Genomic DNA, 52,755 nt, shown 5'->3' on the forward strand with positions numbered 1-52,755 from the left:
GTTCAGCTCCTTTTGGGTGTGATCTTCAAGTTGTTTGTCGAACTGATTGCGTTCATTTTGAATGCGTTCTTCCAGTTCTGATTTCTCCAGTTCCGCGTGTTCCACAACAGCTTCGGCTGCGTGTTCGATTTCGGAGAGCTTTTTAACAATATGATCCATTGTCCGACTCCTTTCTTAAAAATTATTTATACATTTTTAATAATGCATACATATTCTACTACTTTAAATTATAAAATTCTACTAAAAAATAAGAGAATATCATAAGAATATTCTGTACAAAACTTATAAAATGTATTTTTGGGTTTTCAAATATTTCAGAATAGTATAAAATAAATAAGGTTATACATATTTTCACTAAAGGAAGAGAAAGATATATGAGGTTAAGAAATGTACCAGGAGCAGATGCTTATCTGACAGCTCATCCCCTTGTAATTAAAAATGAGACCAGATATCGCGGCACCTGGAAAGAGACTTTTCAGAATCCGGAGAATCCGATCCATATTGAGATCGGGATGGGAAAAGGACAGTTTCTTCTGACGCTTGCAAAGGAGAATCCATCCATCAACTATATCGGTATCGAACGTTATTCAAGCGTACTGCTTCGGGCGCTGGAACGCTTTGACAATGACGAGGAATACAAGGATGTCAACAATATTCGTTTTATCTGTATGGATGCGACAAATCTGCCGGAGGTTTTTGCTGTCGGAGAAATTGACAAGATTTATCTGAATTTTTCAGATCCGTGGCCGAAAGCACGTCATGCAAAGCGCAGACTTACTTCCAAGCAGTTTTTTGAGCGGTATGACAAGATCCTTGCCTTTGACGGAGTCGTTGAATTTAAGACAGACAACAGAGAGCTGTTTGACTTTTCACTGGAGCAGGTGGAGTTGGCAGGCTGGGTACTTCTGGCGAAGACCTATGATCTTCACAATGATCCGACACTCAGCAGAGGGAATGTTATGACTGAGTACGAGGAGAAATTTTCCGGGCAGGGACATCCGATCCATAAACTGATCGCAATGCGCCAGTAAGACAATTGAATAAAATGCAACAGGCAGATCATAAAGGCGCTGAGTGCGTAAGATGATTCCTGGCAATATAAGAGACAGCAGATACGGAGCAATCCGCACATCGGCTGTCTTTTTGCATATATTGTAGAAAGAGGAAATCAGGAAGGAACCGATATGCGGAAAAAGCATCATTTTCAGAATTGTATGCGGGGGTTTTGCTATAAGAATCCAAGATTTAATAAAAAGCTGATCTGTTTCAGAAATTCTTTTCAGGAAGTCTATAAAATCTTAAACCCGAAATGTGGATGCCACTAAATCCAGTCCTTTTTACATAGCCTGAGATGGCAGAAATGAGGAAAGTGTATGGGTATCGCATTGATCACGAAGGATTATGAAAATACAGTCGGAAAGCAGAGGATGCCGGTAATTGTGGAGTTTTACGCATCATGGTGTCCAAAGTGCGGAATGATGTATCCTGTTGTGGAAAGGATTGCCAGCCGGTATCAGGGAAAATGGATTTTTTATAAGATTGATATTGATATATCGAAAGAGATTGCAGAGTATATAGGCATTGAGATCGTACCGACGTTTGTGGTGTACAGAGATGGAAAAATCTGTGGATATACAACCGGAGTTCTTCCAGAAGAAACTCTGGAAGAACGAATCCGGGAAATGTTAAGAAAATAATTGGTGGAATCAATTATTCGTATGATGAATATTTTGCGCAGATTGCATTGACTTGCTATGTTAAAATTCGAATACAGCAACACCGTATGGCGGAAGATCGTAACCAAATGAATATGGTCTTCCATCACATTCCTGTTTCTTTGCTTTATATACTGCCGGGCGGGCTTTTCCGCTTCCGCCATACTGCAATTCATCACTGTTCAGTACCAGGCGGTACTGTTTGCCGCGTGGTACGCCGACACGGTACTCCGGTCGTTCGATCGGTGTGAAGTTACATACGAATAAAAGGTTCTTTTTTGCGCCCTTTGAATGACGGATGAAGCTGTAAATACTTCGTGAGCTGTCATCTGCATTGACCCACTCAAAGCCTTCCATGCAGGTATCCTGTTCATACATGGCTTTGTTGTGTGTGTAAAGATGCAGCAGGTCACGGTAGAAATTCTGGAGTGCCTGATGCTCCGGCTCTGCCAGGAGATACCAGTCAAGTTCTCTGGCCTCGCTCCATTCACGGAGCTGTCCGAAATCCTGTCCCATGAAAAGAAGCTTCTTGCCAGGATGTCCCATCATGAAAGCATATCCGACTTTCAGGTTGGCGAATTTCTCAAATCCAAGACCAGGCATCTTATTGAGCATAGAACATTTTAGATGTACCACTTCATCATGTGATAATACAAGAATATAATTCTCGCTGTATGCATAGGTTAAGGCAAATGTCATACCGTAGTGGTCGCCTTTGCGGAAATATGGATCCAGCTTCATGTATTCGGTAAAGTCATGCATCCATCCCATGTTCCACTTCAGGCTGAATCCAAGACCATCATCTTCCGGTTTGCCCGTTACTTTTGACCATGCAGTGGATTCTTCTGCGATCATCAGTGCGCCAGGGTTACGTCCGGTAGTAACGGAATTCAGATGCTTGAAAAATTCGATTGCTTCCAGATTCTCATTGCTGCCGTATTTGTTGGCAGTCCACTGACCGTCTTCTTTACCGTAATCAAGATACAGCATGGAAGCAACAGCATCTACGCGGAGACCATCGATGTGATAATGTTCGATCCAGAACAGTGCGTTGGCGATCAGGAAGTTCTTAACTTCTGCTTTACCATAATCGAAGATCTTGGTTCCCCAGTCCGGATGTTCCCCTTTCTTAGGATCTGCATATTCAAAGGTAGCTGTGCCGTCAAAATCAGAGAGTCCGTGTGCATCGCGTGGAAAATGTGCCGGTACCCAGTCAAGGATTACGCCAATCTTATTCTTATGGAAATAATTGATCATATATGCGAAATCTTCCGGCGTACCATAACGGGAGGTCGGAGCATAATATCCGGTCACCTGATATCCCCAGGAGCCGTCAAATGGGTATTCTGAAATTCCCATCAGTTCGATATGAGTATACCCCATCTTTTTTATGTAGTCTGTAGCTGCATGCGCAAATTCACGGTAGCTATAGAACCCCTCATCTTCACGTCCCGGATGGCGCATCCAGGAACCGATATGTGCTTCATAAATGGAAATCGGTGAGGAATGGAAATCCCATTCTGCCCGGTGCTTCATCCAGACACTGTCACTCCATTTTAAATGGGAGATATCAGCAATCCTTGAGGCAGTTCCCGGTCTCAACTCTGCACTGTTCGCAAATGGATCAGCTTTGTAAAGCTTATCTCCGGTCTGTGTCTCGATACAGTACTTGTAAAGCTGTCCGAGCTGTGCTTCCGGAACAAATGCGGTATAGATTCCAAGTGGTTCCTGACGCTTCATAACGTTTGCATCTTCACTCCAGCCGTTAAATTCACCGATTACGGAAACTGATTTGGCATGTGGAGCCCATACTGCGAAATATACGCCGGATTTTTTGCCATCTTTTACAAAATGTGCACCCATTTTTTTATAGATTTCATAATGGGTTCCCTGTCCGAATAAATATTGATCTAATTCGCCGATTCTATAATCAGCGGGTTTATCTGTTGTTACAGTTTTCACAGACTTTTTAGCTGTAGATTTTTTAGCAGCAGTTTTAGCAGCTGCCGGTTTTTTTACAGCAGATTTTTTTACGGCCGTCTTGCGGGTCGTGTTGGTCTGTTGTGCTGTTGTTTTTTTTACTGCCATCCCATTCACCTTCTATCAAAGATATTTAGGAATATTATACTAGAAATAGCGATAAAAAGAAAGAGTTTTGGACAACTTATACACTTCTTATGTAAGATGTCTAAAACTCTTTGTTTATAGTTATCGGTTTGGTCTGCATATACAAAAGAACGCGCCGGAAGCGCGTTCTTTGTAGAAATCTTATGATTTAAAATCATCTTCTTTCAGGATGATGTGGTCTGAATTATCAGTGCTTCTTCCAAATACCCGTTTCACAAGATGTTTTACATTTGCTTTCTGAGAATGTGAAATTGCTTCATCCATGATCTCTTTTACTTCTGCAACAGTAACCGCATGATCTTCTCTCTGCATCATATCGATCCGGCTGTATAATGCAAGGATTCCCATTTCATCGATACGGTATCCGTTTTCCTTAGCATAGGTCTGACCGAATGTAACCAGTTCATCATTGATGAATACCGGAAGCTCCAGTCTGGAAGTAAATTTACGTTTGAATTCGCGATGGGATGCAAACATTCTTTCCAGCGGTTTCTTCTGGTCTTCCAGAAGGAAGAGAAGTTCGCCGGTCTGTTCATCCATCATGTCATTCAGTTCGCGGATGGTTCTGTCATTCAGCTTGGAAGCTTTTTCGATGATCAGTGCGCCACCGTTCAGCTTATCGATGATACTTCCGATGTCCTTTTTGTTCAGAGAATCACCGGTTACGATTGCAACTTTACCCTGTTTGAGTCTGCGCTGTTTCTGGATTGCTTTTACAATATCAACTGCGAGGACTGTTTTTCCGCTTCCCTTGCGGCCAAGGATCAGGATGTTGCCTGTGCGGGAAGTTCCATAACGGTTACGGCAACGTTTGTCGTTATCAAGGATTTCAACAAGCTGTTCGCTGACACCACGGATCGGTACAAAGTAAGAGAACAGCTGCTTCTGCTCTTCAGTAAGTCCAAGCTTCAGTCCAATTTCACTTGTTGCACTCAGATCGTAACGACCTTGTACAACGAATCCGGTATCGAATTTACCCATGCGTTCGGTGATTTCATCTTCTGATGGTTCTTCGATTTCAAGAACTTCGTCAATATCAGGAGTTGGCGCTGATTTTGAAGTTTCTTTCTTTGGCTCAGGAGCCGGTTTCTCGTCAAATTCAAGATCAAGATAATCATCACTGCTATCTAATTCTTCTTCATCTTCAAAGGAATCAAGGTCTGCAAAATCACCATCATCTTCGTCAGAATCATGATCATCGATATCGAGAGCAGATTCTTTTTCAAAATCAAAATCCTCTTTATGATCTTCATCTAATTCATCATCGATCTGGTAGTCATCTTCGTCTTCATCCTCGTATTCTTCGTCATCGTCATACTCGGAATCATCTTCATCCTCGTATTCCTCTTCGTCGTCATACTCGGAATCGTCTTCATCCTCGTATTCCTCGTCATCGTCATACTCGGAATCATCTTCATCCTCGTATTCCTCGTCGTCGTCATACTCGGAATCATCTTCATCCTCGTATTCCTCTTCGTCGTCATACTCGGAATCATCTTCATCTTCGTATTCCTCGTCGTCATCATACTCGGAATCATCTTCATCTTCGTATTCTTCGTCGTCGTCATACTCGGAATCGTCTTCATCTTCGTATTCCTCGTCGTCGTCATACTCGGAATCGTCTTCATCTTCGTATTCTTCCTCGTCATCATACTCGGAATTATCCTCATCTTCGTATTCCTCGTCGTCGTCATACTCGGAATCATCTTCATCCTCGTATTCCTCGTCGTCGTCATACTCGGAATCGTCTTCATCCTCGTATTCCTCGTCGTCATCATACTCGGAATCATCCTCATCCTCGTATTCAGCTTCTTCATCGTAAACCGCATCCGATTCATCATCTTCTTCGGAGTCAACGATTTCTTCAAAATCATTTTCTTCCGGCTCTTCCTCGTCAGTGTCTGAAGCTTCTTTGGATGAATCTTCCGGGCTTTCAGTCGCTTCATCCTCTTCATCATCAACGAAATCTTCAGCATCTTCATCGGTGATTTCAGGCTCTTCACCATTTTCAAGCTGTTCCATCAGTTTGCGGATATCATCAGAAAGGATTGGTTTTGTAGCTCCAAGAACTTCCTCTTCTTCTTCTTTCTTCTTCTCGCGCAGGGCTTTTTCTTTCTCAGCTTCCTCCTGGCTCTTTTCAAGAATCTTTGCATTTTCACGCTGGGTTGCTTCCCAGTTGGCAAGAATTTCTTCAATCTTCATCTTACCGGTCATCTGTGAATCGTCTGAAGCAGATTCAGGAGCAACTGCACCACTTGCAACGGCAACACCGGCTTTCAGGGCATCTGAAAGGGAAGCACCGGAAATGGTTGTGGAAATATCGGAAGTGCTTCGAATCCGGGTTTTTGGCTGTGACTCAGCTTCTGGTTCGGAAGCATGTGTCCGGGCCATTGGCTCTGGAAGATCCGGAAGATCAATACTGTCTGTGACATGTACATCTTTGCGGACCTTGTCTGCAATTCGTGGATTCGGTGCCGGACGTTCTTTGGATTTTCGGAAGGAAGGTTTTCTCTTGGAAGAATCCTTACGGCCGATACCATCATTTCGATGATCGTATTTTTCCTGCTGAAGTGGAGTCAGCGGTTTGTATTTCATTTTAAGTTCCATTGCCTGGTATACATAAGTACCTTCGCTGAACCAGAGAATCAGATCATCACATTCATCAAGACATTCGGAAGTCATACCGGCTTCAGCGTATAATCTGGCAAGTTCATATGCCCATTTTTCAACGTATTCAGAATGCTTGAAATCTTCAAGAGCTTCAATCTGTTCTTTGACTGGCGCTTTCTGTGCTTTTAAGATCTTATACCGGAGAATGTACTGGTTTGGATCTTTCGGAGCAAGCTTGACAAATTCTTCGTAGCAATCCGCTGCTTCATCGAAATGTCCCAGCTTCAGAGAAATAATTCCCAGGCGGTATACAACCTTTCTGCTGGAAGGTGCTTTATCATACGCAATAAATAAGGTATCACGTGCTTTACCAAGTTCCCCCGCATTTTCATAGATTTCGCTTACGGTAGAGAGCATGGCGGTATTTTTTACTTTACGCCAGTCGATCGTATCTGCAATCGACATCGCTTTCTGGTAAGACTTCTGTTCGGCATACGCAAGCATCTGCTCTGTCTTTGCGCGATATTCATATTTATCCAACGTTTCTCACCTCATATGATTATTATTAATTATTTTACTTTTCCTCAGTAAGTCTGACTTTTGTACCAGAAACGGAAAACAAAAGTCTTATAATTTTACTTACTAAGTGTATCATAGAGCGTTGTCAATGTCAAAAATTACGGCTGATATTTTTCAGAAATGTTAAAAAAATATTACAAAAAATTCACAAATTGGGAGCTGGTAACAGAAAAAAAGGAGACAGCCATCTTTTAAATGGCTGTCTCGGAATATTCAATTGTAATTTTTATTTTATAATTTTTATTTTTATATCGGAGGAATTAAGTAATTCTTATTCCTGTAAGTTCTTTGAGCATTTCATATGATATTCAGATTTTATAAAATTTATAAAAATGAAATCATATGAATCGATTTTGATTAATTCTGATCGTTCGTTATTTTATATAATCAGGTAATCCAATTTTGGTATTTATCAGCTTTCTCGTCACTGTTAAATTTACTTATCAATGAATGTTTCTTTACACATTTTCTGATCTTGAATTACTGTGGTATTTACTTCAATATGTCAACAAATGCTGAATCTTTTTATATCTTATAATCGCTTCCGGTTTATCTACTACTCCGACCTTTTTTATCATTAACTTTTCTCTTACCGGATTATAATCTATGGTTAAGGCTCATCTCACAGGAATTTACATTTGCCATACCATTAACATATTGAGTTTTAGATGATGAAATATCCAACGGTCAAAGCCTCCTTCCTTTCGTTCTCGTTCCAAAATTTTATCCGGATATTCTTTTTCTCTTATACTTTTTTCTGTTCAGAAGTCAGATATCAATTTTCTCTTATTATTATAAATTATCAATTTTAAAAATTGTTCTCTACACACTCCACTTACAAAACGCTCATAACCAAAATGTATAGTTGCTTTTTTAAAACTTTCTAACCTTCAAATAACAATTATTCTTGTTACCCTTTTCTGATCTGGTTCTTCATCTTATACTCTTGGCGAGTATATATGAAACTATGTAACAGATTAAAAAAATATCTTTTTGAAATTCCCTTTCTCGTCAGGAACTTCTTTTCTTTTGGATTGACTTAATAATAACACCCAAATGCTTATTTGTCAATATAATTTTAAAATAATTTTGGTAAAATTAGAAAGAATTGAAATTGCAATATATATATCAGAAAATTCAAACAATTATAAATACGATTAGAAATAGTTATAGCCATTTGCAATATATTCGGGGTTTTGCTATTGTTTCCGTCCATAAATGCATGATACACTAAAAAATAGATGAAAAATACAGGCTATGGCATTGGGATAAAGAAAGGAGACCTACAGATATGGGAGGATTTTTTGGCGTTGCATCAAAAGAAGCATGTAATCTGGATCTTTTTTATGGAACAGATTATCATTCGCATCTTGGAACCCGCCGCGGAGGTATGGCTACTTACGGAAGTGATGGCTGGAAGAGAGCGATTCATAATATTGAAAATTCGCCGTTCCGTACAAAATTTGAGAAAGATGTTGATACAATGAAGGGAAATATTGGAATTGGATGTATTTCAGATTATGATCCACAGCCAATTCTGATCCAGTCGCATCTGGGGTGCTTTGGAATTACGACAGTAGGTAAGATCAATAATGCGGATCAGCTGATCCGGAATCTTTATGAAAATGGACATACACATTTTCAGTCTATGACCAATGGACAGATCAATTCTACAGAGCTGGTTGCGGCATTGATCTGTAAAAAGGATTCGTTTGTTGAGGGAATCCGTTATGTGCAGTCAGTAGTTGAAGGCTCGATGACGCTTCTGCTTCTGACAGAGAATGGAATTTATGCAGCCAGAGACCTTCTCGGACGTACACCGGTTGTGATCGGAAAGAAAGAGAATGCATACTGCGTTTCCTTTGAAAGCTTTGCATATATCAACCTTGGATACACAGATTACAAAGAGCTGGGACCTGGAGAAATCGTCTACGTGACACCGGAATCTGTGGAGACTGTAAGTCCTGCGTGTGAAAAGATGAGAATCTGTTCGTTCCTGTGGGTATACTATGGATATCCTACTTCTTCTTATGAAGGGGTTGGTGTAGAAGAAATGCGTTACAACTGTGGAAAGCTTTTAGCACAGAGAGATGACCATTCGATCGACGTAGATATTGTTGCAGGAGTTCCTGACTCGGGTATCGCTCATGCGATAGGCTATGCAAATGAATCAGGTATTCCGTATGCAAGACCATTTATCAAATATACTCCGACCTGGCCAAGATCTTTCATGCCGACAACACAGAGTCAGCGTAATCTGATCGCCAGAATGAAACTGATCCCGGTACATAGTCTGATCGAAGACAGGAGCCTGCTGCTGATCGATGATTCGATCGTGCGTGGCACACAGCTCCGTGAGACGACAGAGTTCCTGTATCAGAGTGGCGCAAAAGAAGTGCATGTCCGCCCGGCATGTCCACCGCTTTTGTACGGATGCAAATATTTGAACTTCTCCCGTTCCAAATCAGATCTGGATTTGATCACAAGAAGGATCATCCGTGAGTGGGAAGGCGACAATGATGTCAATGTACTGAGTGAATATGCGGATTCGAACAGTGACCGGTATGCAGCAATGCTGGAGGAAATCCGCAAGAGACAGAATTTCACTTCACTTCGTTATCACAGACTGGATGATCTGATCAAATCAATCGGGATTGATGCATGCCAGGTATGTACCTACTGCTTTAACGGTGTGGAATAACAGGTAAATGAAAATAGAAAACAGGTGTCCACGTAAGTATATCTTAGTGATATATCCCCGTGGGCACCTGTTTTTGGGTATACGATGAGCCAAGTGCAGATTTGTGCTTGCACAAGGATCTGCATTTGGCGAATGTACATCATCGAGCTGTTAAGCGAGATGATGTACAAAGTATAAGAATCGAGTAGGAGTCAGCCTACTCGATTATATACGATTTTGGTGTATACAATGAGGTGGGATGGTGTACAAAGTATGCGGAGCGGCAGCTCCTTCTGCAAAGCTGCACTATAGCAGCAGATCATCTATCTTCACATAGTCTCCCATCCGGTATGCTTCAATTGCATTTCCATTGATCACATAGAACTTTTCGTTTGCATACACACCTCGGGTTCCAAGATAAGAATTACCGTTGATTTCCTCCTGCATCTGTACCTGGAAGCCCTGATCTTTATCGTAAGAAAGGATCACATACTGGTTGGCAGATCCGGAAAGCGGAAAGCCGATCAGATTCTTTTCCGGATCAACCAGTGCTGCACGGTAGTCAGAAAAAACATCCGAGTAATAGTACTGATCCAGTGTGTACTTGCTGACTTCCTTCACATCCGAAGGATCACTGATATCAAACATGGAGATCTTTACCCCGTTTGTAATGCCATTTTCGTCGGTATCCATACCGATGCCAAGAAGCAGGTTATCACTGTAAAAATGCAGGTATTCCGAAAAGCCGGGAATTTTCAGCTTGCCAAGGATCTTCGGATTCTCCGGATCGGAAAAGTCTACGGAGAATAAAGGATCTGTCTGTTCATAAGTTACAAAGTAACCGGTATTGCCCAAAAATCTTGCGGAATAGACCTGTTCATTTTTGGCAAGATCCTCGATCTTACCGATTGTTTTCAAATCTGCATCCAGCACATAGACTGAATTGGACTGTGAAGAGCTTCCGACATTATGCGTAACCGTTGTCACCAGCCGCAACGTATTGTCATACTCATCAATGCTGAAGGAATCGTTCAGATATCCTTTTACTTTGCCCTGGGCAGAGCCGGAAAGTTTTCCTTTATTGTAAGACAGCTTGCGGAGGATCGTCTGATTCTTTGCCGCAAGATTATCTGCGAGGATACTGCTGTTTGTATATTCGTAAATATAAATGTTGTTCTCACTCACATAGACTTCACCATTCTCAGACATGACTGCTTTCTGGTCTGCTGCCTTATCCGGACTGGAAGCGGAAACGGAGCTGACAACAAGGTACTGGTCTGCTGCATGGTTCGTCGGGAGATAGATATCCGACTGTTTCAGAAGATTGTCACCAACAAGCGGAACATAGGAAGGATAATCTTTTTTGGTGATCGTATCGTAAATATAATAGTCGCTGAATACATACAGATATCCGTCTTTAAAACGTGAAGTGTGGTAGTAACCACTCTGATCCACGGTTCCGATGGATTTCGGATTGTTGATATCTGCCAGATCATAAGTCTGGATACGGGTACAGCTGCCGCGGTACAAGGTTTTACTGTCAGAATCAACCTGCGTGTTCTGCATGTTGCCAAGGACAAAAAGCTTCTGGTCACTCAGGTAAAATTCGGATGCCTGAAAATTCTCATTCAGCGAAATACCGGAAACAACCTTCATCTGATCAGACCGGATATCTACAATGGAAATTTCCTGTGAGTTTGCTTTCAGTGTATAAAGATAACTTCCATCCGTTTTTACAATGTCTGCTTCATCGACGCTCTCTGTGCGGACGTTGGTATCGGAAAATGAAGTATCCACAGCACGTGCAGAGGCTGTTGAAGAATCCGAAGAGGAGCTGGAACTATCGGTACGTGCACCATTGTCGGCTGTTTTAGTTGAATACATGACAATTCCGCCGTCGGTTGAACCGGTAGCGGATGAAGAATCCAACTCATCCTGATAAGATTGCAGGTATGTGTAGACTTCATCATAATCGGTTGCCGTTTCTAAAGTATTGGAAGAGGCAAGCTTACCGGAGGATGTACCGATTGAAGAACTGCCTTTTGTGGAAGAAGTGGCTGAGTCTGAAGAAAGATTCTGCTGGCGGATGTGGGCGCCAATGCCGACAACCAGTACCAGTGCGGCAGCGATAAGTCCTCCGCGCATCCGGTGGCCGCGGGAAAATCCATGCTTTTTCGGGATATGTCCGGAAGCCTGAGTGCTGTTATGCTCTTCCAGCATTTTCATAATCTGATCCGGTGCAAGGCTTTCCGGAACAGGAGTTTTTTCCGTAGATTGTTTTATTTTATCCAGTATTTCTTTTTCGTGATCTGTCATATGAAACACCTCCTATTACTCTTTTATCCTACTCTTTCAGAAGCCAGCTCATCTTTTCGAGGGCACGCTTTCTGCGGGAGCGGACTGTATTCGGGTTCAGCCTTAGCATTTTTCCGATCTCTTTACTGTTGTAACCGCCATAGACGGATAAGCCGATGATCAGCTGATCGTCTTCATCGAGAATAAGAAAAGCACGTTCCACATCTGTGCGGAGTCCGTCACAGTATGTGGCAGAAGCATGATCTTCTTTCAGCTCGGTCTCGGTCCGTTCACGGCTCTTTAACTTCCGGCGGCACACATTTGCCAGAATCTGAAAGATCCAGGAACGGAATGCTTCTTCTTTGCGTAATTTATGTATATTCTCATAGGCGGAAAGAACGGCTTCACTGACGGCGTCTTCTGCATCCTGCGGATGATGCATCATGCAGAGCGCAAAACGATACAGATCCTGATAAACCGTCTTATATAATTCTTTAAATGCAATTGCATCGATCATAAGGTCCCTCCTCTCATAACAGGTTCTTTGTATATAAGAGTATAAAAAAGTCGGAAGTGTTGCAAAAAGGGACAGAAAAATTTCCGTCCCTTTGAAATCATATCATTGTCTGAGAAAAATTAACCTCTGTAATAATTGATCAGACATCCTTTGAGGATGATCTCACGTTCTGCATCCGTCAGATCACCGAGCTTCAGATCGATCTCCTTCAGATCATCGCCTACGACATAAGCCTTGATCGTGGAAACTTTATCTTCTACTGCTTTGCGGATATCCGGCACGAAGAGATAGTCACCGTTCCTGAAAGAAAGCTTTGTGTGTTCCTCTTCGGTAATAAACGGAAGCATGCCCCAGTTGATCAGGTTCGAGCGGTAACGTTTGGTTGCGTACTCATTCGCGATATTCGCCCAGCCGCCGAGGACCTTCTGGCAGGAAGCAGCCTGCTCACGGGCAGAACCATCACCAGGTTTGACCGCGAAAATGGTACTTCCGACACCGATATTTCCTTTGCCGACTTCCGGATAAGACTTCTGGATTGCTGCCATCACCGGTTTTAATTCATCCAGTACATCCAGTGGACAAGTACCTGCTTCAATCGCTTTCTGGGCTTTCTGGACTTCTTTCGCGCGTCCTACATAGGCAGGATCCTTTCTGGAAAGTGCAAATTCAGCAAGTCCAAGCGGGTTGGAACGATAAGAAGAAGTCTCGCCGGACGGGATCAGTTCGTCTGTCGTTGTGACCGGATCGTGGATCTCAGATACGACCTTCAGGATCAGATTCTCAGGAAGAGCGCTCATTGCCGGCCAGTCTTTGATGTTCGGTCCGAATTTGATCTCAACCGAAGGATCAGCAACGCCGTGGCTGTCAAATACACGGTTGGCGTAAATTCTGGAATCAAAGTGGTAGGTCGGGTTCTTGTATTCAATATCAAAATCTGTTGCCGGAGTAAGGAAACCTTTGTTCGCAGCAGTTGCGGCAATGGAACGTGCATCCATAAGGGCAACAGATGCGATCTGTCCACTCTGCAGCTTGCTTCCTTCACGGTTCGGGAAGTTACGGGTAGAGTGACGGATGGAAAATGCATTGTTTGCCGGGGTATCCCCTGCACCGAAGCACGGTCCGCAGAAGGCTGTCTTCACGATCGTACCGGCTTCCATCAGGTCAGCAACCGCACCATTTTTCACAAGCTCCATGTAGATCGGTGTACTTGCCGGGTAAACACTGAAGGTAAATTCATCTGATCCGATGTATTTGCCACGGATGATGTCTGCGGCAGCACAGATATTTTCAAAACCGCCACCGGCACAGCCTGCGATGATACCCTGATCGACATAAAGTTTACCATTTACGATCTTGTCCTGAAGAGAGTAATCCACAGCACCGTCCAGGCTTACCAGCGCGCGCTGCTCTACATCGTGGAGAACATCTGCAAGGTTGGCATTGACATCCTCAATGGTGTAGACATTGGACGGATGGAACGGCATGGCGATCATAGGCTTGATTTCACTCAAATTGACGTATACAAGACCGTCATAGTAAGCGACTGCGCCAGGCTCCAGTTCCCTGAAGTCATCACTTCTTCCGTGGATATCGTAGAACTCTTTGATCTTGTCATCGGTTCTCCAGATAGAAGAAAGGCAGGTTGTCTCTGTCGTCATAACATCGATTCCGATACGGAAGTCTGCACTTAATTTGCCAACGCCAGGTCCGACAAATTCCATGACCTTGTTATTGACATAGCCATTGCCGAAGGTTGCGCCGATGATCGCAAGGGCAACGTCCTGCGGTCCGACACCTTTCACCGGTTCGCCGTCCAGATAGATTCCGACAACGCCCGGCATCTTGATATCATAAGTCTTGTTCAGAAGCTGTTTTACAAGTTCCGGTCCGCCCTCTCCCATTGCCATGGTACCGAGTGCACCATAACGGGTGTGGCTGTCAGAACCAAGGATCATCTTGCCGCCGCCTGCGAGCATTTCACGGGCAAACTGGTGGATAACGGCCTGATGAGGCGGAACATAGACACCGCCGTACTTCTTCGCACAGGTCAGTCCAAACATGTGGTCATCTTCATTGATCGTACCGCCGACTGCACACAGAGAGTTATGGCAGTTGGTCAGAACATAAGGGATCGGGAATTTCTCCAGTCCGGATGCTCTTGCAGTCTGGATGATTCCGACAAAGGTAATGTCGTGCGAAGTCAGCTTGTCAAATTTGATCTGAAGCTGCTGCATATTACCGGAAGTATTATGCGCACTTAAGATCCCATAAGCCATTGTCTCTTTTGCAGCAGCTTCTTTTGTTGTCTCAATCCCTGTCTTGCTTTTTACGGCAGCAAGTGCATCGGGTGCATCTGCAATTACCTCAGTACCGTGTAAAAGATAGGCACCGCCTTCGTATAATTTCACCATATCATGTCCTCCTATTTTCTGTTTTCTATGAATTTCATGTGGTCTGCGACCATCAGAGCAATCTTAAATGTCAGGGCGTCCTCAAACACTCTGACATCCAGCCCGGTCTGCTTCTGGATCTTCTCCAGCCGGTAGACGAGCGTATTCCGGTGGACGAAAAGCTGTCTCGCTGTCTCCGAAATATTCAGGCTGTTTTCAAAAAATTTATCAACTGTGGATAAGGTTTCTTCGTCAAACTGATCAACGGTATTTCCGGCAAATACTTCTTCCAGGAACATCTCGCATAAGGAAACGGGAAGCTGGTGGATCAGCCGTCCGATACCGAGTTCGCGGTAGGATAAAATATTGCGTTCCGGATAGAAGATACGTCCCACATCCAGAGCCATGCCTGCTTCTTTGTAAGACTGTGAGACCTCTTTGAGTTCGGGAATGATGGTTCCGAAGGAAAGCCGGACATTGACCATAGCTTCGGTGTTGATCGCATTCACCAGCATATCGGCAGTCGAACGGATCGTATCATAATCATCCGTACTGTCAAGGGACTTGATCAGAATAATATGTCCCTCATCTACGGCAGTAACAAAATCGCCGGTTCCCGAGGAATAAATCCCACGGATCATATCCAGGACGATCGTGTCATCTGGATTCTTCGGTTCGATCAGATAGACGACTCTGCGCTGCTCCACTGTGATACCAAGCTTTTTCGCCTGGTTGTAGATATCTACGAGAAGCAGGTTATCCAGGAGCAGGTTCTGGATAAAACGGTTACGGTCAAGACGTTCGCTTCCGGATCTTAAAAGGCTCTCCAGCTGGCAGACACTTAAGCGTCCGCTGGTATGCACATCAATCTCATTATTGTGCTCGATCACGAAAATATAAGTCAGTTCATCATCATCATAAACCGGAAACAGACCATAGCATTCATCCAGGTGCTCCTCCGATACGCCGGTAACCTCCAGCTCTTTTAAAAATGAGCAGACAGCTTTTTTCACTGCAGGCTTCTCCTTACCTACAGCTGCAAGCATCACTCCGTCTGTGTTCCAGATGGAACAGTTACACTCGATGATATCCCCTATTTCATTGATTGTTCTCTGTAAAATCTGGTTGGATAACAATCCATTCACCTCTCCATTCTTTTCAATATATGACAAATGGGAGAATTGTGAAATTCCCCCATCTTCTTCTGACAATACAATCTGATATTATTTTAGCAAATGTTTCACACTTTAGCAAGTTAAAATGAAAAACGTTTTCTCTTATTCGTCTTCGTCATCGCGTCTGTCAAGCATGGCAGCAACGATTTCAAGAATCACAGCAAGACCAATCATAGATACAGCGGCAATCTTGCCGGATGTACCGGTGGCTGCCTGGGCGATGCCGCCGACAACCGGAACAGAAAGCTTTACTTTTCCGATGTAGTTGTTGTAAGGGATCGGATTCATATCTTTTTTCTCATTGGCATCCCCTTTGGTGATAAACTGTCCCATTGCCGGGCTGTTGGATACTACACGGTGGGTGATGATCGAGCCGTCTGCATTGTTGCTGTAAAAAGCAATGACATCATCTTTGACGATCGTGTCTGGTTCTTCATACCGGACATAGACCAGGCTTCCCGTCGGGATCGCCGGTTCCATGCTCCCACTGATCACGGTGTACATCTGAAAACCAAAAGCTTTCGGAAGCGTCAGCGGAATACAGGCAAGAATCAGTACTGTCAGTAAAACAGTGCCCAGTGCACTGCAAAATGCAGCCACCGGGCTTTTCTTTTTCTTCGTTCTCTTCAAAAAAGACTTCTCCTTTAGTGCCGCGCTTTTTTTATTTTGCACGTTTTTTCAAGAATACGATCAGTCCTGCGAGAGCTGCTACCGCAACAACGATAATGCCGATCCCTGCTGCGATCGGAGTCTTGCTCGTCTTGTCTTTCGCATCGATATTTCCTTTTGGAGTGTCTTCATCATCCAGATCTACCAGAGACTTTGGTGTCTGTTCATCCGGTGCGGTGGTCGTATCGTCTGTCGTATCCTGAGAATTGTCTGCATTCGTTGTACCACCTGCAGTACCGCCTGTTGTAGTACCACCCGCTGTAGTGCCACCTGCTGTAGTACCACCTGCTGTAGTACCAGTACCAGCGGCTGCACCTGTTGTACCGGCAGCTCCGGTTGTACCTGCTGCACCGGCAGGAGTTGCGGTTCCAGGAACTGTTATTGTGACGGTAGTTGTTGTCTCAACGATACGGTCTGTAGCTCCCGGTGTGTAGGTAAACGTAAATACATTCTCAGATTCATTATCACTTAAAGTCTTGGTAAGTGCAAGAGCATCTGGAATATAATTTTCAATATAACGGTAAGCAACGACCGGTTTATCACCGATATTGCCATAGAATGTCTGACTTTCTGCCAGTGCATTGCCGGAAGCATCCTGATAATTGACGGTATAGGCAACCATATTGCCTTTGATTCCGTAAGCAACTACATAGTCTGCATCACCGTCGATAGGAAATCTATAAGCGGCAAGTGCTTCGTCAGCCTCGTCATTATCACGACCGCTGAGACGGATACCTTTGACATAATATCTGTCATCCGTTACCTGGATATCATTCAGATTGAAAATAACCTTAGAACCGGATGAAAGATTTGCCACTTCAATCTTGTTCTGTCCGTTAATTGTTCCTTTATTGCCGGCTGACAATGTTACCGTATAAGTATACGGTTCTGCTGCCATAACACTCATGGAAGCAGTGCCAATCGTCATAGCTACAGTCAGAAGAGAAACCAGTAATCTTTTCCATTTTTTCATCTGCTTACTCTCCTTTCTGTCTGCGTCTTTTTGTGTTCTTATTGAGTGTGTAGATACCATATGCAAGAAGGATCAGTCCACTGATGAGTGCAAGTACACAGAAGAGAAGAACTCTTGCGGTATCACCGGTCTTAACGGTGTTGGTTGTCTTAACAATCTTATTCTTGGTGATGGTTTTGCCGGCTGAAACCTTTTCTACTGCAAAGTTCATGCGGAGCTTTGCGAGTGTGAGCTGATAACCGTTGCCCTGTGTCTCACCTTCAACACCGACGGTAAGGTGTACCGTTCCGGTATTATTGGAAGCAAGTCTTCCGAGGTAGAAATATTCTTGGGTTGAGTTATCGATCTGCTTCAGACCTTCTCCTGCTTTGGAAGCACCTTCCCCTCCGACAGTTGAGCTGTCATAGAGTACCTTTTCGGCATTGTCACTTCCAACATAGGTCAGCTTGTATTCGTAGGCACCACCCTCTGCGGAAGACTGTGCATCCTCCAGCGTCTGGATCACTTCGTTGGTCATGTACCAGTCGGTATCCGTACTGTCGGAGTTCTTAAGCTGAACCTTGAGCTCGATGCTGTCGCCCGGCTGAATATTTGCCAGCTCATCAGTCACATCGGAGCTTTTAAAATTACTTTCCATCTTGCCGCCGGTGAAATTAACCTGCCGTCCGTCGGCTCCCTGAGAATCTTTTGCAAATGCAGTTGTGTGTACCCCTGCTGCCATTATCACTGTCATGGCGAGGCACAAAATTTTCTTTTTCATACTCTGTACCTCCCTACTGTAAGCTCATTGTTGTTTCATCGTCTGATACATTCACGTCCACGCCCCAAGCACTCTTGATCGCGTCCTTTGCGTTGTGTGTCTGAACTGCATCCACCTCTGCGTCAATGTGGAAGGTGTAGCCATTGTACTTGTAAGTATAAGTGATGGTTTTGCCATCCTCAGAGACCTTTTGCTTTACATCCGATGCAATCGAAGGATTGATACGGAGTGTATCGGATAATGCCGGTGTCGGTTTACCCGCTTTGAGAGCTTTGGTATAATAAAGAACGGTACGCTCTTTATACTGGTCAGACTGGTCAGACTGGTAAGACTGGTCTTTTGCAATCTCCCATCCATTGTCTGTAAGGAAATTCAGTTCGATCAGATCCGGTGAAAGGTTCGTGTTTTTATTGCCTTTTTCGTTCTGCCAGCTCTTTGTAATGATCACACGTACAAAGGTGTCGATCGTACCGCTGTTCTTGACGCTGATCGCTTCGTTATATTTTTTGCCCGGTGTAAATGTCTCATCCTTTCCGAGAAGATCTGTGAGAAGCTCGCCCTCTGAGGTTCCCTTCCATTCATTGTTCGATACATAATCCCGGCTGCTGACTACTTTGTCATTTTCCAGAAGAGATACGCCGATACTCTGCATATTCATCTGTGCGGAATAATTCTCACTGTAGTAAGTGAGTGCGGCGCGTGTACTGCCGACAGTGCTTCCAACCAGCAGGAGTGCTGCGGCTGTCAGGACCAGGGCAGGTTTCTTTGGAAATGATTTCTTTTTCTTTTTCATTCTCATTACCTCCTACTCTGTCGTCTGTGTGCTGTCGTCTTTGATTACATGGTTCCAGTTGGCGTATGGATTGCCGTCCTTGTCGTAGAGAACCGGGGTGCATTCCTGGATGACTACGATGTTGAATTCTTCCGGTTTGTCATTCCCTTCCGGGAACTTATAAGTGATATTGAGTTCCTGTTCGGTTGTCTTGCCTGCCGGAAGGACATCGTCGTAACACCAGTAGGAGACATTCTTGTCATTCTCGTCGACCATTTCGGTCCATCCGCCGTCCGGAGCGTTGTATGTAAGTGCTACCGGAGCGAATGCCGTTACTCTTACGAAGCAGTCATAATCACCGATATTGCTGATCGTGACATGCTTCCCGTTTTGATCTACTGTTTCATTTGGGATGGTTTCTGTAAATCCCATATTCATTTTCACACCGCCACCGGCTGTCGAATAGGTTGTAAAATACGCCATCGCGCTTCCAACTGCCAGGGTTCCGGTAAGAGCAAGTGTTGCTGCTGCCATGATAAGTGGTTTTTTATGTAACTTTCTCATTCCGACTCCCCCTTCCTAGTTCTTTTCTGCCGGTTCGGTGTACTGATACTGACCATTTTCGTCCAGCTTGAAATTATTTTTTACGCCGTATCCGCCATTGGTACGTCCATTATGTTTGTTGATAAATGAAACCTCTGCCGGTCTGAATTCTACTTCGGTTTCTTTTTCAGGATTAGCAATAATGTCTGTTTCCTGACTTTTAGCAGAAGCGAGTTCATAGCTTGCACCGCTGTAAACCTCCGTTACCTTGACATGAGAGCCGGCAGGAATCTTTTCAATCGTTACAGAATGGCTGCCTGCTGCATCGAAGGTAAGCTCTTCGATTCTGGTTTCTTTTTTATTATCCAGTGTTGTGATATCGATCTGGAATACGAACGTTGCATTGTTACCGAAGGTAGCATTGTGATCTACCAGTTCCTTGTTGATCACCAGATTACCGTATCTTACGTGCTGTTCCGGTTTCAGACCAACTGCACTGTTGTATTCTTTGGTCAGATCGTAGATCCAGTCATCACTTGCACCGTTACCACTGTAGTAATTATTGGTCGGAAGTGATACAAGGTAAGGAGTAAAGGTATAAGTATAATTGGTTGTAATCACTTTTGGTGTATCTACAAGGTAAAGTCCGGTATCCAATTTATCTTGGTAGCCTCTTCCGTTCTGCAGTGTAACGGTTTCGGTTGGATCAACAACCGTATTTCCCTTTGAATCTGTCAACTTACCTTGTGCTTCTTTGGCACGTTCTGCCCAGGTAGCAGCTGCAGTATCCAGGTTATCAGCACTTACGGATGAAAAATCCAGTTTTGAAAATGCACCGGTTGCGGTATAGTTGCCGGATACATCAACTGATGCAACTTTGTACAGATTGACCTGAACAGTAACGTCGTCATTTAGAAGTTCACTGTTTCCACCAATGTCAAATTGGATGGAACACTCTGCATCGGTATCGATCGCGCTTGCGGCTTTCGCACCCGGAAGAGTGAGCAGTGGAAATGTAAGAGCGACAGCTAAGAGAAAAGTACTTCCCTGTTTTAATCGTTTATTCATCATCGCCTCATGTCCTCCTTAAAAATCTTGGTTATTCTTTGTGAGCTTTTCTCTTGGAAAGGAATCGCAAGAGAATGATCACAAGAATCGTGATTGAAAGTCCTAAAATTAAATAGAGCATATAATAATTCTGAATGGCTTTTACCATAGAATCTGTAACTGATTCGGTAGCATCCTCTTCGCCGTTATATGGAACTCTGGTTCCTCTTACGAGAAGACGATGGGAGTTGACTCCATATGGTGTACAGGTAAATAAAGTTACCTGATCTTTTCCTTCTTCAATCTGGAGTGCTTTCTCCAGTGTTTCATGATCGTCTTTGTCTACCATCGGAAGAATCTGATCTACTTTGTAGGCAAGGACTTCATCCAGTACATGGATGTAAAATTTATCGCCAACTTTGAGCTGATCGATATCGGTAAAAAGCTTTGCGCTTGGAAGTCCACGGTGAGCTGCGAGAACACTGTGGGTATTCTCCCCTCCAATCGGAAGCTTTGTGCCGTTCAGATGTCCGACGCCGGTCTGCAGATCCTTGTCACCGGTGCCATGGTAAATGGCAAGCTTGATGTTGATCTTCGGAATGGAAAGGTATCCCATTACTCCGTCATCTGCAACGTTCAGGATCTTCCAGTATTCGGTGTCTTTGATGTCATTTTCATCTTCACCAAATACATCTCCGTAGAGGTTGTTCTGCTGAATGGTATCATTGAAAGCTTTTGCATTTTCCCACTCAGAGGTGAAGTCCTCCGGTTCCATGTCCTGTATTGTATTGTCATAGCTGCTGATCAGCTGATTCTGTCTGTAGGTGTTCCACTGGTTGGATACCATCGGGTAGATCAGAATCCCAAATCCTATCAAGAATAACAGACCGAAAAGGAAGGTTGAGATTTTTCTTTTCATAGGCATATTCCCTTTCTCGTTCTTATTCTCTTTTTAAGAGGTCTCATTTTTCTTCTTTTGAAGCTTCTTCTCCTTTAAGTATAACACAAGGATGAAGATTGTGGTAATTACAAGACCAATAATTACCCATAAAAGATAATTTGTATGAAGACTGATTCCGCTGAGCGGTGTCTTCTCATCGGCAACTTCCTGTTCCACATAAGGTACTCTGTGACCACGAACCAGAAGCCGCTCGGTATTGACTCCGTATGGAGTACAGGTAAGAAGTGTTACAAGATCTTTTCCTTCTTCTACTGCAAGAGAGGAAGTTTCTTCCGGTTTGACCACGGAAATCTTGTCGACTTCATAACATAATGTTTCGTTTAATACATGGATCAGAAAATGATCGCCTTCTTCCAGCTGATCCAGATCGGTAAAAAGAGACGCACTCGGAAGTCCACGGTGTGCGGAGATAACGGCGTGTGTACTTTTACCGCCGATTGGAAGAGAGCTTCCCTCCAGATGTCCGGCTGCCTGTTTGAGAACATCTTCATCGGTAGTGTGGTAGATCGGAAGCTTGATGTCAATCTTCGGGATCTCCACGATTCCCATCATCTCGTCACCGGCAATATTCAGAGCATCCATGTAGGACTGGTCTTCTTTGTCACTGGCTGCGGCAACTGCAAATGAGTCAGGAAGGATACTTGGAAGTAATGCTTCGTTGTAAGCTTCTGCTTTCTGCAGTTCTGCATCATAATCAATCTCATGTGCTGCATCCTTTTCGGATACAGTCTGTTCATAACTGCTGATCAATTGCTTTTGCCTGTAGTTATTCCACTGGTTTGCAACGAATGGATACAGCAGTAAGGACAACCCGGCTAAAAATATGATGCCAATAATAAGTTTGTTTGCTTTGCGTTTCATCCGAACTCTCCTTGCTGTTGTATTATTTTTTATGAATCCGGGGCGACCTGCCCCGGATTCAGTATCTGGTTATAAATAATCATGAAAGATTATTTGTTTGTTTTTTTGCGGCTTGCGAAGAATAAGCCAGCTGCTGCGATCATGATGAGGCATCCAGCGATTGTGAAGATTGTAGTACCGATACCACCTGTTGATGGAAGAGCGGAAAGTTTTGTATCATTTAACTGACCTTCATTATATAATTTAGCTGTAGCAACATCTCCATTTACAGTAAGTGTAAGAGTTTTACCATCTGTATTGATAGAATATCCTTCTGGTGCTTTAGTTTCTTCGAAATGATAAGAACCAACATCTAAACCTTCTACATCTATCATACCATTTTCATCAGTTACAAGTGTTGCAGATGCATCTTCTGTATTTGGTGCATATTTATATTTTCCGTTGCGTTCTTTTACGAATGTTAAAGGTGCTTCTTCGCCATCTTTATACAATACAAATTCAGCGTTTGCTAAAGCATTATTTACATCGCCATCACCATATTTCAGTAAAACGAGTTCTCCAGTAAATAACTTAACCGGGGGTTTATCAGCACCGTAGTCTACACCAGCTGCATGACTACCAGCTTTGTTTTCTACTGTTGTTGTGGTTACTTTTGCAGTATAGGTAACTGTGATTTTCTTTCCAGCGTTCGGATTGTCTGTATCGGCAACTAAAGTGTTTAAATTAACGGTAAATCCTTTACCATCTTCATTTACTACGATTTCTCCAACTTGCCCTTCTTTGCCTTCCATAGTTACACTGCTAACTGCATTTGGACCTGCTAAATAATATTCAGCACCTTTAATTTTATCAGTAATTGTAAATGTTCTGTTATCAGTATTAGCTGCATCAATAAATGGTACATATGCTTCGATTGTATAAGTTACGATATCTCCGATTGCTACTACATGATCGTCATCAGCTACTGTTTTGTCTACAGTTGTTGGAGATTTTTTAGCTGTTACTTCTGCATTTGTTAATGCTGGATATGGTTCTCCAAATCCTACATATGCTGTTGCTGTTTTATAAGTAAATCCTGTTTCTTCTGCTTTGATTGCATAAATACCAGCTGCGCTTACTTCGATTTTTGTTTTATCTGTTGATTCTGTGAAACCTTTAAGTGTTGCAACTTTACTTAATGCTAAGTCAATGTTTGCTGCTGTAGCAGTTTTTGCAGTTACACCTGTTGGTAATTTAACATTATTATCATTGTACTTAATTAATCCCCAGATAACCTGCTGCTGTGCATCATCTGAATCTGTAAGTCCAAATGCTTCTGTAAAGCATGCTCCTGCACCATTAGTAAATGTCCAACCAGAAGTTTTGGTTTCATCTTTCTGGATAATCTGCATGTACTCAACTTTATTAGCTTTGTCAAAGTTTTTAAGTATAATTGTTGCTTTTGCATCTGCTGCAAAAGATGTCATACTCATTCCGAGCACCATAGCCAGTGTTAATAACACTGCAAAGATTTTTCTCATCTTCTTCATATTTTTGTCTCCTTTTCATTTAAGGGCGTTGCCCATTTTTTATTGTCCCCTCATATGGGATAATAACGTTTTTGTGTGGCAAGAAGCCACTGAAAAATTAATTCTTACAATTATTTTTCCAGCACCTCCTTGCATTTGTTTTTATATAAGATCCATACGGCCGCAAACATAAGTAACATGCCGCCAATCATATACAAGTAAATTCCGGTGCCTCCAGCTGATGGGAGGGAATAGAGAATTTCGTTTTTTACAGTTAAGGTATATTTTCCATCTGTGCCCGAAAGTGTCCACATTGTAGGTGAATCTGCAAGTACTTTTCCACCCTTATCTGTTAAAGTAATCTTACCCTTTTCCTGTTTGAAATAAATCTTGTCTGCTAACAACATACAAGCTTCCGGTGCCTTTACTTCTTCCAGATAGTACTGTCCAGATTGAAGATTTTTAAGTTCAGCTTCTGATCCTTCGGTATTTATTACCTGAATGGTTTCTCTTGTCTGATTTTTTCCAGATTTATCTGTATATTCAAATTTCTGAAGTTCATATGCTCCCTCATCATTCTTCTTATACAGCTTGAATTCTGCGCCATCAAATTTTGTTCCGGCTACTGAAGTCGAAGTCTTAATCAAATCTAAATCTGCAGTTTGCTCTGAATAAGTATTCGTGATCTGAATCTCAGCGTTCTGTTTTTCTTTAAACGTGTACGTTCCAGCTGCAAACATAGACCACTGCTTCGATGCGTCAAACGTAAGTTTATACATTCCGTCATACTTGATTTCACCGTTTCTGAATACCAACGTGTTTTTTATTCCATTTCCACTATAGAAATAGCATTTTTGTAATTCTGCTTCTGGACTAAATCCGATTCCTTTGATTCCATCGATTTTATCATTTATCAATTTCACTATCTCTTTACGTTCACTGATACTTACCGGTGTGTTTGTCCACACGAAATATCCTTCGTTCGCAGTGAGCTTTGCAACAATTAAATTAACTTTGCCTATAGTAAACTCTTTTGGTGAACACGGAGTAGTCTTTCCGGATTGTTTATATTCGCTTATTGTTGCTTGCTTTGTACCTACTGAAAAATCAGTCCAATTTGTAACTTGTTGTCCATTGACAGTGACGGTTACATCGTATCCTTCTTTACTGTAATTACTTTCGCTGACTTTGTATGTGCCATCCAAATAATCTTCCAATTTCCAGGTGTATGTCCATACTTTTTCCTCATCATTACCCTGAAGAATGTTGTCTAATTCACTTGCATCCATCGTAAGCGTTTTAGGCGTATTTGTTTCAGTAGGAATCAATGTAATTGTATACGGATTACTTGGCTCTGCCAACTTTTGAATCTGATTTTTTGTAAGCCCTTTAAATGTTTTTGTTACTTCAATAAACGGCTTATCTTCCTGATCTTTCTTCTTATTCAGAATCGTAGTGATCTTTCCATCACTTGATTCAGTAACCTGACCGTAAAATGCCTTTGTCGCATCTGTCTGGACTTCTTCTACTGTGTAATAGATATCTGTTTTTTTGATACTACCATCCGCAGCTTCGTAGAAGTATTTAGTTGGAAGATTTTCCCACGTATGTGTCCAATTGTTTGTTTCTGACAAATTAACTTGCATGGACGTCGAAAGATTTTTTACATCTTCATTTGTAAGATACTTCGGATTATCAGGGGTTATTTTAGAATCCGCCGCTTCTGTTACATAGGCCTTCAACTCGACATCAACTGCTACTTTATCCGAGTCATTTTCCCATTGTTTAACCACTGTATGAGAAACTGTACTGGCATTTACCTGTATAACGGGTTTTGCATAAGGTTTCTCATATGTTTTATTGTTGTACTTGTATGTTACATTTGCTGATTCGTTTGAATAGAATCCTTTTTGTTTTGAAGATGTTCCATTATTCCTAGTATCTTTTCCAGGTTTTTTGCCTTCTCCAAGATATTCGTCTGTATTTTCATCACCAGTGTCTGTATAGCTTTGATTCTGATACTTCAGATAGGCTTTTGTTGTTGGCCGGATTTTTGCTGTTACATAATATGTGTAACCTGATTCCAGTTTATAGTCAGATTTAAATCGCATAATAATCTGAGTCTTGCCATCTGAGTCTTTCGCTGTACTGACAGTTATAATCTTTGATACGTCTACTGCACTTCCTGAAGCATCTTTCAGTTTTTTGATAACCTTTCCATCTTCATCTTTGACAACCACTTGTAATGTTTGATCAGCCAACTCAACTTCATCGGTTAACGTATCGGTTACAGTTACATCTGTACAAAGAAGTTCTGTTGCATCTCTGATGATTGAATCAAAAGCATTTTTCAAATTACTTGAATCTGTACCGTTGTAACTGCCGGTTACTGTTCCGCTCGGAGCATTGCTGATCAGACTTGATAAATGATTGTAACTATCTTCAGGACCAACTCCGACTGTGTAGAAGTAGTTCATACTCATTTTGCTAAGTTGAGTTTGGGCATTGACCATTGCTGTATCACTATAGCTATTTCCCTTACCACCACCAATTCCAGTTATATTACCTTGGCTATCCTTTTTGTAGTAGAAGGTTGGATCACCATCTGACAGAAATACAACTATTTTTGTTGCATCAGTTCGTCCGCTATCAAGTAATTGCTTTGCTTTTATTAATCCTGCTTCATAATTTGTTCCACCGGCCTGTTTGCTATAACCCGGATATTTTCCAACTCCGGTGGGATATTTAATCGAGTCCTTTGTCCACTCTGTTTCGATACCCGCTTGTGTATCAAACGACACAACTGCAAATTGAGCATCTACATTTTTCTTGCTTTTCAATTTGGCAACAGCAGCTTCTACAGCTTTTTGCTGATTGAAGAAACGACTATTTTCATTCGTTGTGTAGTCATTTAGGTCATTCTTAGAATTCATTCCACGTTTCATACTGTTCGACGTATCCATCACGAACAGTACATCCAGCTTATTCGCATAGGACTCGCTTCCAACTGCACCTGAAACATTTAACGTAAGATTGTATGTACCATCTTTATTCTTAGCAATATACTTTTCATGAGACAGTTCTTTCTTTGTTTCAACAATGCCCGGTGTCGGAGGCTGTACTGGTGTGCTTGCTGAGTTGATAATCTGGTATTCACCACTGGTAAGCTTTCCAAGTTCTGTTATACCATTTGCCAGGTATATCTTTGCACTTAAATCGCCACTACTATCGGCAGTTACTATTACTTTCCATGACGTTGTTGGTGTAACATAATCTTTTGGTGCCTGTGTTTCTGTTAATGTATAGGTTCCGGCTACAAGCTGCTGGAACTGAACTAATCCGTCACTTTCGGAAGCTGCAAGCATTGTAGCCTGTGTGGCGTCATTCGTTAAACTAAACTGTGCACCAGGAAGACCGTTTCCTTCTGCATCTGTTTTATAGAATGAAATGTTTGTCATCTTTGTCTTATCGACCTGCTGTATCTTCGCTGACGGAAGAGTAAACTTCATCTCACAATTAGATGCGCCTGCACCACGTTCCATATAAAGAATTGTCAATGTATGAGTCTGCTGTTTTTGTGCTTCTGTCAGATTTGCTGCCTGACCAATATAATTCCACAAATCAACGTTTCCTGTTGCTGCACTATGAATACCGCCAAGGTCAATGACTATTTTCTTACCATCGAGGACTACCCATAAATCATCGTCACCTGTGAATTTGTAATTAAGTGGTCCTACATAATCACCGATTTTGAATGTGACATCATATCGCATTCCGAAATAATTGTTATTGCCTCTTTCACTATCTTCATAAGAAGGTAGCACTTTGTCTAACGGATAGAAATTGTTTCCTGCGCCTGTAACCCAATCTCCACTTCCATTTCTTACGCCATTAAGTGTATAAGTATCACCTTTTCGGTTAAATTCCAGAGTGTAATCTTTATACACCCTTCTCAGATATCTCTCTTCAGCACTATCATTCCAATTTGCTCTATAATCAATTTTATAATCACTATCCACAAAAAATCCTGGTTCTGCGTAATTGAATATTACATTTCCGTTATCGTCAATTCCTTTTAGTAATCCTGGAATTGTACTAGATCCTTCAGTCCAACAGTTTGCATCTTTTGTCTTGCCGTCACTATCCTTCAAACTAATCTTATATTTTTGATTCGTATCATAATTTTGGTTGTTCTTATTCGATCCTGCAATAAGTTTTCTGTTATCACTAACTTCTGGTGACTTATCATTCGTCAACTGATTAAATGAATAATAGGTATTGCCGAAGATGCTATTTCTTATTCCAGCTTTAACGGTATAGTCATAAAATTTAGTGCTTCCAGCAATCGTCTCATCTTTAGGAGTATAATAAACCTTAATTGTGCAATCACTTACGAATTTGATTTCATTAAGATCTGATATGCGTTCGAAGCTTCCATTTGTAGTACTCTTCTCTGCCCAATTGATAGTCCAGTTATCAGCTATGTCATAATTGCTTATGCTTTCCCCAGGTGATAATTCCTTTTTGCTTGCATATATCCTAGGCCTTGAACCCTGGCTATCATCATAGTATTCAATGGTAACGTTAACCTTTGGTTCACCTTTCTGAACAATAACGTATGTAGAAAAATGCGGAGCATCAAATACAACTTTTCCTTCACCATCAACAGCACCCTTCATGTCTTCCGCTACGTTGTTATCATCCACATGCAGTACTGCTGCATTCTCGCTGGATGTGATCTCCGGGGTGTCTACGCTGACCTGTACCGGAGTGGTTGGCTGTACTTCGGAACCGTTTACCAGGAATTTGATATCGTAGGAGGAGATATTCTTGATGGAAAACTGTTCTTCGATCGCTTTTTCTTCTACTGATTTTTCGATTTCCTTTACTTCGTCTTCTGAAGTGATCTCTGTTACGGAAAGCTGTGCGTCTGCAGGAAGAGTATCGGCTGATCCATTTACTTTAACAGTAGTATTTCCTACTTGTACTGACCATTCTTTTTTCGAAGGTATTTCGATGTCAGGTGTATCAGACACATCTTCGGTAATCGTATTTTCAGTAGACACATCTTCAGTAGTTGTATCTTCAGTAGTTGTATCTTCTGTAGCCTCATCTGCTGCCGGTTCTGTTACGACTTCGGCCTGGCTCTGGCTGTCTGTGTTCTGTGGCTCATCTGCCGCCGGTTCTGTTACGACTTCGGCCTGGCTCTGGCTGTCTGTGTTCTGTGGCTCATCAGCGAATGCTGATGTCGCACTGCTAAGCACAAGTACCATGCAAAGCATGAATGCTATTAAACGTTTCTTTGTATTACTTTTCATGGCGTCCTCCTTCTATTCCTCAATTCTGACTTCATAATTGTTATCAAGTGCTCCGTCTATCAGCTTCAATAATTCAAGGGCACTGCGGAAATGCTGCTCTCGCTGCTCTTCCACCCAAGTAACGCTGCCCTGCCAGGTACCGTTCTGCTGATCCATGATTTTTATTAAAAAAGTTCTTGTATTTTTTTGCTTTTTATTCATGTCAGTTTTCATCTGCCCTTCCTAATTATTTAGACTTTTTTATCTTATATAGGTATTGTATCTGACAAAGCATTACGTGAATCATTACCAATAACGAAAAATATTAACTTTTTTAAGCTATAACAAGAAATAGTAATGTTTTTGTAATAATATAATGATTTGATATCAGGTCCAAAATGTCAGAAAGCCGATGCAAGCTTGCTTGCAAGAGGATTTTTGACCTCTTGATCCGCCAAAAACATGAGTAAGTAGCCATTTTTCAAAGAAAAATGAGCGGATTACGAATGCTTTTGAGGATTGCGAGAGTGCAAAGCACGTAGCAATCTAGTATTAAAGGGGTCAAAATACCTTTGAACCCCAACATCATGATTTGTAGGAGTGCGTAATATTTGTGTCTGACTCTACTATATGTATTGGGATATTAGAATAGAAGTAAAAGTGGGGAATAATGTGATGGAAGTGCCAAAAGTATAGATTGTGGGGAGCGCATAGAAAAGGAGTGATCTGGTTATAGCGGTGAGGGAGAGGGATTTTCCGGACAAAAAGATCCCGTGACTGATATTGGGGAGATGCACTGTATCTTAGACGGTGATCAGTCACGGGATGGGGGGAAGGATTATTTAGTTTTTATTCAATGCCTAATTCTTTTAATAGTTTCTTTTGATATTCGATATCTTCGGTAGCGCGTTCGAGGTCACTGTAGCGTTTGGATTTTAGGAGATATTTGTTTAGTAGTTTAAATTCATTTAATTCTGCTCTGATTTCAGCGCGTCCTTCCTCTCTGCCTTCCTCTCTGGCATCTTCTTTCAAAGTATTCTCATATAAGTCTTTGTCATATGTCGTCAGAATCATATTTGTCACCTCCGCTCGATGTTTTTTCAGAAAATCTGCCAACACGTCCTGATTAATACAGGTATCAATTGTTTTTTCTAATGCATCTTCTACAGAAAGTTCCGACTGTATATATTCCCTGACACATTGGACGAATATGGAATATTCTTCAAGCCTTCTGCAGTGCTTCATCAGCTCCTGATTGTGACCATAGTTGATGTTCAACATGGTTGCGGTGTATTCCAGGCAAGGTGCTTCGTTATCTGTATTTTCAAAGCAGTCTGAAAGCTTTAACTCCATGGAATCTGGCTGGTTTTTTGTACCATTGTAAAAGACAATATATTTCGGCTTTGGAAGCCGGACTCTTTTTTCATGGTAGATCATCAGATTATTATCTGCAACATACCCTTCATATAACCGGGAGAAATAAAAGACTCCGCGAAGCGGCATGTTTGGGTTAAAAGTGCTTTGATGCTCATACAGATTCATGGTTCCGCCGACTAGGAAGGATACATCATTTTTCATGGAAAGATAAAGGACATCTTCCAATGTATTTACCTCCATTATAATAGAAAACAGTTCATAAGTAAATTCGCCATATCTCATGTTTCATGTAGATATAAGATTTTTTCTACAATCAAAGAATTCATATATGATATATGATTTGATTTTCTACATACGCCTATTTAGATGGTACTGGAGTTTTTGGTGAAAAGCAATTAATAAAGAATAAAATTTTTCTATAGAATTAAAAAGAAAAATCCCATGCCGGATGACAGGAAAAGATGAATTGCATCTTAGTTTGTGATCGGACATGGGATTTATGTTTTGGGATCATTCAATGCCAAATTCTTTTAATAGTTTCTTTTGATATTCGATATCTTCGGTAGCACGTTCGAGGTCATTGTAGCGCTTGGCTTTTAAGAGATATTTGTTTAGCTGATTTAGATATTCCATACCTTCTTCTCTACCTTCCGCTCTACCTTCCTCTCTGGCATCTTCCTTCAAGGTTTTCTCATATAAGTCTTTGTCATATGTCGTCAGAATCATATTTGTCACCTCCGCTCGATGTTTTTTCAGAAAATCTGCCAACACGTCCTGATTAATACAGGTATCAATTGCTTTTTCTAATGCATCTTCTACAGAAGGTTCTGACTGTATATATTCCCTGACACATTGGACGAATATGGAATATTCTTTAAGCCTTCTGCAGTGCTTCATCAGTTCCTGATTGTGACCATAGTTGATATTCAACATGGTTGCGGTGCATTCCAGGCAAGGTGCTTCGTTATCTGTATTTTCAAAGCAGTCTGAAAGCTTTAACTCCATGGAATCTGGCTGGTTTTTTGTACCATTGTAAAAGACAATATATTTCGGCTTTGGAAGCCGGACTCTTTTTTCATGGTAGATCATCAGATTATTATCTGCAACATACCCTTCATATAACCGGGAGAAATAAAAGACTCCGCGAAGCGGCATGTTTGGGTTAAAAGTGCTTTGATGCTCATACAGATTCATGGTTCCGCCAACCAAAAAGGATACATCATTTTTCATGGACAGATAAAGGACATCTTCCAATGTATTTACCTCCAGGTCATCGGGATTCTGATAGTCCGTGTGGTTGATCGCATTATAAAGCTGCAGCAGATCTTCTTTGTTATTAAAGACCATTCTCCATAACCGGTCCTTATATTGCCGGTTGTGGGTTTGTTTGCTATGGCGAGATTTCTTCTTTTGTTTTTTCATTGCTTACCTCCATTATAATAGAAAACAGTTCATAAGTAAATTCGCCATATCTCATGTTTCATGTAGATATATAATTTTTTCTACAATCAAAGAATTCATATATGATATATGATTCGATTTTCTACATACGCCTATTCAAATGGTACTGGAGTCTTTTGTGAAAAGCAATTAAGAAAGAATAAAATTTTCTATAGAATAAAAAAGAAAAATTCCATGCCGGATGACAGGAAAAGATGAATTGCATCTTAGTTTGTGATCGGACATGGGATTTATGTTTTGGGATTATTCAATGCCTAATTCTTTTAATAGTTTCTTTTGGTATTCGATGTCTTCGGTAGCACGTTCGAGGTCGCTGTAATATCGAAACAAGTTCTTTTTGACCTTTTAGCCTTACATTCCGAAATAATTTTGTACTCTTCATTCTGTATTCCTCTTTTTATTTTTGTTATGTTGTCATTTATTCTTTACGCACAAATCATAGTATCCGGTCAGAATACAGTCAATAAAATGCAAAATCACCATTTTTATTTTATTCTGGCGTACAAAAAAGTCAAATCACTTTGTTTGTTACACACAAACAGAAACCTGAAAGGTGTAAAAATCTCTTGCAAGTATATCGCAGTAAAATGATGGTAAATTCAATTATACCGGGAAAGAAGAACCAACCTGGTCGAAGTAGGATTTGGGCGGTAACTTTCACTTTGAGTATTTCAGCAAAAGCTGTATAATGAAATACAAAGAGGGACATACACGGGTGGGTTGACCCTCGAAAAAAATAATGAGATAAAGGAAATATGAAAATGAATCAAAAACCAATCATCGAAATAACTGTAAATGAGAATGCTGTGATACACTTTGAATTATGGCCGGAAATTGCACCGATTGCCTGCGCAAGTGTTATGCGACTCGCAGAGAAGAGAATATTTGACGGAAGAGCCATTGAACGTTTGGAACCGGGATTTGTCCTTCAGCCACTGTTTTTTGATGGTGTTGATCCACAAATCGATATCATGATCAAACCGGAATTTAAAACCAATCCTGAAAATGCCAAAATTACTTTTCATCGGGGGATTGTTGCCATGGCAGGAGATCCAGAGAACAGTTCCGGCAGCCAGTACTATATCACCCTTGCTGCCTCCGAGAGATTGAATGGTAATTTCACCGTAATCGGAAAAGTGATCGATGGCTGGGATGAGATTGAACGACTGGAACATGTAGAAGTAGAAGAAGCCATTGAACCGCAGTCAGGATTTGTCTATCACAGACCGGTAAAAACAGAGATGATCACGAAAGTCAGACTCATAAAATGAAATATTAAATCATTCAACGGAGAAAATGTGCTATACTGAAATCAGCATGTATTGAAAAATACAACAAAATCCAAGGAGGAAACCAAAATGGGGCAAAAAGGATTCGGGACTTTGGAATTGTACCCGGAAGAGTAAAAGCAGGAGAAAGGAATGCAATTACGGACGTGCCTGGTATACGGGTAGGGCATTGTACGGTGAAGACAGAAGAAAATCATACTGGTGTAACCGTGATCGTTCCTGGACCGGACAATGCATTTGCCAAGCACTATACGGCAGCTGCATACATTCATAATGGATTCGGAAAAAGTGCCGGTGTTGTGCAGGTTGAGGAGCTGGGGACCCTCGAGACACCGATTGCTCTTACCAATACGTTAAATGTCGGAAAGGTTTTGGATGCAATGGTTGAGATCGTGATTGAACAGTGCCGGAAGGATGGAATAGAACCTCAGAGTATCAATCCGGTCGTAGGCGAGTGCAATGACTGTCGGATCAATCATATCCAGAAACGTGCAATTGGTGAAAAAGAAGTGCGCGAGGCTTTTGCATTAGCATCGGAAGAATTCGAAGAAGGTGATGTAGGTGCCGGTGCCGGTACGACCTGCTATGGCATGAAGGGTGGAATCGGTTCTGCATCCCGCGTGATCACGATTGGAGAAAAAGAATACACCATCGGTGTTCTGGTTCAGTCAAACTTTGGTGCAACGAAAGATTTTGTACTGAATGGCGAAGCTGTTGGTCCTAAAATTCTGGAATGGAAACGGGAAAAGAGTGATATGGCTGCATCTGAAGAAGATAAAGGTTCTATTATGAGTATTCTGGCTACAGACCTTCCATTGACAAGTCGTCAGCTCAAACGGATTCTGAAAAGAACCGGTGTTGGTATCGCACGAACCGGTGGTTATACAGGTCATGGCAGTGGGGAGATTATGATTGGATTTACGACTGCAAACAGAATCCCATCCGGCTATGAGGAGGAACTTGTGCAGATATCAGCAATTCCGGAAAACATAATCGACCGTGCTTTCCTTGCTGCGGCAGAAGCAGAGCAGGAGGCAATCTTGAATTCCATGACTGCCGCAAATCAGACACGTGGAATAGCAGGCGAACTGTATTACAGCCTTGCGGAATATCTTGAGGATAGAGAAAACTAAAGACTGGACAAAAGAATAAGTGCAATTAAAAAGAAAGGGGCTGTGAAATAAGTCCCTAAAAGAAATAGGACCATTCGTTCATGCGAAAGGTTCTATTTTTGTGGTAAAATTAACTTGCGATGAAAACTTTACACAATAATTATTGTAATTCAAAACAAGGATATTTCTTTTCTTATTATCTGTTACTTTTCTGCTATCTCAATCACTTATAAAAAGTTGCTCTACAATTCTCCATAACCGGTCTTTATACTGCCGGTTGTGGGGGTGTTTGCTATGGCGAGATTTCTTCTTTTGTTTTTCCATTGTTTACCTCCATTATAATAGAAAACAGTTCATAAGTAAATTCGCCATATCTCATGTTTCATGTAGATATATAATTTTTTCTACAATCAAAGAATTCATATATGATATATGATTTGATTTTCTACATACGCCTATTCAGATGGTACTGGAGTTTTTGGTGAAAAGCAATTAAGAAAGAATAAAATTATAAGATAATTAAAAGGCACCGTCCGATCACATCCCGTGATCAGACAATGCCTGTATAATTCTTATTCATTCATGTAATGATATCTCACACAATGCCATTCCTTTAAACTAATGCATTGCTGAGAATTTTAAGCAGTTCAAGTACGCTTACAAACTGTTGTGTAGAGTTACCTTCAATCCAGCGGACGATGCCCTGCCAGGATGAATTCTGGCGGTATCTGACATTGAGAAAGAAAGTCCCTTTTTGTCCACGATTCTCGATGAAATCTTCCGGTGACTGTACTTTATCAAGCCTGTCAACACCTAAAAACTGGGTTGAAGTGAAAGAACGTGCGCTGGTGGATGCCTGTGGAAATTCGAGTCTGTCGAAGAAATCATCAGCTAATTCGATCAACTGAAGGATATTGGTGAATTTCCAGGGTTCTTTGCTGTAGCAGTGATAAATCCGACCGGACAGCTCTCCATCATCAATATTATCAATACACATGTTAATAAAGTTTGGTGCATACCAACTGATTTGATAGCTCTGTTCCATAAATTATCTCCATTTCTGCCCTGCTGCGAAGATAACATGATTGCAGCTTACCAGGTTTTATTCTCAGTATTGAACTGAATCGGTGAATCTTGCCGGTCTACTTCGGCTACAGAGGACACGAAGTAGTCCAGGTACTGCTTCCAGCTTTTATGCTCTCTGGAGAAGTATCTCTGGATTCTGTCGAAAATCATGCTGCAGTTCTCTTTGTTCGTACCAACGAGAAGTATCAGAAACTGTGATGGGCTGTATTTGGTAAAGGAGTCTCCTTTACGCAGACACTGCTGGATCGTATTCTGAAGCTCACCTGAAAGAACTTCAAGCTTGTCCGGCTTGTCCATCGGCATTCCTTTTCCGTTGGTGATGCTACATAACATTAAGTATACGGACTGTCCGTTCCTCTCAATGATTCGGGAAACAAGACGGTAACTGTCACGGAAACTTGGCAGGCTGCAGTAAAAAGCACCGCCGCGTACATCGTCCTCTTTCAGACGGTCCTTGATGTCGCCGAGTTCCTGTGGTTTGTAGTTAAGGCGGCTGCTCATCTGCTCGAACTGCTGCATCATATGTTCAGAAGGGCGGATTCCAAGCTCTTCGAAAAATAATTTGGCAGTGTTCTCATATTCCTGCACAGCATCCTTATAGCGGTTCAATGCCATATAGCAGTCGATGCGAACGGATTGCCATTCATCGAACGGATATAACTGGCATGCCGGCTCACAGAAACGAAGTGTCTCTTCATAATCTCCGCGTTCGATCAGAAGCTTACAGAGCTCCTGAAGGGATTCGGAATAAATATTCTTATATTGGACGCTTTCAACAAGAACCCATTCATCTCCCGAAAGCTCCGGAAGAAATTCCCCACGGTACATCAGACAGATCTTCTTAAGAAGTGTCAGCTTTTTTACCTTATCGGTACACGTCTGTACGTCTTTTGACAGAACCTTAAACTGATGTGCATCAACTTCGGTCGGCATCGGAGCATCCCATCGATAAATACCTTTTTTGATGTTGATATAATCATGACTCGGAAGTCCGGCATCTACGATGATCTTTTTAAGACGGTGTGCGGTTACCCGAAGGTTGTTGGCAGCATCGGCAAGTTCTTCTCTTCCGTACAGTTCATCAAGAAGCTTATCTCTGGAGATACCGGTATCGCCATGGTAGAGTAATATCTGCAACAATTTCATTGCTTTTGTCGTTGTGTTGCGTCCGAATGATACGGGAATTTCTCCGTAGCTTGCTGAGAATCCTCCGAATAAACGAACCTTTAAGACAGGTAAATGATCACTCATAAATTAACCCCCAATTTTACTATTGTGATGGTTTATAACTGATTTCTATTGTAATGGTCTTTGATTTCTTTGTCAAATAAATTAAAGCATATTAGACCAAATAACTTCTTTTAATGTTTTGATTATGCTATAATTTTTCTAGTTGAGTTTTTGGGACTGTTTCACTGTGGAAAAGAAAGGAGGAATTCTGTGCGGCAGAACGATTTATATGAACAAAAAAGACGCTGGCAGAGGATTTTTCTTTTCTTTTTTCTGCTATTTCTGACAGGTGTACTGATACCTAGCGGATGTGCATCGGAGGGAAAAAAAAGCCAGTCCGGGAAAAAGGGGGATCCGAGAGATCCGTCGGCGCAGGTGCTTCAGACGGAGGCTTCCGGTGAAGTGACATATGGAAATGACCTGGTTGTACTGGATGCATCCCATACGGCGGATGGCTATGTGATGATCTGTTATAATGGAAGTAATGAAAAAGTCAAGCTCCAGGTGACATCACCGGATGGCACAGAGTATACCTATCCGGTTACGGTTGTTGGTGATTATGCGGTTTATCCACTTCCGGGCGGGAATGGTTCTTATAAGGTAACACTTCTGGAGAGTGTGTCTGTAGAGGACAATCTGTATGCGGTAAGCTTTACCCAGGATCTGGACGTACAGATCACAGATGAATTTGCCCCGTTTCTGCATCCGAATTATTATGTAAATTTCACGGCAGATTCCAAGTGTGTAAAAAAGGGTGAGAGTCTTGCAGGAAAGGACTGCTATTCTGATCTGGATGTGGTAACGCAGATTTATAATTTTGTAATTAAAAATATTTCCTATGATAAAAAGAAAGCGGAGAATGTTCCGTATGGGTACACACCGGATCCGGATGAGACACTGGATACCGGGAAAGGAATCTGTTTTGATTATGCGGCGTTGATGTCGGCAATGCTCCGGTCGCAGCGGATTCCGACGAAGCTGGAGGTTGGCTATTCCGGTGAAGTGTATCATGCATGGATCAGCTGTTATGTTGATGAGATCGGCTGGGTGGATAACATCATTGAATTTGACGGAAAGAACTGGTCGATCATGGATCCGACACTCGCTGCAAACAACAGTGCTTCGGATGTGAAGAAGTATGTGGGAAATGGAAAGAATTATGTCACAAAGTATACCTATTAGATAAAAGGAAGCCGGATAAGAAGAATGTGGCAGGAATGTGAAAAGGAGGATGGCAAGTATGGAAAAGCGGACACAGCAGGGGAAGCTTACGAATCTGGAAATTGCTTCGTTCTGCAGTGAAATGGCAATGATCCTGAAGTCTGGGATTTCTTCCCTGGAGGGAGTTGATCTTCTCCGGGAAGATGCGCAGACGAAGGCAGAAAAAGAGCTGCTGGATGAGATTTATCAGTCAGTGATGGATACGGGCAGGCTGGATCAGGCGCTGGAAGAGACGAAAGTATTTCCGGAGTATCTGATCCGTATGACGCAGATCGGAGAAGAGACAGGAACTTTAGATGAAGTAATGGAATCTCTGGCGGAGCATTATGACCGAGAGGAAGCGATCAGGAGAAGTGTCCGGAGTGCCATCTCCTATCCCCTTCTGATGATCGGGATGATGCTGGTGATCATTATCATTTTGATGACAAAGGTTATGCCGGTATTTGATCAGGTGTTCCGCCAGTTTGGTCAGGAAATGACCGGATTTTCAAGAGGGATCTTGCTTGCAGGCAATGCTCTTTCCAGATATTCGGCGGTGTTTGCGGTACTTTTGGCGGTGATCGTCTGTGCGGGTATTTATTTTACAAAGACAGAGAGCGGCAGAAAGAAAATGTATCACATCGGATCCGGATTTGCATTTTCAAGGGAGCTGAAGGATAAGCTGTCGGCATGCCGGTTTGCCGGAGGAATGTCACTGGCACTGAAAAGCGGACTGACGCCGGAACAGGGAATGGAATTTTCAGAGAACCTGATCGAGGATGATGATTTTCGGAAGAAAGTAGCAGAATGCAAAGCGGATATGGAAAATGGAACGGATATCGCAGAGGCACTGGTGAAAGCCGGAATCTTCACAGGTGTTTATGCGCGGATGACATCCATTGCCGGGAAAGCCGGAATGATGGATGAGATGATGGGAAGGATTGCCGATGAGTGTGAGGAGGAAGTGGATGAAAAGCTTTCTTCTATGATCGCAGTTCTGGAACCGACGCTGGTGATCATCCTGTCGGTGATCGTCGGAACGATCCTTCTGTCGGTTATGCTTCCGCTTCTTGGAATTATGTCAGGACTTTAGGAGGCGTATGCTATGTGGAGAAAAGAACGGGAACGGTTTTATCACGGAAAACGGCAGCGCCCACTTCGGAATTTCTGTCTGTCCCTTCTGCTGTTTGTATGTATCTGCAGTGCTTTTTTCAGTGGATTTGAAAGGCTTTCGGACACGACAAGACGCAGGCAGAAGGAAAGTCTGGAAAATGCACTCTGGCGTGGTGTGACGCAGTACTATGCGCTGGAAGGACACTATCCGGAGACGCTTGATGATCTGACGGAAAACTGTGGGATCCAGTATGACAAGAAGCAGTTTTTTATTGATTATCAGATTGCCGGTGCCAATATTCTTCCGGACATTACGGTGATCGAACGATAGGAGGTCATTAACAGAAATGGACATGAAGCGTAGAAATGAAAAAAAGCATGTGATTGATTTTCTTTTTCCTCTTGCAGTCTTTTTCGTGCTGGTGGCATCATCGGTCGCCATTGTGGTTCTTGCATCGGGATTTTACAGCCGGCAGGTGAAGGCCTCGTCGGATTCCTATTCGGGACGGACGGCACTTGCCTATGTGACGGAGAAAATGCACCAGAATGATGAAAATGGTGCGATAGCAGACGGAACTTTCGATGGGGAAAATGCTCTCGTGATCCGGCAACGTTATGATGAGAAGGATTATGTGACATATCTGTATGCGTATGATGGATATTTAAGAGAGCTTTTTATCCGGGATGGAACGGAAGCAAAAGCATCCGATGGACGGAAGATCCTGGCAACAAAGGACTTCGAGGCTAAGGAAACTTCAGATGGGATTTTTCATCTGTATTGTGAAAATGAAGACGGGAAAAAGACAGATACATTTGTCAGTGTGAAGAGCGCTGCAAGATAGATTGGAGAAGATTTATGGAACGGACACCGGCAAAGCGTTCCAGCCTGTTTTTGCTGGAACTGATGATTGCAATTTTATTTTTCTGCCTTGCTTCGGCGGTGTGTGTGCAGATTTTTGTGAAGGCGCACACGACTAGCCGCGAGACACAGGAACTGAATACGGCGCTTGAGAAGGTTTCCGGGTATACAGAGCTTTTTCTTGCGGATGCGCTGACGGAGGACACGGAGGTCTTCTATGACGCAGACTGGCAGGAATGCAGTAAGGATGAGGCTTCGTATGAGATTGTGATCCGGGTGGAGCCGGATGGAAAGCTTTTGCATGGAACATTTACGGTGCAGCGCCTGTCCGGAGAACAGCCGGAAGAAATCTATTCGGTGGAAACAGACCGGATGACAGGCACGGAAAGGGAGTGACAGGATGAAGAGAAAGAAAAGGGGATCATACCCGGGGATTCAGATCGGAACGTCGTACCTGCTTGTGATCTTTGTAATCCTGTGTCTGGTGACATTTGCCACACTCTCACTGTCAAGTGCAAAAAGGGATCAGAGTTATAGTCAGCAGCTTGCCGGCCGGGAAACGGCGTATTGTGAGGCAAATGCAAAAGCGGCGCAGATCATGGCGCAGATCGATGATGCATTTGCAAAAGAGGATCCTGTATTTGCAATTCGGCAGATTGAGGGTGTGACAGCTGAAGAAGACGGAGCGAATCTGGATATTTCCTATGTGGTTCCGGTCACGGACAGTCAGAATCTGGAAGTCGAGATCCTGGCAGATCCGGTAAAGGGAACGCAGAAGGTTGTAAAATGGAAAGAGTCAGCATCTGAGAAATGGGAAGAAAAGTCAACACTTCCGGTCCTTGGAAGTGACTGACGCGAAAGGAGTTTGAGCTATGGATATCATTGTACTGCTTCAGCAGGCAGTTTTAAATCATGCATCGGATATATTTGTTGTAGCAGGTCTTCCGGTTTCTTATCGGGCAAATGGAAGAATCTGCAGGGAGAAGGAAGAAAAGCTGATGCCGCCGCAGACGAAAGAATGCGTTGAGGAATTATATAAGCTGGCAGGAGGACGGGACATCCGGGTTCTTGAAGAAAAAGGAGATGATGATTTTTCTTTTGCTGTTCCGGGACTTTCGAGATTCCGTGTCAGTGCGTACAAACAGAGGGGGGCGCTCTCAGCCGTTATCCGTGTGATCACATTTGAACTGCCGGAGCCGAATGAGATCGGGATTCCGGACCCGGTGATGAGCTTTTATAACCTGTCAAAAGGACTGGTGCTTGTGACCGGACCGGCGGGAAGTGGAAAATCTACTACGCTCGCCTGTCTGGTGGATAAGATCAATCATTCAATGGAAAAGCATATCATTACGCTGGAAGATCCGATCGAGTATCTGCACCGGCATGATAAAAGTATTGTAAGCCAGAGGGAAATCAATGTGGATACGGAAAGCTACGTCAATGCGTTACGTGCCTCGCTCCGGCAGAGCCCGGATGTGATCCTGCTTGGGGAAATGCGTGATTATGAGACGATCGATGTGGCAATGACAGCAGCGGAAACCGGGCATCTGGTATTTTCTACCCTGCATACGATCGGAGCAGCAAATACGGTTGACCGCATCATTGATGTATTTCCGGCAAACCAGCAGAGACAGATTGCAGTTCAGCTGTCCCTGGTATTGCAGGCTGTAATTTCCCAGCAGCTCGTACCGACGGTGGATGGAAAGCAGGTTCCGGTATTTGAGGTTATGACGATTACTCCGGCGATCCGCAATATGATCCGCGACAATAAGGTTCCGCAGATTGATGGAGTCGTGTATTCGTCTAATAAAGAAGAAATGCATTCGATGGATTTTGGTCTTCTGAATCTGTATAAAGATGGGAGGATCACGGCGGAGACGGCTCTCTCCTATGCATCAAATCCGGAAATGCTGAAGAAAAAGTTATAGAAAAATATAACAGGAAGGGGCTGCGGTGAAGCAGTCTCTTCCTGTTTATCGTCAGTGTTTTAAGATTTAGTCAAGGGCTGCAATTGCTTCGATCACGATATCATACTGTTTTTTGACATCGGTGATCAAACCGTCAAGGTTGTCGTATTCCTGGCTGCGGAGCTTTTCGGTCAGAGCACTGCTGACATTGTAAAGTGCAGTAAATCCAAGGTTTACGGCAACACCTTTTAAGGTATGCATTGCACGAAATGCGGTTTCGTAGTCCTTTTTAGCCCAGGATTCTTCAAATAAAGCCATATTGTTGTCCTGCGGAAATTTGAGGACAAATTTGCGTACCATATTTTCATTCATAAACCGGTGAAGAATATCATTATAATCGCCACCAATTTTTACATAACATTCTTGAAGTGTCATTGTCTACAGTCCTTTCTGAACTTTTTTATCTTTGTGAAATCCGTATATTTTTGCCCCCAACATTTTAACATGATTGTAGCATGACGCGTTACGCTTTACAAGATATTTCGTATTATGCATTGTCATGGTAATGAAAAAGGCTTATTTATTCGAAGAAATTGCATCATTTAACTGATCGTACCATTCTTTAGTCTGTGCTTCGTTGCTGCTGTTCAGAAAAATGGTGGTATCTGTTGTCTTTATCTGAAGAACCGGAGGATGTTCAATCCAGATATACATCTGGCAATGTCCGGTTTTGCTGCCACGGAAATTACCGAGAAGTTTGCTGTTATCTTCGGAGCCATCAGACCGGTAGAATTTTTCATCCGGCAGATTGTCCAGAAGAGTTACTGATTCCACATCGGCAAGAGCAAAGGTTGCTGTTTTGTAGCCGGATGTAATAGAATACTGGGCAGCATTTTCCGTCAGGCGGATCGGTGTAAAATCGATCCGAATACAGAGGATACACATCCAGAGGAGAAGAAGCCCGGTGCCGACGAGCATTCCTCCGGTGACATATTTCGCAGAAGGGTGTCCGTAGTTTAGAGAATAATTCATGCTGTTCACACGGTCCTGTACAAAATACCGTTTGTCATTTGGATTGTTGTACCAGCCTTTTCGCCAGTAATAGTCATCATCAATATAAAATGGTGTGCTGTCCTGGGAGAGAATCCGCTCTTTTTCCTTACGCAGCCAGAAAAACATGATCAATATGATGGCAGCCGGTATCAGTTCGAGGAAAATGTAGATGCCCATTCCAACTCCGCCAATCCAGTTGCTGGATGCAATATCCCGGATGATCCCGAGATAGGCGCCGGTATTGCAAATGTTGGAGACAAAAAGGAATATGGTGTATAAACGCTTTTCCAGTGCATTGATCTGCAGGTTGATCTGTGAATTTTCACTGTAAATTTTGTTTGGCATATGGGCGAATAAATAGCCGGTACCCATGTAAGCTGCCGCAACAAGAATTGTGCAGAGAAGTATGACTCTTCCATCACTTTCGGTCAGCAGATAAGTACGGACCTGCGGGAAAAACAGAGGGATCAGAATCACTGCAGCCGGGATCAGATGCAGCTTTGCCGGCGGTATCTTTTTCGCAATTTGTGAGGAAGTGCGGGTATCCACTGCAGCGGACACATCTGCATTTGCTGAGCTGATCCATCCATTTTTCTGCTTAATGTCGTATACTTTCTGATGATAATGATAGACACGGAGGATGGTAAGAAGGCAGAATTCTACGAACCACAGTGTCCATACGGTAATAAAAATAGAAAAGTAAGTAAAGCAAAGCAGGCATACCGCAATTCCTGCAAGCATGTTCCACAAATAAAACTGGCGGTTGCGCTTTTTATAAAGCTGGAGAAGCTCTTTTACGTCGGGATGTTCAAGCTCAGATTTAGGAATATGGACTCCCATCAGCATTCCTTCCCGGTATTTTGCAATATTTCCATAGACTCCGGCAAAGATGCCGACCATGGAAATGTCTGTAATTAAAAATATAATCAGCATCATCATTTCGCTGTTACCTCCATTTCGTTAAATGCTCTCTGGCAGAGTTCCAGGAAGTCGGTCAAAGTCATGCCGTGGAACTTTGCTTCTGCGCTTAAAAGTTCCAGTTCATCTGCCAGCTTTTCGTCAAAGCGGTTATCTTGTGGAGCAGAGGAAGTGGGATAACAGATGGTTGTTCCCTTACGGCGGTCTGTCTCGAGGAAGCCTTCTGTTTTCAAAAGCTGGTAAGCTTTGCTGACGGTCATGGTGTTGATACCGAGATCGGTTGCCATCTGGCGGACGGTCGGAAGCGATTCCCCCGGCTCAAATTCCCCTCGCCCGATTCCTTTGACAATCTCGTTGCGCAGCTGAAGGTAGATTGGGACTTCGGACTGCATGTTGATCTTGATGATCATATATCGGCATCTCCTTTCTGTGAGATTTGATTGTATTATACCACGTAATACAAATAATACAATAGGAGGATAAAAAAAACAGGAAAATGATGTACACGCTTTCAAGGTGCAAATAAATCTTAGAATTTGCTCCTATGAAAGCGCGTATGTCAGTTTCCTGATTTTTTACAGCCTGGTAATTTTGCAAGCTGAGTGAGTTAAAAGGATTGGCTGTTTGTATGGAAATTAATAAAATTCTGCATATAAACGCGGATATTTTCCATCTGTTCTTTTGTAACCGGATTGCTATATGGAATCCTGTCAATAATGCGGTTTAAGTAGTCATTTTCCGCTATAATATCAAAGCTTTCTTTGAAGTTAATATCGAAGAAATAGACGATATAAGATACCCAGTAATCCATCTGTGTGACGCGGTCTGCGGAAAGGATACATTTATTTTCAAACACTGTTTCGTATACCTTTTGGGTTATGTTCTGTGTACCGAGTTCTTCTTCAGAAACGTTAATAAAGGTGCTTGTGGAGTCTACGAGCTTTACCCGGCAGTTGTCCAGCTTGTCCTCATCACGGATCAGTTTTGCGTGTAAAAGTGTCTGCGGATCCGAGATCTCAGGGAGTTCATAATCGCTGTGGTGGGCGATTGCAGTGTAAATGATGGAGTCCCATTTGTCATCCGGAAGAAAGCGGCGGATCATGCCTTCATCAAAAAGCACCTTTACACCGTAAGCAGCGTGATCCATTGTGCCAGGCTCAAAGCTGTCGTAGCGCTTTAACTGCTCAAAACGCCCGATGTCGTGAAGGAGTGCAATCAGCCTTGCAAGGTCGGTGTCTTCGGCTGAAAGATGCATCCTTCCGGCAAGCTCTTCTGCCTGTTTTACAACGCCGTAGGTGTGGATGATTTTTAATTTTATGCGGTCATTTTCGCGGTCGTATCCGTTAAGGTAAGATTCAAATTCTTGTTGTGCGAGTGGATAGTACATGAAATTAAGCCTCCTGAAAATATATGGTTAGTGAGTAGCTTCTGAAAGAGATGCCAGTGAATTTTTAAAGGATTCAAATCTTTTTGTAAATTTCTCGTCCATATTTTCTTATATCCTCCAATAATAACTGATTTCCACATTCATCAAGATTGACAAGGTCTATTGTGTATAAAGTGGGTAAATTATCAAGCTCTTCCCGTAGATTTTCTGCATCTGGAATACCGGATACGGCGATGTCAATATCACTTCGTTCTGTCGCAGTCCCTTTGGCACGGGAACCAAAAAGAATAACGGTAGAAGCAGAATATTTTTTTGCCAGATTTATAATTTCTTCTAAAATACTATTGATTGTCATAAAAATACCCTTCTATTCAGATATCCTAATAAATTCATAAGCGATCCGCGGAGTCCCGTCACTGACGTAAATAATCCCACATTCTTCAAATCCATTCTGCTTAAAGCAAGCCTGCATTGGTTGATTATCCTTGTGGGTATCTACACGCAGATGTGAGATCTGTGTCTTGCAAAAATCAAAGCAAGCCCGTGCAATCCCTTTGGTTGTTCCGTCAGATGCAAGGCGGTGAACGGTTCCGTATGGAGCCTCGGAACGCCAGCTTCCATTTTCAATGAGTTGATAGTTCGGCTCGTCTCCGATGATGAGTGTAAAAGTGGCAACGACCTTATCATTTTCTACGCAGACATAACTGTTACCATTCTGGATATCCGGTTCGAGATCTTCGAGAGCCGGATAATTTGCATTCCATTGTGTCGGGTTTCCGGTTGCGTGCATGAACTGGCGTGCGGTGTCAAAAATATTTAAAATCGTGTCTACATCTTCTGGAAGTGTTTTTCTGATTAACATAGTGTTTTGTTACCTTTATCTGTTTTTTGCTGTATATGAAGTATAACATTTGAAATAAAAAAAGAAAAGGTGGAGAAGAAAACTGAAAGATAGAATCCCTTGCCATTCCCCCACCGCAATGATAAAATCTAAGAAACAGTGGTGCGAAAAGGAGTTGAGAAGACGATGCCAAAAGTATTCAATACAACAGCAGTATGCATACCGGAAGAACATTATATGGTCGATATATCCGGACGGCTGGAGGAGATCAAAAGCCTCGTAGATGCCGGCAAATATTTTACGATCAATCGTGCGCGGCAATATGGAAAGACAACAACACTTCGTGCATTGTATCGCTATCTGCAAAAAGAATATTATGTTGTCCTTCTGGATTTTCAGACTTTTGACAATGATAAATTTGAAAATGGAAATGTTTTTTCAGCAGCATTTATCAATTCATTTTTGCGGTCGTTAAAAAGAAATACTCTTTCACCAGAACTGGAAGATGCGATAAAAAATATTTTGCATAGTACGGATTATACAGATAAGTATTTTTCCTTAAAAGAGCTGTTTGAACAGTTGAGTGATCTCTGTGCGGCAGCCGAAAAAAAGATTGTACTGATGATTGATGAGGTTGACAGTGCATCGAATAATCAGGTGTTTCTGGATTTTCTTGCTCAGCTTCGTGCTCAGTATATTGAAAGAGATATACAGCCGACATTTCGAGCTGTTATTTTGGCGGGTGTATATGACGTAAAGAATTTAAGGCGGAAAATCCGTCCGGATGAAGTTCATAAATATAACAGTCCGTGGAATATCGCAGCGGATTTTAAAGTGGATATGAGCTTTTCAAGAGAAGAAATTGTAGGAATGCTCGATGAGTATGAAAAAGATTATCATACAGGAATGGATGTGGAATTACTTGCCGGACTGATTAGAGAGTATACATCCGGATATCCATTCCTGGTGTCTAGGATATGTCAGCTTCTGGATGAGGAAATCAGTGTGAAGAAGGAGTATGGCGGTAAGAAGAGTGCGTGGACGAAGAAGGGATTTTTGGAAGCGGTAAGGATTTTGCTTTCAGAAAAAAATATGCTGTTTGAGTCGTTGCGTGAAAAACTGGAAAGCTATCCGGAACTGAATAGTATGCTCTATTCACTTCTATTTACGGGAAAAGCGATTGTGTATAATTATTATGAGACATCAATCAATATTGCGACCATGTTCGGCTTTGTGAAAAATGAAAATGGAGTGCTTGCAGTTTCCAATCGTATTTTTGAAACCTGGTTATATAATCTGTATTTGTCATCTGCGGAGATGCAGAAAAAGGAAATCTATGCGGCATCGTTGATTGACAAGAATCAGTTTATCACAAATGGTTATTTGAATATGAGATTGGTCCTTGAAAAATTTGTGCAGCATTTTCATGATTTATATGGCGACAGTGACGAGACATTTCTTGAAGATGAAGGTAGAAAATATTTTCTTTTGTATTTAAGACCGATTATCAATGGAACAGGCAATTATTATATAGAGACTCAAACCAGAGAGCAGAAACGGACAGATATTATTGTAGACTATTTGGGTGAACAGTATATTATAGAAATGAAGATCTGGCATGGAAAGGAATATAATAATCGTGGGGAAAATCAGTTGATAGAATATCTTAATGATTACCATGTGAAGAAAGGATATATGATCAGCTTTAATTTTAACAGGAAAAAAGAAACCGGTATCAAAGAAATTACAATTGACGGAAAGACAATTATAGAAGCAATTGTGTAACAGTCAGAATTAAAAATTGTGTAACAATCAGAATTAAAAATTGCCAGGCAGGATACAGCATTTTACTGATAATTCATATTCTTTTTTGTGAAAAGTGTTGAAAGAAACTTTCGTTTCCTTAAGAAACTCCGGGAAATCAGGAAAATCAGGTAAGATTTTCGGAGCCTGAAGGGTCTGCTCCAACAAGACGGAAGCCGAGCTTCATCTCGATCGGGATCTGTTCTCCTCTTTCAATACTGTCAAGAAGTAGCTCTGCGCCGCGGATTCCACTGGTTTTGTAGCCGAAATGGATGGTTGGGATTCCTCCGGTGACGGCTTTTAACATCTGGTTATCTCCGAATCCGGTTACTCGGATGGACGTATTTTCAAGGATATAGCGCATTCTTGCACCTGCATCGGCTGCATTTGTCGGAATCTGCTTTTTTAAGTAGGTCTGAATGGCTTCGATTGCTCCCGCTGCTATGGTATCGGTTGCACATGATATGACATCGATATCACATTTGCTTTCCAAAAGATCCAGAGCAGACTCATATCCGGATTCCAGCGTGAAGGCTGAGGTTCGCTTATTTTCCTCGAAAAACGTGACACCTGCATTTTTGAGTCCTGCAATAAATCCGTCCTCTCTTGCGGCACCTGCAGCTTTGTCATCACGAGTAACGCCGATGTAAGCAACTCCTTTTTTACTGAATCCGGCAACGGCCTGTCCCATTGCCTTTCCTGCACCGTAATCGTCGTGGTAAATGCAGTTTGCGTGTGAGGTGCGCTGCCCGATCACGACAACAGGAACCTTTGTCTCTTTTAAAAATTTCCGGTGACCGGCGGTGAACATCGTACCGACAAGAATAATTCCGTCCACCGGATAATTTTCAAATAACCGGAGGTATTCTACTTCCTTTGCAGGGGTGTTGTCGGTTCCGGCAAGAAGCATCTGATAGCCTCTTTCGGCGAGAACACTTTCAATTCCGGCAGTGATCCGGCTGATGGATTCAGAATTGATCTTCGGGACGACCACGCCCACCAGGCTTGCCTTTTTGGTACGAAGCATACGCGCCTGTGCGGATGGCTGGTATCCGGTTTCTTCGATGACTTTACGGATCTGTTCTTTTTTCCCTTCACTGACGTAGCCGCCGTTTAGATATCTGGATACAGCTGCGCTGGAGACACCGGCGAGCTGTGCGATTTCTTTGATGGTCATAATCTGGTAAATGAAACTCCTTTGTATTTGATACTCTTATTATAGTGGAAAGCAAAATAACAGACAAGACCGGAGAAGGGAGAAAATCCAATCTTGGTCTTGCCTGTATTGTTTTGGTTATAACTTTTTAAAATGATGTGAGTGTCAAAAGTAAATTTTGCCGTTCACATCATTATTATAATCTGCGATACAGATTTTTATAGCGTTTTTTGTCCTCTTTCGTTAAGATAACAGCCAGAAGCATGAATGCGACTCCTGTCAGAAGAACGATGACCCAGGTAAAGATCGGCGTATGATTTTTGTAAATAAATCCGATCAAAAGCTGGTACAGACTCATAAATCCGATACGGATGATCTCCATCAGCCCGTGGATTCTTCCGCGGTGGCTGGATGGGATACGCCTGGTCATGTACGGGCTTTCCGCCAGCATGTAAGAAATCTCACCCCATGTCAGTACGACCATTGCCGCATAATAGAACGGGATGTGTCCGGAAAAGAGGATGAACATCACGTAGCCGACCAGTGTCAGTAAAAATCCGTAGATTGTCTTTTTTGGTTCGGAGGATCGCTTCAGAATCTGAGTGATAAGTGGTGTGAAGAGAACAACGATAAAGCAGTTGATGCTTGTAACTGTTCCGAATATCACCGCACCGGTATCCCCGTGTAGACGGATCAGATCCATAGGAAAGAGATAATTATACATCTGGTAAAGTGCTGTGTACCCGCTGGTGATCAGAATGAACAGCAGAACAAGCCGGTTTTCTTTAAGAATCGTCAGCAGGCTTTCCCCGTGGCGTTCGGCCTGATAAATGGCGTTGCCATCACTTTCTTCTTTTTCCGGTGTGATATTCTGTACAAAGAAATAGATCATCACAGAAGAAGTGCCGATGGAAATTCCACTGAGCAAAAATGCAAGCCATAAGTAATTGCGAAACATAAATCCGGCTACAGCAGAAGCCATCACGCCGCCGAGATTTGCTGTCAGATACTGGAGGGAATACCCTCTCTCCCTGTCTTTGCTGAGGGTGATATCCGCAGTAAGCGAATTGTAGGACGGATTTTCCATGTTCTGGCAGGTCGATGCGATAAACATCAGGACAATGGATTTTGTCGTCAGCGGGATTAGTCCGCAGATGATATAAGAAATGACGGAAATCATATCCAGGTAAACGATATTCATTTTCTTATTAAAACGATCGGCCATCTTTCCACCGATCAGATTTGCCGGGATCGTCAGAATCCCCATCAGTGCCGTGATCCAGGCAACCTGCACGGCATTCATCCCAAGCTTCTGGCTTAAGATCATCGTCAGCATCGGACGGACCATTGCCCCCATGGCCGTCACAAAGCGTCCGAAGCATAAGACATAGTTTTCTTTTCTAAGACCTTTGTATTGCGAAATTAGATTCATGATACGTTTTCCCCTTTGCATATTCCCCAATTTTAAACTACTAATAATATACAATGAGGGCACTTTTTTGTCTATCTTATTCCGTCGGGTTTCAGCAAAAAATGGTGGTTGATTGAAGCCGGAAAATGATGTATGTTAGTACTTAGGAAATAGCAGTTGTAGGTGGTTACGACTGAGCGAAAAAGGAGAATATGATGAAATCAGAAGAAGTTACGAGAATACTGGAAAATGCCATCCGTATCGGAAAAGGTGTGATCCGGTATGGAAGTGTCGCATCGTATATTCCGGAGCTTGCCAAGGCAGATAAGAATAAACTGGGGATCTGCCTTTACACAATAGACGGCAATCAATTTGAGACCGGAAATACAGAGGACAGATTTACGATACAGTCCATTTCCAAAGTAATGGCACTGTGTCTGGCGCTGGAAACGTTTGGAGCAGAGTTTGTGTTTGATCATGTGGGCGTGGAGCCGTCGGGAGAGGCTTTTAACTCACTGGTAGAACTGGATAACCGGAGTAACCGGCCCTTTAATCCGATGATCAATTCCGGAGCAATTACGGTTGCAAGTCTGCTAGTGAACCAATATTCCATCGAAGATATGCAGAAGTATATGCAGGAAGTATGCGAAGATCCGGAGATCGCGATAGACGAAGCCGTATTTCAGTCTGAGATGGCGACCTGCGCAAGAAATAAGGCGATTGCCTATCTTTTAAAAAGTAAGGACATCATTGATACCGATGTAGAAGAAAGTGTTACCTTTTATACCAAGATGTGTTCCATGTCGGTAAATGCAAGAGATCTGGCAAGGTTCGGTCTTCTGCTGGCAAATGACGGAGTGCAGCTTTCCACCGGAAAACGTCTGATCTCATCTCAAACTGTGCGGATGGTGCAGACCATTATGCTTACTTGCGGAATGTATGACGGATCGGGGGAATTTGCATTAAGAACAGGAATTCCGACTAAGAGTGGAGTCGGCGGAGGTCTCCTCAGCGTGTCGAAAAAGAAAATGGGAATCGGGATCTACGGACCATCTCTTGACAAAAAAGGAAACTGTATCGCAGGCTGCGAATTGTTGGGATATATTTCAGAAGCACTGCATCTTCACATCTTTGATACCAGAGAGTGGAAGGTAGAAGAATAAAAAAAGACGATACTGCAGAACTCCCTTAGCATGTGGTTTTGCAGTGTCGCTTTTCTTTTATCCGCTTATTTTTCAGAGGATGGAAGACAATTTCCATCTTTAACAATGGTTGGTTCTTTTCCTGCGATCATGGTTACCATGTATCCATTTTTCCCAAAATTGAGTGCAACGACTTTCCCTTTTTTCGTATGGAAAATCTGAATAAGGATATCTTTTGAAGTCGGTTTGTCTTTAAAATAGTTGCTTGGTCTGCTGTTCCCGGTAGGAATCGCACCATTGCCGAATGTATAGCGCGGTTTTGCATTTTTATCTGCACTTTCCAGATAAATAAGTACTTGTCTTGCAACTCGCCGGCTGGATGTATTGACCTCGGTCTGATCTTTGGGATTCCTTTGAAGAGCATTTAATGCACCGTTTGATATTCTTCCGAGCTTTGTCATCTTTTCGCCGCCGATTGTGGAGGTAAACTTGCAAGATTCTTCAAAGCTTTCCGGGTACATAGCATAACATTCGGACAAAGCAGCCTGAGTAGCAGTCCAGACTTCTTTTGCCTCAGTTAAAACAGCCTGCTTTTTTGCTTTTTCAATATATCCTGTCAAAGACGGAATTAGCAGTGTTGCCAGTATTGCAAGAATAGATAGTACAACAATGAGTTCTACAAGTGTAAAGCCGTGTTTTTTATGAATTGTTTTTATGAAAATCACTCCCATTAAAAATATATTGAAAATATGTACAGATACAATTATTTATAATGATATAATACATTCTGATTGAAGAATGGTCAAGACAAATATGGTAATCAGAATACAAGAAATAAGGTAATATATAGATATGAATCAAGTCATGGAAAGAGAGGTCATTAACAGTTAAAGATAAATTATAAAATCATATAAGTAGATATTGAGTTTTA

General features: G+C 42.3%; 45 protein-coding genes (1 of these 45 cut by a window edge). 14 read left to right on the forward strand and 31 right to left on the reverse strand.

Annotated features, from left to right (window positions below; translation table 11 throughout):
• A protein-coding gene (locus tag PGW42_RS08205; RefSeq protein ID WP_008371126.1) for a hypothetical protein crosses the window boundary here: on the reverse strand, positions 1-159 show its 5' portion. 153 nt of this gene lie to the left of the window's left edge; only the first 159 of its 312 coding nucleotides appear in the window; it begins with the start codon at positions 157-159; its stop codon lies beyond the left edge, outside the window.
• A gap of 215 nt (positions 160-374) precedes the next feature.
• On the opposite strand from PGW42_RS08205, the gene trmB reads away from it, so the two are divergent.
• Positions 375-1,031, forward strand: coding sequence for a tRNA (guanosine(46)-N7)-methyltransferase TrmB (gene trmB, locus PGW42_RS08210; RefSeq protein ID WP_008371128.1), 657 nt, complete (start codon positions 375-377; stop codon positions 1,029-1,031).
• Between the two features lie 342 nt (positions 1,032-1,373).
• The gene (locus PGW42_RS08215) at positions 1,374-1,697 is read left to right on the forward strand and encodes a thioredoxin family protein (RefSeq protein ID WP_008371132.1); all 324 of its coding nucleotides are present in this window, start codon (positions 1,374-1,376) and stop codon (positions 1,695-1,697) included.
• A 60-nt stretch (positions 1,698-1,757) separates the two neighbouring features.
• Here the strand turns inward: PGW42_RS08215 and glgB are convergent, their stop codons facing one another.
• Both glgB and PGW42_RS08225 read right to left on the reverse strand, forming a co-directional pair.
• Positions 1,758-3,803: a 1,4-alpha-glucan branching protein GlgB gene (glgB, locus tag PGW42_RS08220; RefSeq protein ID WP_270203574.1), complete on the reverse strand. Its 2,046-nt coding sequence runs from the start codon at positions 3,801-3,803 to the stop codon at positions 1,758-1,760.
• A gap of 180 nt (positions 3,804-3,983) precedes the next feature.
• Positions 3,984-6,992, reverse strand: a complete 3,009-nt coding sequence (locus tag PGW42_RS08225; RefSeq protein ID WP_270235130.1) for a tetratricopeptide repeat protein — start codon at positions 6,990-6,992, stop codon at positions 3,984-3,986.
• Positions 6,993-8,322: 1,330 nt separating this feature from the next.
• Here PGW42_RS08225 and PGW42_RS08230 point away from each other — a divergent pair.
• Positions 8,323-9,732, forward strand: a complete 1,410-nt coding sequence (locus PGW42_RS08230) for an amidophosphoribosyltransferase (protein ID WP_270203999.1) — start codon at positions 8,323-8,325, stop codon at positions 9,730-9,732.
• A 285-nt stretch (positions 9,733-10,017) separates the two neighbouring features.
• On the opposite strand, the gene PGW42_RS08235 is transcribed toward PGW42_RS08230, so the two are convergent.
• From PGW42_RS08235 to PGW42_RS08315, 17 genes are all read right to left on the reverse strand, one after another.
• The gene (locus tag PGW42_RS08235; RefSeq protein ID WP_270203998.1) at positions 10,018-12,027 is read right to left on the reverse strand and encodes a beta-propeller domain-containing protein; all 2,010 of its coding nucleotides are present in this window, start codon (positions 12,025-12,027) and stop codon (positions 10,018-10,020) included.
• A 28-nt stretch (positions 12,028-12,055) separates the two neighbouring features.
• Entirely contained in the window at positions 12,056-12,523 is a 468-nt protein-coding gene (locus tag PGW42_RS08240) for an RNA polymerase sigma factor (protein ID WP_008371152.1), read from the reverse strand.
• Positions 12,524-12,642: 119 nt separating this feature from the next.
• The gene (locus PGW42_RS08245; protein ID WP_195255195.1) at positions 12,643-14,934 is read right to left on the reverse strand and encodes a hydratase; all 2,292 of its coding nucleotides are present in this window, start codon (positions 14,932-14,934) and stop codon (positions 12,643-12,645) included.
• Positions 14,935-14,945: 11 nt separating this feature from the next.
• The gene (locus PGW42_RS08250) at positions 14,946-16,049 is read right to left on the reverse strand and encodes a PucR family transcriptional regulator (RefSeq protein WP_117835936.1); all 1,104 of its coding nucleotides are present in this window, start codon (positions 16,047-16,049) and stop codon (positions 14,946-14,948) included.
• A gap of 141 nt (positions 16,050-16,190) precedes the next feature.
• The gene (locus tag PGW42_RS08255; RefSeq protein ID WP_270203997.1) at positions 16,191-16,718 is read right to left on the reverse strand and encodes a signal peptidase I; all 528 of its coding nucleotides are present in this window, start codon (positions 16,716-16,718) and stop codon (positions 16,191-16,193) included.
• Positions 16,719-16,749: 31 nt separating this feature from the next.
• Complete coding sequence (locus PGW42_RS08260; protein WP_270203996.1) at positions 16,750-17,730, reverse strand: hypothetical protein; 981 nt, start codon at positions 17,728-17,730, stop codon at positions 16,750-16,752.
• Positions 17,731-17,734: 4 nt separating this feature from the next.
• Positions 17,735-18,490, reverse strand: a complete 756-nt coding sequence (locus PGW42_RS08265; RefSeq protein ID WP_270203995.1) for a sortase B protein-sorting domain-containing protein — start codon at positions 18,488-18,490, stop codon at positions 17,735-17,737.
• Between the two features lie 13 nt (positions 18,491-18,503).
• Entirely contained in the window at positions 18,504-19,283 is a 780-nt protein-coding gene (locus tag PGW42_RS08270; protein ID WP_270203994.1) for a hypothetical protein, read from the reverse strand.
• A 12-nt stretch (positions 19,284-19,295) separates the two neighbouring features.
• On the reverse strand, positions 19,296-19,826 hold the full coding sequence (locus PGW42_RS08275; RefSeq protein WP_270203993.1) for a hypothetical protein: 531 nt from the start codon (positions 19,824-19,826) through the stop codon (positions 19,296-19,298).
• Positions 19,827-19,841: 15 nt separating this feature from the next.
• On the reverse strand, positions 19,842-20,876 hold the full coding sequence (locus PGW42_RS08280; protein WP_270203992.1) for a DUF5979 domain-containing protein: 1,035 nt from the start codon (positions 20,874-20,876) through the stop codon (positions 19,842-19,844).
• A gap of 28 nt (positions 20,877-20,904) precedes the next feature.
• Positions 20,905-21,771 carry a class C sortase gene (locus tag PGW42_RS08285; protein WP_270203991.1) on the reverse strand — a complete coding sequence of 289 codons (867 nt, stop codon included), beginning with the start codon at positions 21,769-21,771 and terminating at the stop codon, positions 20,905-20,907.
• A 33-nt stretch (positions 21,772-21,804) separates the two neighbouring features.
• Entirely contained in the window at positions 21,805-22,674 is an 870-nt protein-coding gene (locus PGW42_RS08290; protein ID WP_195370627.1) for a class C sortase, read from the reverse strand.
• An 89-nt stretch (positions 22,675-22,763) separates the two neighbouring features.
• On the reverse strand, positions 22,764-24,203 hold the full coding sequence (locus PGW42_RS08295; RefSeq protein ID WP_270203990.1) for a SpaH/EbpB family LPXTG-anchored major pilin: 1,440 nt from the start codon (positions 24,201-24,203) through the stop codon (positions 22,764-22,766).
• A gap of 110 nt (positions 24,204-24,313) precedes the next feature.
• Positions 24,314-29,500, reverse strand: coding sequence for a DUF7604 domain-containing protein (locus PGW42_RS08300; RefSeq protein WP_270235131.1), 5,187 nt, complete (start codon positions 29,498-29,500; stop codon positions 24,314-24,316).
• Positions 29,501-29,512: 12 nt separating this feature from the next.
• Positions 29,513-29,701 carry a hypothetical protein gene (locus PGW42_RS08305; RefSeq protein ID WP_044998872.1) on the reverse strand — a complete coding sequence of 63 codons (189 nt, stop codon included), beginning with the start codon at positions 29,699-29,701 and terminating at the stop codon, positions 29,513-29,515.
• A gap of 627 nt (positions 29,702-30,328) precedes the next feature.
• Positions 30,329-31,081: a hypothetical protein gene (locus tag PGW42_RS08310; protein ID WP_270235132.1), complete on the reverse strand. Its 753-nt coding sequence runs from the start codon at positions 31,079-31,081 to the stop codon at positions 30,329-30,331.
• A 285-nt stretch (positions 31,082-31,366) separates the two neighbouring features.
• Complete coding sequence (locus tag PGW42_RS08315; protein WP_270235133.1) at positions 31,367-32,278, reverse strand: hypothetical protein; 912 nt, start codon at positions 32,276-32,278, stop codon at positions 31,367-31,369.
• Positions 32,279-33,078: 800 nt separating this feature from the next.
• Here PGW42_RS08315 and PGW42_RS08320 point away from each other — a divergent pair.
• Both PGW42_RS08320 and PGW42_RS08325 read left to right on the forward strand, forming a co-directional pair.
• Positions 33,079-33,588, forward strand: a complete 510-nt coding sequence (locus PGW42_RS08320) for a peptidylprolyl isomerase (RefSeq protein ID WP_117836398.1) — start codon at positions 33,079-33,081, stop codon at positions 33,586-33,588.
• 68 nt (positions 33,589-33,656) lie between these two features.
• Positions 33,657-34,739, forward strand: coding sequence for a P1 family peptidase (locus PGW42_RS08325; RefSeq protein ID WP_270204042.1), 1,083 nt, complete (start codon positions 33,657-33,659; stop codon positions 34,737-34,739).
• A gap of 592 nt (positions 34,740-35,331) precedes the next feature.
• Here PGW42_RS08325 and PGW42_RS08330 read toward each other — a convergent pair.
• Together PGW42_RS08330 and PGW42_RS08335 are read right to left on the reverse strand one after the other, a co-directional pair.
• A complete protein-coding gene (locus PGW42_RS08330; RefSeq protein WP_118199460.1) occupies positions 35,332-35,763 on the reverse strand; it encodes a hypothetical protein in 432 nt (143 codons plus the stop codon).
• Between the two features lie 47 nt (positions 35,764-35,810).
• Positions 35,811-37,055 (reverse strand): BTAD domain-containing putative transcriptional regulator, encoded by a 1,245-nt coding sequence (locus PGW42_RS08335; RefSeq protein WP_270204041.1) that lies wholly within the window; start codon positions 37,053-37,055, stop codon positions 35,811-35,813.
• Positions 37,056-37,244: 189 nt separating this feature from the next.
• Here PGW42_RS08335 and PGW42_RS08340 point away from each other — a divergent pair, with 189 nt between their 5' ends.
• From PGW42_RS08340 to PGW42_RS08370, 7 genes are read left to right on the forward strand one after another with little or no spacing between them, the layout of a single operon-like run.
• Positions 37,245-38,216 (forward strand): transglutaminase-like domain-containing protein, encoded by a 972-nt coding sequence (locus PGW42_RS08340; RefSeq protein WP_270204040.1) that lies wholly within the window; start codon positions 37,245-37,247, stop codon positions 38,214-38,216.
• 58 nt (positions 38,217-38,274) lie between these two features.
• A complete protein-coding gene (locus PGW42_RS08345) occupies positions 38,275-39,327 on the forward strand; it encodes a type II secretion system F family protein (protein WP_044998829.1) in 1,053 nt (350 codons plus the stop codon).
• A 12-nt stretch (positions 39,328-39,339) separates the two neighbouring features.
• On the forward strand, positions 39,340-39,678 hold the full coding sequence (locus PGW42_RS08350; RefSeq protein WP_055248727.1) for a hypothetical protein: 339 nt from the start codon (positions 39,340-39,342) through the stop codon (positions 39,676-39,678).
• Between the two features lie 16 nt (positions 39,679-39,694).
• Complete coding sequence (locus PGW42_RS08355; protein WP_270204039.1) at positions 39,695-40,189, forward strand: DUF4860 domain-containing protein; 495 nt, start codon at positions 39,695-39,697, stop codon at positions 40,187-40,189.
• A gap of 14 nt (positions 40,190-40,203) precedes the next feature.
• On the forward strand, positions 40,204-40,602 hold the full coding sequence (locus tag PGW42_RS08360; protein ID WP_055261849.1) for a hypothetical protein: 399 nt from the start codon (positions 40,204-40,206) through the stop codon (positions 40,600-40,602).
• Positions 40,603-40,606: 4 nt separating this feature from the next.
• A complete protein-coding gene (locus PGW42_RS08365) occupies positions 40,607-41,059 on the forward strand; it encodes a hypothetical protein (RefSeq protein WP_008371201.1) in 453 nt (150 codons plus the stop codon).
• A 19-nt stretch (positions 41,060-41,078) separates the two neighbouring features.
• Complete coding sequence (locus tag PGW42_RS08370; RefSeq protein WP_270204038.1) at positions 41,079-42,134, forward strand: type IV pilus twitching motility protein PilT; 1,056 nt, start codon at positions 41,079-41,081, stop codon at positions 42,132-42,134.
• 66 nt (positions 42,135-42,200) lie between these two features.
• On the opposite strand, the gene PGW42_RS08375 is transcribed toward PGW42_RS08370, so the two are convergent.
• The 6 genes from PGW42_RS08375 to PGW42_RS08400 form a co-directional block, all read right to left on the reverse strand.
• On the reverse strand, positions 42,201-42,548 hold the full coding sequence (locus PGW42_RS08375) for an Hpt domain-containing protein (RefSeq protein ID WP_118218663.1): 348 nt from the start codon (positions 42,546-42,548) through the stop codon (positions 42,201-42,203).
• Between the two features lie 141 nt (positions 42,549-42,689).
• Complete coding sequence (locus PGW42_RS08380) at positions 42,690-44,105, reverse strand: hypothetical protein (protein WP_270204037.1); 1,416 nt, start codon at positions 44,103-44,105, stop codon at positions 42,690-42,692.
• Positions 44,102-44,494, reverse strand: a complete 393-nt coding sequence (locus PGW42_RS08385) for a GntR family transcriptional regulator (protein WP_118218658.1) — start codon at positions 44,492-44,494, stop codon at positions 44,102-44,104. The genes PGW42_RS08380 and PGW42_RS08385 overlap by 4 nt, the downstream gene beginning before the upstream one ends.
• Before the next feature lie 197 nt (positions 44,495-44,691).
• On the reverse strand, positions 44,692-45,471 hold the full coding sequence (locus tag PGW42_RS08390) for an HD domain-containing protein (RefSeq protein ID WP_270204036.1): 780 nt from the start codon (positions 45,469-45,471) through the stop codon (positions 44,692-44,694).
• Between the two features lie 73 nt (positions 45,472-45,544).
• Positions 45,545-45,826, reverse strand: coding sequence for a nucleotidyltransferase family protein (locus PGW42_RS08395; RefSeq protein WP_118199470.1), 282 nt, complete (start codon positions 45,824-45,826; stop codon positions 45,545-45,547).
• A gap of 12 nt (positions 45,827-45,838) precedes the next feature.
• Entirely contained in the window at positions 45,839-46,333 is a 495-nt protein-coding gene (locus PGW42_RS08400) for a GNAT family N-acetyltransferase (protein WP_008371216.1), read from the reverse strand.
• 165 nt (positions 46,334-46,498) lie between these two features.
• On the opposite strand from PGW42_RS08400, the gene PGW42_RS08405 reads away from it, so the two are divergent.
• Complete coding sequence (locus PGW42_RS08405; protein ID WP_270204035.1) at positions 46,499-48,097, forward strand: AAA-like domain-containing protein; 1,599 nt, start codon at positions 46,499-46,501, stop codon at positions 48,095-48,097.
• Positions 48,098-48,242: 145 nt separating this feature from the next.
• Here PGW42_RS08405 and PGW42_RS08410 read toward each other — a convergent pair whose 3' ends face one another.
• Complete coding sequence (locus tag PGW42_RS08410; RefSeq protein ID WP_270204034.1) at positions 48,243-49,292, reverse strand: LacI family DNA-binding transcriptional regulator; 1,050 nt, start codon at positions 49,290-49,292, stop codon at positions 48,243-48,245.
• Between the two features lie 175 nt (positions 49,293-49,467).
• A complete protein-coding gene (locus PGW42_RS08415; RefSeq protein ID WP_173826231.1) occupies positions 49,468-50,703 on the reverse strand; it encodes an MFS transporter in 1,236 nt (411 codons plus the stop codon).
• Positions 50,704-50,894: 191 nt separating this feature from the next.
• On the opposite strand from PGW42_RS08415, the gene glsA reads away from it, so the two are divergent.
• Complete coding sequence (glsA, locus tag PGW42_RS08420) at positions 50,895-51,845, forward strand: glutaminase A (protein ID WP_270204033.1); 951 nt, start codon at positions 50,895-50,897, stop codon at positions 51,843-51,845.
• A gap of 65 nt (positions 51,846-51,910) precedes the next feature.
• Here the strand turns inward: glsA and PGW42_RS08425 are convergent, their stop codons facing one another.
• The gene (locus tag PGW42_RS08425) at positions 51,911-52,549 is read right to left on the reverse strand and encodes a type II secretion system protein (protein WP_243002825.1); all 639 of its coding nucleotides are present in this window, start codon (positions 52,547-52,549) and stop codon (positions 51,911-51,913) included.
• Positions 52,550-52,755 lie beyond the last annotated feature (206 nt).

The organism is Coprococcus sp. TM115-187, from assembly GCF_027679115.1.
GTDB lineage: Bacteria > Bacillota > Clostridia > Lachnospirales > Lachnospiraceae > Allocoprococcus > Allocoprococcus comes.

Excerpts from the sequence above, each read along its gene's own strand:
- PGW42_RS08410 (WP_270204034.1), bottom strand. The coding sequence starts at position 49,292 with ATGACCATCAAAGAAATCGCACAGCTCGCCGGTGTCTCCAGCGCAGCT.
- glgB (WP_270203574.1), bottom strand. The coding sequence starts at position 3,803 with ATGGCAGTAAAAAAAACAACAGCACAACAGACCAACACGACCCGCAAG.
- PGW42_RS08240 (WP_008371152.1), bottom strand. The coding sequence starts at position 12,523 with ATGATCGATGCAATTGCATTTAAAGAATTATATAAGACGGTTTATCAG.
- PGW42_RS08265 (WP_270203995.1), bottom strand. The coding sequence starts at position 18,490 with ATGAAAAAGAAAATTTTGTGCCTCGCCATGACAGTGATAATGGCAGCA.
- PGW42_RS08385 (WP_118218658.1), bottom strand. The coding sequence starts at position 44,494 with ATGATCATCAAGATCAACATGCAGTCCGAAGTCCCAATCTACCTTCAG.
- PGW42_RS08380 (WP_270204037.1), bottom strand. The coding sequence starts at position 44,105 with ATGATGATGCTGATTATATTTTTAATTACAGACATTTCCATGGTCGGC.
- PGW42_RS08330 (WP_118199460.1), bottom strand. The coding sequence starts at position 35,763 with ATGGAACAGAGCTATCAAATCAGTTGGTATGCACCAAACTTTATTAAC.
- PGW42_RS08355 (WP_270204039.1), top strand. The coding sequence starts at position 39,695 with ATGGACATGAAGCGTAGAAATGAAAAAAAGCATGTGATTGATTTTCTT.
- PGW42_RS08360 (WP_055261849.1), top strand. The coding sequence starts at position 40,204 with ATGGAACGGACACCGGCAAAGCGTTCCAGCCTGTTTTTGCTGGAACTG.
- PGW42_RS08215 (WP_008371132.1), top strand. The coding sequence starts at position 1,374 with ATGGGTATCGCATTGATCACGAAGGATTATGAAAATACAGTCGGAAAG.
- PGW42_RS08235 (WP_270203998.1), bottom strand. The coding sequence starts at position 12,027 with ATGACAGATCACGAAAAAGAAATACTGGATAAAATAAAACAATCTACG.
- PGW42_RS08335 (WP_270204041.1), bottom strand. The coding sequence starts at position 37,055 with ATGAGTGATCATTTACCTGTCTTAAAGGTTCGTTTATTCGGAGGATTC.
- PGW42_RS08400 (WP_008371216.1), bottom strand. The coding sequence starts at position 46,333 with ATGTTAATCAGAAAAACACTTCCAGAAGATGTAGACACGATTTTAAAT.
- PGW42_RS08295 (WP_270203990.1), bottom strand. The coding sequence starts at position 24,203 with ATGAAGAAGATGAGAAAAATCTTTGCAGTGTTATTAACACTGGCTATG.
- PGW42_RS08370 (WP_270204038.1), top strand. The coding sequence starts at position 41,079 with ATGGATATCATTGTACTGCTTCAGCAGGCAGTTTTAAATCATGCATCG.
- PGW42_RS08285 (WP_270203991.1), bottom strand. The coding sequence starts at position 21,771 with ATGAAAAGAAAAATCTCAACCTTCCTTTTCGGTCTGTTATTCTTGATA.
- glsA (WP_270204033.1), top strand. The coding sequence starts at position 50,895 with ATGATGAAATCAGAAGAAGTTACGAGAATACTGGAAAATGCCATCCGT.
- PGW42_RS08415 (WP_173826231.1), bottom strand. The coding sequence starts at position 50,703 with ATGAATCTAATTTCGCAATACAAAGGTCTTAGAAAAGAAAACTATGTC.
- PGW42_RS08275 (WP_270203993.1), bottom strand. The coding sequence starts at position 19,826 with ATGAGAAAGTTACATAAAAAACCACTTATCATGGCAGCAGCAACACTT.
- PGW42_RS08300 (WP_270235131.1), bottom strand. The coding sequence starts at position 29,500 with ATGAAAAGTAATACAAAGAAACGTTTAATAGCATTCATGCTTTGCATG.
- PGW42_RS08320 (WP_117836398.1), top strand. The coding sequence starts at position 33,079 with ATGAATCAAAAACCAATCATCGAAATAACTGTAAATGAGAATGCTGTG.
- PGW42_RS08230 (WP_270203999.1), top strand. The coding sequence starts at position 8,323 with ATGGGAGGATTTTTTGGCGTTGCATCAAAAGAAGCATGTAATCTGGAT.
- PGW42_RS08280 (WP_270203992.1), bottom strand. The coding sequence starts at position 20,876 with ATGATGAATAAACGATTAAAACAGGGAAGTACTTTTCTCTTAGCTGTC.
- PGW42_RS08405 (WP_270204035.1), top strand. The coding sequence starts at position 46,499 with ATGCCAAAAGTATTCAATACAACAGCAGTATGCATACCGGAAGAACAT.
- PGW42_RS08395 (WP_118199470.1), bottom strand. The coding sequence starts at position 45,826 with ATGACAATCAATAGTATTTTAGAAGAAATTATAAATCTGGCAAAAAAA.
- PGW42_RS08345 (WP_044998829.1), top strand. The coding sequence starts at position 38,275 with ATGGAAAAGCGGACACAGCAGGGGAAGCTTACGAATCTGGAAATTGCT.
- PGW42_RS08350 (WP_055248727.1), top strand. The coding sequence starts at position 39,340 with ATGTGGAGAAAAGAACGGGAACGGTTTTATCACGGAAAACGGCAGCGC.
- PGW42_RS08260 (WP_270203996.1), bottom strand. The coding sequence starts at position 17,730 with ATGAAAAAATGGAAAAGATTACTGGTTTCTCTTCTGACTGTAGCTATG.
- PGW42_RS08375 (WP_118218663.1), bottom strand. The coding sequence starts at position 42,548 with ATGACACTTCAAGAATGTTATGTAAAAATTGGTGGCGATTATAATGAT.
- PGW42_RS08245 (WP_195255195.1), bottom strand. The coding sequence starts at position 14,934 with ATGGTGAAATTATACGAAGGCGGTGCCTATCTTTTACACGGTACTGAG.
- PGW42_RS08270 (WP_270203994.1), bottom strand. The coding sequence starts at position 19,283 with ATGAAAAAGAAAAAGAAATCATTTCCAAAGAAACCTGCCCTGGTCCTG.
- PGW42_RS08305 (WP_044998872.1), bottom strand. The coding sequence starts at position 29,701 with ATGAATAAAAAGCAAAAAAATACAAGAACTTTTTTAATAAAAATCATG.
- PGW42_RS08290 (WP_195370627.1), bottom strand. The coding sequence starts at position 22,674 with ATGAAACGCAAAGCAAACAAACTTATTATTGGCATCATATTTTTAGCC.
- PGW42_RS08315 (WP_270235133.1), bottom strand. The coding sequence starts at position 32,278 with ATGAAAAAACAAAAGAAGAAATCTCGCCATAGCAAACAAACCCACAAC.
- PGW42_RS08365 (WP_008371201.1), top strand. The coding sequence starts at position 40,607 with ATGAAGAGAAAGAAAAGGGGATCATACCCGGGGATTCAGATCGGAACG.
- trmB (WP_008371128.1), top strand. The coding sequence starts at position 375 with ATGAGGTTAAGAAATGTACCAGGAGCAGATGCTTATCTGACAGCTCAT.
- PGW42_RS08390 (WP_270204036.1), bottom strand. The coding sequence starts at position 45,471 with ATGTACTATCCACTCGCACAACAAGAATTTGAATCTTACCTTAACGGA.